Source organism: Massilia sp. UYP11 (genome assembly GCF_050434805.1).
Taxonomy (GTDB): Bacteria; Pseudomonadota; Gammaproteobacteria; order Burkholderiales; family Burkholderiaceae_D; genus Telluria.
This window is the reverse complement of the sequence record NZ_JBNDJE010000012.1, coordinates 56723-113422: the sequence shown is the minus strand read 5'-3', so window position 1 is coordinate 113422 and position 56700 is coordinate 56723. Positions and strand designations below refer to the sequence as shown.

General features: G+C 66.9%; 47 protein-coding genes and 3 tRNA genes (2 of these 50 only partly in view). 30 read left to right on the top strand and 20 right to left on the bottom strand.

Annotated elements, in window-relative coordinates:
- Positions 1-839, bottom strand: partial view of a cyanophycinase gene (locus ABIB38_RS16555; RefSeq protein ID WP_429205456.1) — the 5' portion only. Its footprint begins 40 nt before the window's first position; 839 of the gene's 879 nt are visible here — the first part of the coding sequence; its start codon is at positions 837-839; the stop codon falls past the left edge of the window.
- Complete coding sequence (locus ABIB38_RS16550) at positions 836-1747, bottom strand: isoaspartyl peptidase/L-asparaginase (RefSeq protein WP_429205454.1); 912 nt, start codon at positions 1745-1747, stop codon at positions 836-838. The genes ABIB38_RS16555 and ABIB38_RS16550 overlap by 4 nt, the downstream gene beginning before the upstream one ends.
- Before the next feature lie 184 nt (positions 1748-1931).
- On the opposite strand from ABIB38_RS16550, the gene ABIB38_RS16545 reads away from it, so the two are divergent.
- The 4 genes from ABIB38_RS16545 (at position 1932) to ABIB38_RS16530 (ending at position 7894) form a co-directional block, all read left to right on the top strand.
- Positions 1932-3197 (top strand): Hsp70 family protein, encoded by a 1266-nt coding sequence (locus tag ABIB38_RS16545; RefSeq protein ID WP_429205453.1) that lies wholly within the window; start codon positions 1932-1934, stop codon positions 3195-3197.
- Positions 3198-3248: 51 nt separating this feature from the next.
- Positions 3249-3926 carry a 3'-5' exonuclease gene (locus ABIB38_RS16540; protein ID WP_429205451.1) on the top strand — a complete coding sequence of 226 codons (678 nt, stop codon included), beginning with the start codon at positions 3249-3251 and terminating at the stop codon, positions 3924-3926.
- A gap of 128 nt (positions 3927-4054) precedes the next feature.
- Positions 4055-5479: a tetratricopeptide repeat protein gene (locus ABIB38_RS16535; protein ID WP_429205449.1), complete on the top strand. Its 1425-nt coding sequence runs from the start codon at positions 4055-4057 to the stop codon at positions 5477-5479.
- A 246-nt stretch (positions 5480-5725) separates the two neighbouring features.
- Positions 5726-7894, top strand: a complete 2169-nt coding sequence (locus tag ABIB38_RS16530; protein WP_429205447.1) for a prolyl oligopeptidase family serine peptidase — start codon at positions 5726-5728, stop codon at positions 7892-7894.
- A 164-nt stretch (positions 7895-8058) separates the two neighbouring features.
- On the opposite strand, the gene ABIB38_RS16525 is transcribed toward ABIB38_RS16530, so the two are convergent.
- Positions 8059-8634, bottom strand: a complete 576-nt coding sequence (locus ABIB38_RS16525; protein ID WP_429205445.1) for a helix-turn-helix domain-containing protein — start codon at positions 8632-8634, stop codon at positions 8059-8061.
- A 212-nt stretch (positions 8635-8846) separates the two neighbouring features.
- Here ABIB38_RS16525 and ABIB38_RS16520 point away from each other — a divergent pair, with 212 nt between their 5' ends.
- The 6 genes from ABIB38_RS16520 (at position 8847) to moaD (ending at position 15813) form a co-directional block, all read left to right on the top strand.
- Positions 8847-10049, top strand: a complete 1203-nt coding sequence (locus ABIB38_RS16520) for a glycine C-acetyltransferase (protein ID WP_429205443.1) — start codon at positions 8847-8849, stop codon at positions 10047-10049.
- A 52-nt stretch (positions 10050-10101) separates the two neighbouring features.
- Positions 10102-11064, top strand: a complete 963-nt coding sequence (locus tag ABIB38_RS16515; protein WP_429205441.1) for an NAD-dependent epimerase/dehydratase family protein — start codon at positions 10102-10104, stop codon at positions 11062-11064.
- Between the two features lie 89 nt (positions 11065-11153).
- Positions 11154-12536, top strand: a complete 1383-nt coding sequence (locus ABIB38_RS16510) for an L-serine ammonia-lyase (protein ID WP_429205439.1) — start codon at positions 11154-11156, stop codon at positions 12534-12536.
- A 271-nt stretch (positions 12537-12807) separates the two neighbouring features.
- Positions 12808-14283 carry a threonine synthase gene (thrC, locus tag ABIB38_RS16505; protein ID WP_429205437.1) on the top strand — a complete coding sequence of 492 codons (1476 nt, stop codon included), beginning with the start codon at positions 12808-12810 and terminating at the stop codon, positions 14281-14283.
- Positions 14283-15548, top strand: a complete 1266-nt coding sequence (locus ABIB38_RS16500; RefSeq protein ID WP_429205436.1) for a molybdopterin molybdotransferase MoeA — start codon at positions 14283-14285, stop codon at positions 15546-15548. The genes thrC and ABIB38_RS16500 overlap by 1 nt, the downstream gene beginning before the upstream one ends.
- Positions 15549-15555: 7 nt before the next feature.
- A complete protein-coding gene (moaD, locus tag ABIB38_RS16495; RefSeq protein WP_429205434.1) occupies positions 15556-15813 on the top strand; it encodes a molybdopterin converting factor subunit 1 in 258 nt (85 codons plus the stop codon).
- Positions 15814-15888: 75 nt separating this feature from the next.
- Here the strand turns inward: moaD and dctP are convergent, their stop codons facing one another.
- The 5 genes from dctP to ABIB38_RS16470 all read right to left on the bottom strand — a co-directional run bounded on the left by dctP (position 15889) and on the right by ABIB38_RS16470 (position 19102).
- Positions 15889-16929, bottom strand: coding sequence for a TRAP transporter substrate-binding protein DctP (dctP, locus tag ABIB38_RS16490; RefSeq protein ID WP_429205432.1), 1041 nt, complete (start codon positions 16927-16929; stop codon positions 15889-15891).
- A 355-nt stretch (positions 16930-17284) separates the two neighbouring features.
- Positions 17285-17515, bottom strand: a complete 231-nt coding sequence (locus ABIB38_RS16485; RefSeq protein WP_429205430.1) for a hypothetical protein — start codon at positions 17513-17515, stop codon at positions 17285-17287.
- A gap of 14 nt (positions 17516-17529) precedes the next feature.
- Entirely contained in the window at positions 17530-18507 is a 978-nt protein-coding gene (locus ABIB38_RS16480; RefSeq protein ID WP_429205428.1) for an alpha/beta fold hydrolase, read from the bottom strand.
- Positions 18504-18707, bottom strand: a complete 204-nt coding sequence (locus tag ABIB38_RS16475) for a helix-turn-helix transcriptional regulator (RefSeq protein ID WP_429205426.1) — start codon at positions 18705-18707, stop codon at positions 18504-18506. The genes ABIB38_RS16480 and ABIB38_RS16475 overlap by 4 nt, the downstream gene beginning before the upstream one ends.
- The gene (locus ABIB38_RS16470; protein ID WP_429205425.1) at positions 18704-19102 is read right to left on the bottom strand and encodes a hypothetical protein; all 399 of its coding nucleotides are present in this window, start codon (positions 19100-19102) and stop codon (positions 18704-18706) included. The genes ABIB38_RS16475 and ABIB38_RS16470 overlap by 4 nt, the downstream gene beginning before the upstream one ends.
- A gap of 168 nt (positions 19103-19270) precedes the next feature.
- Between ABIB38_RS16470 and ABIB38_RS16465 the strand changes: the two genes are divergently transcribed.
- The 5 genes from ABIB38_RS16465 (at position 19271) to ABIB38_RS16445 (ending at position 23911) form a co-directional block, all read left to right on the top strand.
- The gene (locus ABIB38_RS16465) at positions 19271-20521 is read left to right on the top strand and encodes a TIGR03862 family flavoprotein (RefSeq protein ID WP_429205502.1); all 1251 of its coding nucleotides are present in this window, start codon (positions 19271-19273) and stop codon (positions 20519-20521) included.
- A 177-nt stretch (positions 20522-20698) separates the two neighbouring features.
- The gene (locus tag ABIB38_RS16460) at positions 20699-21121 is read left to right on the top strand and encodes a YsnF/AvaK domain-containing protein (protein ID WP_429205423.1); all 423 of its coding nucleotides are present in this window, start codon (positions 20699-20701) and stop codon (positions 21119-21121) included.
- Positions 21122-21145: 24 nt separating this feature from the next.
- On the top strand, positions 21146-22258 hold the full coding sequence (locus ABIB38_RS16455) for a YsnF/AvaK domain-containing protein (RefSeq protein ID WP_429205421.1): 1113 nt from the start codon (positions 21146-21148) through the stop codon (positions 22256-22258).
- An 81-nt stretch (positions 22259-22339) separates the two neighbouring features.
- A complete protein-coding gene (locus tag ABIB38_RS16450) occupies positions 22340-23521 on the top strand; it encodes a tetratricopeptide repeat protein (RefSeq protein ID WP_429205419.1) in 1182 nt (393 codons plus the stop codon).
- A gap of 54 nt (positions 23522-23575) precedes the next feature.
- Positions 23576-23911 (top strand): hypothetical protein, encoded by a 336-nt coding sequence (locus ABIB38_RS16445; RefSeq protein ID WP_429205418.1) that lies wholly within the window; start codon positions 23576-23578, stop codon positions 23909-23911.
- A gap of 5 nt (positions 23912-23916) precedes the next feature.
- On the opposite strand, the gene arfB is transcribed toward ABIB38_RS16445, so the two are convergent.
- Complete coding sequence (gene arfB / locus ABIB38_RS16440) at positions 23917-24312, bottom strand: alternative ribosome rescue aminoacyl-tRNA hydrolase ArfB (protein ID WP_429205416.1); 396 nt, start codon at positions 24310-24312, stop codon at positions 23917-23919.
- 98 nt (positions 24313-24410) lie between these two features.
- Between arfB and ABIB38_RS16435 the strand changes: the two genes are divergently transcribed.
- Positions 24411-25628 (top strand): YeeE/YedE family protein, encoded by a 1218-nt coding sequence (locus tag ABIB38_RS16435; RefSeq protein ID WP_429205414.1) that lies wholly within the window; start codon positions 24411-24413, stop codon positions 25626-25628.
- Between the two features lie 158 nt (positions 25629-25786).
- Here ABIB38_RS16435 and ABIB38_RS16430 read toward each other — a convergent pair whose 3' ends face one another.
- The 6 genes from ABIB38_RS16430 to hpnC all read right to left on the bottom strand — a co-directional run bounded on the left by ABIB38_RS16430 (position 25787) and on the right by hpnC (position 30750).
- Positions 25787-26593 carry a GIN domain-containing protein gene (locus tag ABIB38_RS16430; RefSeq protein WP_429205413.1) on the bottom strand — a complete coding sequence of 269 codons (807 nt, stop codon included), beginning with the start codon at positions 26591-26593 and terminating at the stop codon, positions 25787-25789.
- Positions 26594-26600: 7 nt separating this feature from the next.
- Positions 26601-27392 (bottom strand): DUF1700 domain-containing protein, encoded by a 792-nt coding sequence (locus ABIB38_RS16425; protein WP_429205411.1) that lies wholly within the window; start codon positions 27390-27392, stop codon positions 26601-26603.
- 17 nt (positions 27393-27409) lie between these two features.
- Entirely contained in the window at positions 27410-27559 is a 150-nt protein-coding gene (locus tag ABIB38_RS16420) for a hypothetical protein (protein ID WP_429205409.1), read from the bottom strand.
- Between the two features lie 31 nt (positions 27560-27590).
- Positions 27591-29012, bottom strand: a complete 1422-nt coding sequence (hpnE, locus tag ABIB38_RS16415) for a hydroxysqualene dehydroxylase HpnE (protein WP_429205407.1) — start codon at positions 29010-29012, stop codon at positions 27591-27593.
- Positions 28999-29832, bottom strand: coding sequence for a presqualene diphosphate synthase HpnD (gene hpnD, locus ABIB38_RS16410; protein WP_429205405.1), 834 nt, complete (start codon positions 29830-29832; stop codon positions 28999-29001). Before hpnD ends, hpnE begins: the two co-directional genes overlap by 14 nt.
- Before the next feature lie 108 nt (positions 29833-29940).
- On the bottom strand, positions 29941-30750 hold the full coding sequence (gene hpnC / locus ABIB38_RS16405; protein WP_429205404.1) for a squalene synthase HpnC: 810 nt from the start codon (positions 30748-30750) through the stop codon (positions 29941-29943).
- Positions 30751-30900: 150 nt separating this feature from the next.
- Here hpnC and ABIB38_RS16400 point away from each other — a divergent pair, with 150 nt between their 5' ends.
- From ABIB38_RS16400 to ABIB38_RS16350, 11 genes are all read left to right on the top strand, one after another.
- A complete protein-coding gene (locus ABIB38_RS16400; protein ID WP_429205402.1) occupies positions 30901-32076 on the top strand; it encodes an efflux RND transporter periplasmic adaptor subunit in 1176 nt (391 codons plus the stop codon).
- The gene (locus ABIB38_RS16395) at positions 32073-35183 is read left to right on the top strand and encodes an efflux RND transporter permease subunit (protein WP_429205401.1); all 3111 of its coding nucleotides are present in this window, start codon (positions 32073-32075) and stop codon (positions 35181-35183) included. The genes ABIB38_RS16400 and ABIB38_RS16395 overlap by 4 nt, the downstream gene beginning before the upstream one ends.
- Positions 35184-35486: 303 nt before the next feature.
- Positions 35487-35573 (top strand) — tRNA-Leu (locus ABIB38_RS16390).
- 31 nt (positions 35574-35604) lie between these two features.
- The gene (tig, locus tag ABIB38_RS16385; protein WP_429205400.1) at positions 35605-36945 is read left to right on the top strand and encodes a trigger factor; all 1341 of its coding nucleotides are present in this window, start codon (positions 35605-35607) and stop codon (positions 36943-36945) included.
- Between the two features lie 70 nt (positions 36946-37015).
- Complete coding sequence (gene clpP / locus ABIB38_RS16380; protein WP_429205398.1) at positions 37016-37639, top strand: ATP-dependent Clp endopeptidase proteolytic subunit ClpP; 624 nt, start codon at positions 37016-37018, stop codon at positions 37637-37639.
- Between the two features lie 182 nt (positions 37640-37821).
- Positions 37822-39090 carry an ATP-dependent Clp protease ATP-binding subunit ClpX gene (clpX, locus tag ABIB38_RS16375; RefSeq protein WP_429205397.1) on the top strand — a complete coding sequence of 423 codons (1269 nt, stop codon included), beginning with the start codon at positions 37822-37824 and terminating at the stop codon, positions 39088-39090.
- A gap of 273 nt (positions 39091-39363) precedes the next feature.
- Positions 39364-41778, top strand: a complete 2415-nt coding sequence (lon, locus tag ABIB38_RS16370) for an endopeptidase La (protein ID WP_429205396.1) — start codon at positions 39364-39366, stop codon at positions 41776-41778.
- Between the two features lie 207 nt (positions 41779-41985).
- Positions 41986-42258: an HU family DNA-binding protein gene (locus ABIB38_RS16365; protein ID WP_429205394.1), complete on the top strand. Its 273-nt coding sequence runs from the start codon at positions 41986-41988 to the stop codon at positions 42256-42258.
- Positions 42259-42339: 81 nt separating this feature from the next.
- Positions 42340-42416: transfer RNA gene (locus ABIB38_RS16360), tRNA-Asp, on the top strand.
- 139 nt (positions 42417-42555) lie between these two features.
- Positions 42556-42632, top strand: a tRNA-Asp gene (locus ABIB38_RS16355).
- Positions 42633-42796: 164 nt separating this feature from the next.
- Positions 42797-44716: a SurA N-terminal domain-containing protein gene (locus ABIB38_RS16350; protein WP_429205393.1), complete on the top strand. Its 1920-nt coding sequence runs from the start codon at positions 42797-42799 to the stop codon at positions 44714-44716.
- A 438-nt stretch (positions 44717-45154) separates the two neighbouring features.
- Here ABIB38_RS16350 and mnmH read toward each other — a convergent pair whose 3' ends face one another.
- A complete protein-coding gene (gene mnmH / locus ABIB38_RS16345) occupies positions 45155-46207 on the bottom strand; it encodes a tRNA 2-selenouridine(34) synthase MnmH (RefSeq protein WP_429205500.1) in 1053 nt (350 codons plus the stop codon).
- Between the two features lie 13 nt (positions 46208-46220).
- Positions 46221-46847, bottom strand: a complete 627-nt coding sequence (locus ABIB38_RS16340) for an arylesterase (protein ID WP_429205391.1) — start codon at positions 46845-46847, stop codon at positions 46221-46223.
- Here ABIB38_RS16340 and ABIB38_RS16335 point away from each other — a divergent pair.
- Positions 46846-47574 (top strand): ABC transporter ATP-binding protein, encoded by a 729-nt coding sequence (locus ABIB38_RS16335; RefSeq protein ID WP_429205390.1) that lies wholly within the window; start codon positions 46846-46848, stop codon positions 47572-47574. The genes ABIB38_RS16340 and ABIB38_RS16335 overlap by 2 nt on opposite strands.
- A 5-nt stretch (positions 47575-47579) precedes the next feature.
- Here the strand turns inward: ABIB38_RS16335 and ABIB38_RS16330 are convergent, their stop codons facing one another.
- A complete protein-coding gene (locus tag ABIB38_RS16330) occupies positions 47580-49079 on the bottom strand; it encodes an NAD(P)H-hydrate dehydratase (RefSeq protein WP_429205388.1) in 1500 nt (499 codons plus the stop codon).
- A 109-nt stretch (positions 49080-49188) separates the two neighbouring features.
- Here ABIB38_RS16330 and ABIB38_RS16325 point away from each other — a divergent pair, with 109 nt between their 5' ends.
- Positions 49189-52809, top strand: a complete 3621-nt coding sequence (locus ABIB38_RS16325; RefSeq protein ID WP_429205386.1) for a hydantoinase B/oxoprolinase family protein — start codon at positions 49189-49191, stop codon at positions 52807-52809.
- Between the two features lie 19 nt (positions 52810-52828).
- On the opposite strand, the gene ABIB38_RS16320 is transcribed toward ABIB38_RS16325, so the two are convergent.
- Both ABIB38_RS16320 and ABIB38_RS16315 read right to left on the bottom strand, forming a co-directional pair.
- Positions 52829-53215 carry a hypothetical protein gene (locus ABIB38_RS16320; protein WP_429205384.1) on the bottom strand — a complete coding sequence of 129 codons (387 nt, stop codon included), beginning with the start codon at positions 53213-53215 and terminating at the stop codon, positions 52829-52831.
- A gap of 82 nt (positions 53216-53297) precedes the next feature.
- On the bottom strand, positions 53298-54929 hold the full coding sequence (locus tag ABIB38_RS16315; protein WP_429205382.1) for a tetratricopeptide repeat protein: 1632 nt from the start codon (positions 54927-54929) through the stop codon (positions 53298-53300).
- A gap of 213 nt (positions 54930-55142) precedes the next feature.
- Between ABIB38_RS16315 and purL the strand changes: the two genes are divergently transcribed.
- Positions 55143-56700: the beginning of a phosphoribosylformylglycinamidine synthase gene (purL, locus tag ABIB38_RS16310; protein ID WP_429205381.1), read on the top strand. 2462 nt of this gene lie beyond the right edge of the window; only the first 1558 of its 4020 coding nucleotides appear in the window; it begins with the start codon at positions 55143-55145; its stop codon lies off the right edge, out of view.

Below are 56700 nucleotides of genomic sequence, written 5' to 3'. Positions count from 1 at the left end.
TCCAGCAGCTGGGGCGGCACGCGCTTGCCGGTCTGCTCCTCGCCATTGGGCAGCGAATATTTGCTTCCGGCCGGCAGCAGGTGCAGGCGCACGTCAATCAGTTCCGGCGTGGTGCGGTCCTTGATCTCGGCCACGTTGGTGCTCATCGAGCGGCCGTCGACCACGGTCACCGCGCCTTCGCCCACCACCTCGATGCCCACGCCGCGCTCGATGATCAGGGCCGTGTCCTCGTCGATGCCGATCCCCTGCAGATACGGGTTCTGGGCCACCACCGACAACAGGCGCGACAGGCGCTGGCGTTCCGAAAAGTGCTGGTCGACCACCACGCGGTGCAGGAAACCGAGACCCGCGCCCAGTCTCACCGAGCCCTTCTCGGGCAGCAGGTCGGCACGGCCCTGGGCGAGCATATGGCCCGACATGGCCGAGGCCCCGGCGCTGGTGCCGCCGATCGTGGCGCCGCGCACCTTGAGGGCGATGTGCATCTCGGCGTCCATGGCGGTGCCGCCGATCAGGGCCAGCAGGCGCTTCTGGTCGCCGCCGGTCATGAAGATGCCGTCGGCCTCGGCCACCTTGCGCACGAACTCTTCGCTGTTGGCGTCTTCGCGGCTGGTGATGCCGAGGTGCGCGCGTTCCCTGACGCCCAACGTGCCGAACGCACCGTCGTAGATCTTCCACATCTCGTCGGCGATCTGGCTGGCCGCCGTGATCACCACGACGCGCGCGTCGGCGCCGCCGGCGAGCTCGACGAAGCGGGTCAGGATTTCCATGTCGTGCTTGCGGTCTTCTCCGCCGCCGATGATTACCAGGTGGCCGTTCTTTTGTTCGATTTCTTCGTTCATCGTTGCACCATTTTCGAATAAGGCATGTCAGTGTTGCTGAAGGCGCCGGCCTCATGGCGGCTGACCGCGATCAGTCCGACGTCGATGCCGGGGGCGAACAGGTCGATCCCGCGTTCCAGGGCCTGCGCGAGCGGCATGCCGTCCGCGATCCAGCCGTATACGGTGCGCGCCAGCAGGTGGCGCACGATGTGCTCGCCGATGCCGCTCGCCGCGACCGCGCCTTCGGGCCCGGCATAGAAGCCGCTGCCGACGATCGGGGTGTCGCCGACGCGCCCGAGCAGCGCCGGCGCCGAGCCGCCACTGGAGCAGGCCACCGCGAAGTGGCCGTCGGCGCCGCGCACCACGGCGCCGACGGTGTCGCAGGCGACGCCCTCGGGCAGCTGCAGCGGGGTGTTGTAGTTCCAGAAGCGGTCGAACAGGCGGCTGTTCAGGCCCGGCATGGCCGGCACGGAGCCGGCCAGTTGCGCCATGATCTTGCGGTGGTCGGCGCGCTGGCGCTCCGATATCGGGGCGCTCTCGGGCATGCCGATCGCGCGCGCGAAGCGCGCGGCGCCGTCGCCGGCCAGCATCCAGTGCGGCGTGTCGGCCACCGCGCGCGCCAGCTGCACCGGATTTTTCACCGATTGCGCGCAGGCGACCGCGCCGAGGCGGCCGCGGGTGTCCATGATCGAGGCATCCATTTCGATGGTGGCGCCATCCAGCCCCAGCACCGAACCGCTGCCGGCGTTGAAGCGGCCGTCGTCTTCGAGGGTGCTGACCGCGATGACGGCGGCGTCGAGCGCATCGCCGTTGACTTCCAGCTGCGCCAATGCGCGGCGCGCGGCGAGAACGCAACCATCTTCGTTCCCGCGCGACGCGCCGGCGCCGCCGTGTACCACGACGGCGCCAGCTTGTTGAGGCTTGCTCATCTCGTCCAATCCTTTTGCATTCTTGTTATCTTGAGCGGTCGCGCAGCACAGTGTGCGACCAGCAGACATTATGCAAAAGCAATCGACTGAACCATATCGGTAGCGCCGCCGTGTGATTGTAAGAGCCCGCTTACAGGGAAATCCAAATCTGGTAACATACCGCCCCTTCAAGACAAAGGTTCCTATGGTGCACGCTTGCGGCGTTGACTTCGGTACGTCCAACTCCACGGTCGGCTGGCTCCGGCCAGGCACGACCCATTCCGCCTCCACGGCGCTCCTGACGCTCGAGGAGGGCAAGCCGACCTTGCCGTCGGTGGTGTTCTTCAATGCCGACGACGAGCGGGTCAGCTACGGTCGCGCGGCGCTGGCCGAATACCTCGAGGGATACGAGGGCCGCCTCATGCGCTCGCTCAAGAGCCTGCTCGGCACCAGCCTGATCGACGGCCAGACCGAGGTCGCCGGGCGCGCGCTGCCGTTTCGCGCGCTGCTCTCGCAGTTCATCGGCGAAGTCAAGCGCCGCGCCGAGAGCCAGGCCGGCGTGCCGTTCGAGCGCGCGGTGTTCGGCCGTCCGGTATTCTTCATCGACGACGACCGCCGGGCCGACCAGCTGGCCGAAGACACGCTGCGCGAGGTCGCGCACGCGGTGGGCTTCAAGGAGATCGGGTTCCAGTACGAGCCGATCGCCGCCGCCTTCGACTACGAAGCGCGCATCGAGCGCGAGGAACTGGTCCTGATCGCCGACATCGGCGGCGGCACCTCGGACTTCTCGCTGCTGCGCCTCGGCCCGCAGCGCGCCGGCCGCGTCGACCGGCGCGACGACATCCTGGCCAACGGCGGCGTGCACATCGGCGGCACCGATTTCGACAAGTACCTGAGCCTGGCCAGCGTGATGCCGCTGCTCGGCTACGGCAGCAGCCTGCGCTCGGGTGCGGCGATCCCGTCCAGTTATTACTTCAACCTGGCGACCTGGCACACGATCAACCAGGCCTACACGCGCAAGAGCGTGACGCAGCTGGCCGACCTGGCGCGCGATGCGGCCGAGCCAAGCAAGATCGCCCGCCTGCAGAACCTGATCGACGAGCGCGCCGGCCACTGGCTGGCGATCGAGGTGGAGGGCGCCAAGATCGCGCTGTCCGACGCCGACAGCGTGCGCCTGCGGCTCGATCGCCTGGCGCCGCCCGAGACGCTCGACGTCTCGCGCGCCGGGTTCGAGGCCGCCATCGCCGGCCTGGTCGACCAGGTGGCGACGACGGTGAGCAGACTGTTCGCGGATGCCGGGGTGAAGCCGGAAGACGTGGATACGGTATTCTTCACGGGCGGCTCGAGCGGCGTCGGCCTGCTGCGCGAGCGCATCGGCGCCATGGTGCCGGGGGCGCGCCGCGTGGAGGGCGACCTGTTCGGCAGCATCGGCACCGGCCTGGCGCTGGACGCGCTGCGCAGGTTCGGATAAGGGGCGGCTGGATCCGGCCACGACCGCCCACGTACACTACAGGATGAAACGATGAGTATGTATGATCGACCGCTGGTGATGCTCGACTTCGAGACCACCGGTCTGTCGCCCGAGATGGGCGACCGCATCACCGAAGTGGCGGCGCTGCGCATCGTCGGCGGCGAGGTGACGGAGCGCTACGTCTCGCTGGTGAACTGCGGCGTGCGGGTGCCGAGCTTCATCACCCAGCTGACCGGGATCACGCAGGCGATGGTGGACGGCGCGCCGCCGGCGCACCAGGTGGTGCCCGAACTGCTCGACTTCATCGGCGGCGACGTGCTGTCGGCCCACAACGCCAGCTTCGACGAGAAGTTCCTCAAGGCCGAAGGCGCGCGCTTCGGCCGCGCCACCTCGCACGCCGGCCTGGTGTGCTCGCTGAAGCTGTCGCGCCGCCTGTTCCCTGGTCTGGCCAGCTACAAGCTGGGCCTGCTCTCGCACCAGCTCGGCATCGAATTTCGCGGCACTGCCCACCGGGCCGAGGCCGACGCCCAGGTGGCCGCCGACGTGCTGCTGCACGCCGCGCGCCACCTCGGCCGCGCCTGCGGCATCGAGCAGGTCGAGCCGGCGCTGCTGGTCTCGATCAACAAGGTCGCCGCCGCCAAGATTCCCGCCTTCCTCGACAAGTACGCGGCTACCGTGCGCGCACGCCGCGAGGCGGCCTCTGCCGCCCTGGCGGCCTGCGCTGCCTGACCCAAACGTGACGGTCAAGCGTGGCGGCAGGTGCGCCGCTGACCGTCCGATTGTGCGGTCGCAAACCCCGAAGTCCTCGCTCTCCTTAAAATTTTAACAACAGGATCAAGACCGCCGAGAGGATTTCGATGAGCGAGGATGCCGCCCGCCAGGGCACTGCCACCTACGAGTGGTTCCACCGCGCCGCCAGCGGCGGTAATCCTTACGCCCAATTCAACCTGGCCCAGCTGTACCTGCGCGGCGACGGCGTCGCGCGCGACGACGCCAAGGCGGCCGCCTGGATGGCGCGCGCCGCCCAGCAGGGGCTGGCCTATGCCCAGAACCACCTGGGCGCCATGTACTACAACGGCCGAGGCGTGCGCTGCGACCACACGCGCGCTGCGCACTGGTTCCAGCGCGCCGCCGAGCAGGGCGACCGCTCGGCCCAGCACAATCTGGGTCTCCTGTACCGCAAGGGCCGCGGCGTGCCGCGCTCGCACAAGGCGGCGATCGGCTGGTTCTACCGGGCCGCCGAACAGGGCATGGCGCGCGCCCAGACCCAGCTCGCCGAAGGCTATCTGCACGGCCTCGGCGTCAACGTCAGCCATCCGCTGGCGATGGCATGGTTCCGCAAGGCCGCGATGCAGGGCCACGTGCCGGCGCAGGTGCAGCTGGCCCAGATGTATGCGCGCGGGCAGGGCGTGGCGCCAAGTCCAGGCCAGGCGTTGTACTGGTTTCGCCATGCGGCCGGGGCGGGCGACCCCACCGCCCAGCGCCAGCTCGGCCTGGCCTATGCCGAAGGCCGCGGCGCCGGGCCCGATCCGGCCCTGGCCATCCATTGGCTCGAACGCGCGGCGGCCGGCGGCGAGCGCGAGGCGCTGTACGTGCTGGGCGGGTTGCTCTCGGGCGGGGGCGTGGCGCGCGACAGTGCACGCGCGCTGCGCTGCTACATGCAGGCGGCGGCCCAGGGCCACGTGCAGGCCCAGTACCGGGTGGCGCGCATGCTGGCCGGCGGTTGCGGCGTGCAGCGCGATCCGGGGCGCGCGCTCGGGTTCTACCTGCAGGCCGCCGAGGGCGGCGCCGCCAATGCCCAGTTCGCGCTGGGCCTGCTGTATGCCAAGGGCCTGGGCGTGCCGCGCGACCCGGCCCAGGCCGCCGTCTGGTACCGGCGCGCCGCCCAGCAGGGCGACGCCAGCGCCCAGAACAACCTGGGCGCCATGTATGCCTGCGGAGAAGGCGTGCCGCGCGACGACAACCTGGCCGCATACTGGTACCGTCGGGCGGCGCGCCAGGACCACGCGCCGGCCCAGCACAACCTGGGTGGGCTGTACGCCGCCGGGCGCGGCGTCGCCAGGAATCCCGTGCGCGCCTGCATGTGGGCCTGGCTGGCGCGCCAGGGCCGCGGCCTCGACAAGGCGGCGCCGGCCGACGTCGCGCTGGCCGCCAGCACGGCGGCCAACGACTATACCGCGCTGCTGAGCCCGGCCGAGCGGAGCCGGGCGCGGGCCCTGGTGGAGCGCTGGCTGGCGTCGAAGACGAATCCGCGCCGGCTGCTCCGGCGCACCGGCGCATGAGCGTTCTCACCGCCTGCGCTCTTGCGCGCCATCTTGCGCGCCGTCCTGCGCGTGCATTCCTCCGGGCTTGCGTCGGACTCTCCCGAGGGCACGCCGCATCCCGGCATGCATGTCGCATGGACCGTCAATACGTGCCTGGCAGCCAGCGGCAGGGCGCCGGGCGGGGCCATATTCAAGCATGTCATTTCACGCTATGATGCCCTGCGGCCACAAGCCCACACCATCATTCAACAGCCCGAGAAGACTATGCACATGAGACTCGCCACGCTCGCCGCCGTCCTGACCGCAGCTTTCGCCGCGCCAGCAATGGGGCAGAGCTGCTCGCCGGCCGGCCCTTCGCTCACCTATCCGGTAACGAAGAAAGTCGACCAGACCGATAACTACCATGGCACCGTGGTGGCCGACCCCTATCGCTGGCTCGAGGACGCCAACAGCGCGGAGACCAAATCCTGGGTCGAGGCCCAGAACAAGGTCACGCAAGCCTACCTGGCGCAGATCCCGCAGCGCGAAGCGATCCGCCAGCGCCTCACCCAGCTCTGGAACTACGAGCGCTACAGCGTGCCGGGCAAGGAAGGCGGCCGCTACTTCTACACGCGCAACGATGGCTTGCAGAACCAGGCCGTGCTGTACACCCTGAAGAACCTGAACGACCAGCCGCGCATGCTGCTCGACCCCAACACCCTCGCCCTGGATGGCACCATCGCCCTGGCCGGCGCCGAGGTCAGCCCCGACGGCAAGCTGCTGGCCTACAGCATCGCCGCGTCCGGCTCCGACTGGAACGAGATCAAGGTGCGCGACATCGATACCGGCAAGGACCTGCCGGACCACATCAAGTGGGTCAAGTTCTCGAGTACCGCCTGGACCAAGGACGGCAAGGGTTTCTTCTACAGCCGCTACGACGAGCCGAAAGAGGCGACCAAGCTGGCCGACGTCAACTACTTCCAGAAGCTGTACTACCACCGCATCGGCACGCCGCAAAGCGCCGACACCCTGGTCTACGACCGCGCCGACCAGAAGGAATGGGGCTTCGGCGGCCAGACCACCGACGACGGCCGTTACCTGATCATCACCACTACCAAGGGAACCGCGCCGAAGTACCGCGTCTCGTACAAGGACCTGTCCAGGCCGGATGCCAAGGTCGTCGACCTGATCGACAACTTCGATGCCGGCTACGACTTCATCGACAACGTCGGCACGGTGTTCTACTTCAGCACCGACCGCAACGCGCCCAAGAAGCGCATCGTCGCCATCGATGTGAGCAAGCCATCCGAGAACAACTGGAAAGAGATCGTCGCCGAGAGCGCCGACACCCTGGCCGGCGCCGACATCGTCAACAACCAGCTGGTGCTCGAGTACCTGAAGGATGCGAAGAGCGTGGTGCGCGTGGTGTCGCTCGAAGGCAAGCCGGTGCGCGAGATCGCGCTGCCGGGCATCGGCACCGTGGGCGGCCTGTCGGGCAAGCGCGGCGACGCCGAGACCTTCTACTCGTTCACCGGGTTCACCAATCCGACCACGATCTACCGGCTGAACCTCAAGAATGGCGAAAGCACCGTGTTCCGCCAGCCGAAGGTCGCCTTCAACCCGGCCGATTATGAAACCCGCCAGCAGTTCTACACGAGCCGCGACGGCACCAGGGTGCCGATGTTCATCGTGTCCAAAAAGGGTCTCAAGCTGGACGGCTCGAACCCGACCTACCTGTACGGTTACGGCGGCTTCAATATCGCGCTGACCCCGAGCTTCTCGCCGGCCAACCTGGCGTGGATGGAAATGGGCGGCGTCTACGTGCTGGCCAACCTGCGCGGCGGCGGAGAATACGGCGAAGCCTGGCACCAGGCCGGCACCAAGCTGAAAAAGCAGAACGTGTTCGACGACTTCATCGGCGCGGCCGAATGGCTGGTGCAGAACAAGGTCACCTCGCCGAAGAAACTGGCGATCGGCGGCGGCAGCAATGGCGGCCTGCTGGTCGGAGCGGCTACCACCCAGCGTCCGGACCTGTTCGCGGCGGCGATTCCGAGCGTGGGCGTGATGGACATGCTGCGCTTCCACAAGTTCACCATCGGCTGGGCCTGGACTTCAGACTATGGCTCATCGGAAAATCCTGACGAGTTCAAGGCGTTGGTCAAGTACTCGCCGCTGCACAACCTGAAGCCGGGCACGTGCTATCCAGCCACCATGGTCACCACGGCCGACCACGACGACCGCGTGGTCCCGGCGCACAGCTTCAAGTACGCCGCCGCGGCCCAGGCCGCCCAAGCCGGCGCGGCGCCGATCCTGATCCGCATCGACACCAAGGCGGGCCACGGCGCCGGCAAGCCCACCAGCAAGCAGATCGAGGAAGTCGCCGATCGCTGGGGCTTCCTGTCGCGCGAGCTGCAGATGGGCGAGGCGGCCAAGACGGTTGGCGGCTCGCACTAGGTATTGACGCGGTATTGACGATCGGCGGGCGCTACGCCGGCTGAACAAGACAAAGGCCGCCGGGGCAACCCGGCGGCCTTTGCTTTCATGCCCGATTGCTGGACCTGTCGTCCCGCCTGCCGGCCCGCCTTTCGGCCCGCTTCCCGGCCCGCTTTTCGGCCCACCTACCGGTGAACCACCACCAGGACCGCTTTCGCCTCGGCCTTGCCCGTATTGCGAATCACATGGTTCTGGTCGGCCGAATACCTCGCCGTCGCCCCATGCCGCACCTTGCGCTTCTCGTTGCCCACTTCCAGCTCGACCGTGCCGGTGATCACGGTCAGATGCTCGCCAGTGCCCGGGTCGTGCGCCTGCGAGACCAATTCGCCCCCCGGCGCGAGGGTCAGTTCATACCACTCATACTTGCCGGCCAGGTCCATCGGACCCAGGATGCGCAGCGAATAGCCGGCGTGCGCGCCGGGCAGGGTAGGGATCTCGTGGGCCTCGACCACCCGGATCAGGTCCGCCGTGCGCACCTCGGACGACAGCAGCTCGCCGATCTGCACGCCCAGCGCATTGGCCAGGCGCCAGGTGATGGCGATGGTCGGATTGGCCTTTTCGCGCTCGATCTGGGATAGCATCGATTTCGAGACGCCGGCAATGCGCGACAGGTCTTCGAGCGTCAGCCCGCGCGCCAGCCGTAGCCGTTGTAGCGTTGCGCCAACTTCTGGCGGCGCATTGTTTGTTAGAGTGGTACTCATTGTCCGTTGGGCTGTCCTGCCTAATGCAAATTGCTTATAAGTATATTGGAAGCCGCTTGCCAAGTTCATTGGCCGGGCGTAATATTCGATATATCGAATTTCTGTTCGAGATAGCGAACCAGTTCTCTACATCGAACGAACCAACGGTACAACATCCGCCGGCCGCCGGTCAAGCCGCCGGTCATGCCAAGCCACCAGAACAGGGGAACACCATGAGCGATCAAGCCTTCTACAGCAGCCTGCAGCAAAAACTCGCGACCTTGAAGGATGAGGGCCTGTTCAAGCCCGAGCGCGTGCTGGCCTCGCGCCAGGGCGCCGAAGTGGTGGCGCAGGATGGCCGTACCCTGATTAATATGTGCGCGAATAACTACCTGGGCCTGTCGGGTGACCTCGAGACCCAGAAAGCCGCCGCCGCCGCCCTCGACAAATACGGTTATGGCCTGTCTTCGGTGCGCTTCATCTGCGGCACCCAGACCGTCCACAAGGAGCTGGAACAGGCGCTGTCGCGCTTCCTCGGCACCGAAGACACGATCCTGTACGCGGCCGCCTTCGACGCCAATGGCGGCGTGTTCGAGCCGCTGTTCGACGAGAACGACGCCATCATCTCCGACGCCCTCAACCACGCCTCGATCATCGACGGCGTGCGCCTGTGCAAGGCCGCGCGCTACCGCTATGCCAACAACGACATGGCCGACCTCGAAAAGCAGCTGATTGCCGCGACCGCAGCCGGCAAGCGCCACAAGATCATCGTCACCGACGGCGTGTTCTCGATGGACGGCACCATCGCCCAGCTGGACAAGATCGTCGCGCTGGCCGAGAAGCATGGCGCCCTGACCATGATCGACGAATCGCATGCCTCCGGCTTCATGGGCGCGACCGGCCGCGGCACCCACGAGCATTGCGGCGTGGTCGGCAAGATCGACATCATCACCGGCACCCTGGGCAAGGCCCTGGGCGGCGCGATGGGCGGTTTCACCTCCGGCAAGAAGGAAGTGATCGAGACCCTGCGCCAGAAGTCGCGTCCCTACCTGTTCTCGAACACGCTGGCGCCGATGATCGCCGGCGCCTCGCTGGCGGTGCTGGAGCGCATCTCGACGTCCACCGAGCTGCGCGACCGCCTGCACGAGAACACCGCCTACTTCCGCAAGGAGATCGAGCGCATCGGCTTCACCATCAAGCCGGGCACCCACCCGGTGGTGCCGGTGATGCTGTTCGAGGCGCCGGTCGCGCAGAAATTTGCGGCGCGCATGTTCGAGCTGGGCGTGCTGCTGTCGGGCTTCTTCTATCCCGTCGTGCCGATGGGACAGGCGCGCGTGCGCGTGCAACTGTCTGCGGCGCACACCCGCGAGCAGCTCGACACCGTGCTGAAAGCCTTCGAGCAGGCCGGCAAGGAGCTGGGCATCATCGGCAACTGAGCAGAGCAAGAGCAGAGCAAGAACGACTACCCAGAGAAGCAAGGAACACAGCATGGAACGCATCCTCATCATCGGCGCCAACGGCCAGATCGGCAGTGAACTCGTCAGTGCGCTGGCCGACAGGCACGGCGCGCAGAACGTGATCGCCTCGGACATCGGCGACAAGAACTTGTACGGCGCCGCGCGCTACACCGTGCTCAACGTGCTGGACAAGGACAGCCTGGCGCGCCTGGTGGCCGATGAGGGCATCACCCAGGTCTACCAGCTGGCCGCCATGCTGTCGGCGACCGGCGAGAAGGCGCCCCTGACGGCCTGGACCCTGAACATGGACGGCCTGCTGAACATCCTCGAGATCGCGCGCGAGCGCGGCGAGGCGGGTAAGCCCCTGAAAGTGTTCTGGCCGTCGTCGATCGCGGCCTTCGGCCCGACCACCCCGGGCGAGAACACGCCGCAGTTCACGATCATGGACCCGACCACGATCTATGGCATCAGCAAGCTGGCCGGCGAGCGCCTGTGCGAGTACTATCACGCCAAATACGGCGTCGACGTGCGCAGCATCCGCTACCCGGGCATCATCAGCTACAAATCGCCTCCGGGCGGCGGCACCACCGACTACGCCATCGCGATCTTCCACGCGGCCCTGCGCGGCGAGACCTACGAATGCTTCCTGGGGCCGGAAACGACCCTGCCGATGATCTACATGCCGGACGCGATCCGCGCCACCATCGAGCTGATGGAAGCCCCTGCCGAACAGGTGGCGATCCGTTCGTCGTACAACGTGGCGGGCGTGTCGTTCAACCCGCGCGAACTGGCCGCCGCGATCGCAAAAAAGCTGCCGCAGTTTCGTATCGACTACAAGCCGGACAGCCGCCAGCAGATCGCCGATTCCTGGCCGAAGAGCCTCGACGACAGCCGCGCCAGCGCCGACTGGGGCTGGACATCGCGCGTCGGGCTCGACGAGATGGTGGAGTCGATGCTGAAGAATATCGACGTCGGCCTGGGCGTGGCGGCGTAAGCATCGCCGCGCCAGGATGGACTTCCGACGGCCTGCCGCCTCGACGCGCCAGGCCGCAATCATTATAAGAACCGAAAAGTGAGACAAGCATGGACATGAGTGTGTTCGACCTGTTCAAGATCGGCATCGGCCCCTCGAGCTCCCACACCGTGGGCCCGATGGTGGCGGCGCGCCGCTTCCTGCTCGAGAGCGCGATGCTGGACGAGGCGGTCGGCGTCGAAGCCCACCTGTACGGCTCGCTGGCGCTGACCGGCGTCGGCCATGCGACCGACAAGGCCGTGATCCTCGGCCTGATGGGCGAGACCCCGCAGGACGTCGACCCGGGCGCGGTCGAGGAAAAGCTGCTCGAAGCGGAGTTCGACGGCGTGCTGCCCCTGCTGGGCAAGAAGCCGGTGCCGTTCAGCGCGAAAACCCACCTGGTCTGGCACAAGGCCTCGACCCTGCCGGAGCATCCGAACGGCATGCGCTTCGTGCTCCATCTGCAAGACGGCAGCATCATCGAACGCATCTATTATTCGGTCGGCGGCGGCTTCATCACCACGGCCGGCGAGAGCCCGGCGCGCGCGCTCGATGCGCCCCCGGTCCCGTACCCGTTCGACACGATGGCCGAGTTGCTCGCGCATGGCCGCCGCGATGGCCTGAGCATTCCGCACATGCTGCGCGCCAACGAGCGCACGCGCATGAGTGACGCACAACTCGACGCGGGCCTGGACAAGATCTGGCGCGTGATGCGTGAGTGTATCTGCCATGGCTTGGTGACCGAGGGCCGCCTGCCGGGCGGCCTGGACGTGCGCCGCCGCGCCGCCGGCCTGTGGAAACAGGCGCAGCAAACCCAGCAGCAACCGCTGAACGCCTTGCCGCATGACGCGGTGCAGCAGGTGAGCCTGTACGCGATGGCGGTGAACGAAGAAAACGCGGCCGGCGGCCGGGTCGTCACCGCGCCGACCAATGGCGCGGCCGGCATCATCCCGGCGGTGCTGCGCTACTACGCCGAGGATTGCCGGCCGATCGAGCCGCAGCGCGGCGTGCGCGACTTTTTGCTGGCGTCGAGCGCGATCGGCATGCTGTGCAAGAAGAACGCCTCGATCTCGGGCGCCGAAGTCGGCTGCCAGGGCGAGGTGGGCGTGGCCTGTGCGATGGCGGCGGCCGGCCTGGTGGCGGCGCTCGGCGGCAGCAACGAACAGATCGAGAACGCCGCCGAGATCGGCATCGAACACCACCTGGGCATGACCTGCGACCCGATCGGCGGCCTGGTGCAGATCCCGTGCATCGAGCGCAACGGCATGGGCGCGATCAAGGCGATCACCGCCGCCTCGCTGGCGCTGAAGGGCGACGGCACCCACTTCGTGAGCCTGGACAGCGCGATCGAGACGATGCGCCAGACCGGCGCCGACATGCAGGTCAAGTACAAGGAGACCTCGCTCGGCGGCCTGGCGATCCATGTGGTGACGGTCAATCACGCGGCTTGCTGACAGGGTAGTGGCTGCTCAGCGGCCTTGGATTCCCGCCTGCGCGGGAAGTCATTCTTGCCAGTGGCAGGAATGACGGTTTTTAGGTTGGTGGGCCCGGTGATTCATTGTTGGCAGATGCACGTCATTCCCGCGCAGGCGGGAATCCAAGCCGCCACCCCGCCAGCCACCCAATTTTATTCACCCAAACAACTTTTCTGCAGCACAGCATACAATTTCGCTCGCTCCCACTATAATAAAGTTTCAATGTGAGCCAACCGGATCTTCAAACTGTATGCATTATGTGTCCACCCGCGCGACGAGCGCGTCCGCAGCACGCAATCCCCAGCAATTCTCCGATATCCTGCTCGGCGGCCTGGCCCCGGACGGCGGCCTCTATCTGCCGGCCGACTACCCGCAGGTGAGCGGCGCCGAGCTCGATGCATGGCGCAAGCTCTCGTACGCCGAGCTGGCCTATGAAATCCTGCGCAAGTTCGCCACCGACATCCCGGACGCCGACCTGAAGGCCCTGACCGCGCGCACCTACAGGCCGGAGGTCTACCGCAACGCCCGCGCCGACGAATCGCGCGCGGACATCACCCCGCTGCGCGTGCTGGAAGACGGCGCGCGGGGCAAGCTGGTGCTGCAGGCGCTGTCGAACGGCCCGACCCTGGCCTTCAAGGACATGGCGATGCAGTTGCTGGGCAATCTGTTCGAGTACGCGCTGGCCAAGAACGACGACGAACTGAACATCTTCGGCGCCACCTCGGGCGACACCGGCAGCGCCGCCGAGTACGCGATGCGCGGCAAACGCGGCGTGCGCGTGTTCATGCTGTCGCCGCACAAGAAGATGAGCGCCTTCCAGACCGCCCAGATGTTCAGCCTGCAGGACCCGAACATCTTCAACATCGCCGTCGAGGGCGTGTTCGACGATTGCCAGGACCTGGTCAAGGCGGTCTCGAACGACCTCGAATTCAAGGTGCGCCAGAAGATCGGCACCGTCAATTCGATCAACTGGGCGCGCGTCGTGGCCCAGGTCGTGTATTACTTCCGCGGCTACCTGGCGGCCACCACCAGCAACGACCAGCAGGTGTCGTTCACGGTCCCGTCGGGGAACTTCGGCAATATCTGCGCCGGCCACATCGCCCGCATGATGGGCCTGCCGATCGACAAGCTGGTGGCCGCCACCAACGAGAACGACGTGCTGGACGAATTCTTCCGTACCGGCGTCTACCGGGTGAGGAAGCCTTCCGAGACCTTCCACACCAGCAGCCCGTCGATGGACATCTCGAAGGCCTCGAACTTCGAGCGCTTCGTGTATGAACTGGTGGGGCGCGACCCCGAGCGCACGCATGCGCTGTTCCGCAAGATCGACACCCATGGCGGCTTCGACCTGTCCGGCGCGCCGGGCAGCGATGGCGACGAATTCAAGGACGTGGCGAAGTTCGGCTTCGGCTCCGGCCGCTCGACCCATCTCGATCGCGTGGCCACGATCCGCGACGTCGCCGACGACTACGGCATCACGATCGACACCCATACCGCCGACGGCATCAAGGTGGCGCGCGAGCACATGCGGCCGGGCGTGCCGATGATCGTGCTCGAAACCGCGCTGGCGGCCAAGTTCAACGAGACCATCCTGGAAGCGCTGGGCCAGGACGCCGAGCGTCCCGCCGGCTTCGAGGACATCGAGTCGCTGCCGCAGCGCTTCGTGGTCATGCCGGCCGACGTCGGCCGCATGAAGGCCTATATCGCCGAACACACGGGGATTTGATGAGCGCACCGGTACAGAAAGCCCCGATGCTGTCGGTGCGCGAAGCGCTCGACCTGCTGCTGGCGGCGGCGCGGCCAGTGGAGCAGGTCGAGACCGTCCCGACCCTCGAGGCCAACGGCCGCGTGCTGGCCGCGGACCAGCTGGCGACGATCGACGTGCCGTCGGCCGACAATACGCAGATGGACGGCTACGCCGTGCGCGCCGCGGATTGCGCGAGCGGGGCCGCCACCCTGAAGGTCAGCCAGCGCATCCCCGCCGGCAGCGTGGGCCATGCACTGGAACCCGGCACGGCGGCGCGCATCTTCACCGGCGCCCTGATCCCCCCGGGCGCCGATGCGGTCGTGATGCAGGAGCAGGCCGAGGCGGTCGGCGACAGCGTCACCATCCACCATGCGCCGCGCGCCGGCGAGTGGATCCGGCGCAAGGGCGAGGACATCGGCGCCGGCGCGGTGATCCTGGCGGCGGGCGCCCGCCTGCGCAGTCAGGAGCTGGGACTGGCCGCGTCCGTTGGCCTGGCCAGCTTGCCGGTGCGGCGGCGCCTGCGCGTGGCCGTGTTCTTCACCGGCGACGAGCTGACCATGCCGGGCGACGTGCCGCCCGAGGCGCTCAAGCCCGGTGCCATCTACAATTCGAACCGGTTTACGCTGCGCGGCCTGCTGGAAAATCTCGGCTGCGACGTCGAGGACTTCGGCATCGTGCCCGACTCGCTGGAGGCCACCCGCGCCACCTTGCGTGCCGCGGCGCGCGAGCACGACCTGATCATCACCTCGGGCGGCGTCTCGGTCGGCGAGGAAGACCACATCAAGCCCGCCGTGCAAGCGCAAGGGCGCCTGTCGATGTGGCAGATCGCCGTCAAGCCGGGTAAACCACTGGCGTTCGGCGAGGTGCGCCGCGATGTTGACGCCGATGCTGACGCCGGCGCTGCGCACTTCCTGGGGTTGCCCGGCAATCCGGTGTCGAGCTTCGTCACCTTCCTGCTGTTCGTGCGTCCCTTCCTGCTGCGTCTGCAGGGCGTGACGGGCCGGGTCGAGCCGCAGGGCTATACCGTGCGCGCCGACTTCGACCTGCCGAAGGGTGACCGCCGCAACGAATTCCTGCGCGCGCGCCTGAATGCGGCCGGGGGGCTGGACCTGTTCCCGAACCAGAGCTCGGGGGTGCTCACCTCGACGGTGTGGGGCGACGGCCTGGTCGACAACCCGGCGGGCAACCGCATCGCCGCGGGCGACCCGGTGCGCTTCATCCCGTTCGCCGAACTACAGCATTAGGAAAGACATGAAGATCAATGTGAAGTACTTCGCCGCGCTGCGCGAAGCGGTGGGGACCGCGCAGGAGCCATTGGACCTGCCGCCGGACGTCGCGACGGTGGGCGGCGTGCGCGCGCTGCTGCAGGCACGCGGCGGCGTGTGGGCCGAGGCCCTGGCGCCGGAACGTGCGGTGCGCATGGCGTGCAACCAGGTCATGTGCGGCGGCGATACGCCGCTCGTCGACGGCGCCGAAGTGGCGTTTTTCCCGCCGGTGACCGGCGGTTGAGCCGGATGAGCCGGTCGAACGCGTCGGTGGCGTAGCCGCCACGCGTTCAACCGACGCCCGGATCGCGGCGATGAATCACAAGGCCGCGATCGACTGCTCCGCCAACGCCATCAATTTCGCGCAATTGCTGTTACGCGCCGCGAAATCCTTCCACGCCGTGTTGCGCGCCACCGACTGCCAGCCGCGCAGGGCTTCCGGCGTGAGGTCGACCACGCGCGCGCCGACGCCGCGATAGACCGACACCACCGCCGCATCGTCGTTGCGCGCCATCTTCAGCGCAAACCCCTCCAGGTCGGCGCCGACCTTGAGGATGGCGTCCTGCTGCGCCTTGGGCATGCGCTCGAACACGGTGCGCGACATCAGGAGCGGCTCGAACATGAACCAGTACGAGCCGCCGCGCGCCGTGGTCAGCGAGCGCGCCGTCTCCTGCAGGCGGAAGGAAATGAGAGACGTCGACGAGGTCAGGGCCGCGTCGAGCGCGCCGCTGCGCATGGCGCCCTGGATCTCGTTGGACGGCAGGGTGACGACGGTCGCGCCGGCGTCCTGCAGCAGCATGTCCATCTCGCGCGAGCCGCCGCGCACCTTCAGGCCGCGCACGTCCTCGGGCATGACGATCGGATTGCCGCGCGAGGCGACCCCGCCGGCCTGCCAGATCCAGCTGACGATCACCAGGCCCTGTTCGCCCAGGATGCGCGCCAGCTCGCGCCCGACCGGGGCGTCCTTCCAGCCATAGCCCTGTTCATAGGACGTGACCAGCGCCGGCATCAGCCCGATATTCGCTTCCGGCGCCTCGCCGCCCGCGTACGACAGCGGCACCAGGGCCATGTCGAGCGAGCCGCTGCGCAGCGCGCCGAACTGGGCGTTCGGCTGCATCAGGCTCGACTCCGGGTGGATCGAGAACTTCAGGGCGCCGCGCGTGCGTTTTTCGACCTCGGCCGCGAACATGCGGCACAGGCGGTCGCGAAAATCGCCCTGGGCGATGCCGCCGCCGGGGAATTGGTGCGAGATCCTGAGATTGCCTGACTGGGCCCAGGCCGACTGCATCCATAGCGGACTGGTCGCGATTGCGCCCAGTATTGCCCTGCGGGTCGCATGCGACCGGTTGATTACCGACATATACATCCTCCAAGATGTTTTAACGGACTGCCGGGTGAATCGTGGCTGACCTCGTCGAGCGGGCGCCATCGTTCACCTTGGCGTGTACAAGAATATTCCTGCTGCACAGCATGTCAAGCGGAATATTGCAGCTATGACAAAGGCGGGTGGGTAAAGGGCACCTCGAAAACCCGTCGCGAGCGGCAGCAGTTTCGGTCGAGAAGCGCAGCTGTACGAGCGTACAGCGAGCATCGCAGACCGAAAATGCAACGCGCAGCAGGTTTTTCGAGGTGCCCTAAAAGCACACCGGCGCCAACGCGGCAGTATCGCGCCGGCCGCTGGAGCCGGCCTTGATCCATCCTGGAGAATGCGCGCGTCAGCGCGACTTGTCGGTAACAGCCTGGCTGGCCGAGCGCCAGCGCGCGGCAACGAAGATGGCGGCCGCGGCAAGCGACCACAACAGGGTCGGACCCCAGGTCTCGGCCAGGCTGTCGCCGCGCATCAGGTCGATCGCGCACAGCAGCAGGAACATGGTGCCGGCGGCCAGCAGGTACTGGCCGATCCAATGAAAAACGGGACGGACGGCGGGACGGGATGCAGGACGCATGAGACGGATTCCTTTCAACGGCGGTCGAGAAAACGGCGCAGGATGCCGGCCAGCGCCAGCGGCTGGTCGATCATCAGGAAGTGGCGCGAGGGCGCGATCGGCACCACCTCGACCGAGGCAATCCCTTCGACCAGCATCCGGTAATGCTCGACCTTGTCGTTCACCGTCAGCGCATCCTGAGCCGCATCGTACTGGTAAAACGGCGCCACGACCAGCACCGGGGCGCTGATCCGCGACAGGCCGGGGCGCAGGTCGAGCGCCAGCAGGTCGGCCACGTAGGCGCCGACCGCCTCGCGGTCGCTGCGCAGCAGCAGCGGCGTGATGTCGTCGGCCTTGCCGATGTCGAGCACCCCTTGGCCGCGCATGTACTGGCGCTGCTCGGCGGCGTAGGCGTCCGGCCGGCTGGCCGCCATCCGCTGGCGCACGTTGATCGCGGCTTGCGGGCGCTGCTGCGGCGGCATGTTCTCGGTGCCCGGAAAGACCGGCAGGCCGTCCAGCGCCACCACGCCGCCGACACCCTTGCCGAGGTCCTGGGCCACGGCATAGGCCAGCGTGCCGCCCAGGCTGTGGCCGACGATGACCGGCTGGTCGAGCTTGCGCTCGGCGATCAGGCCGCGCAGGGCGGCGCGCGCGCCGTCGAACGGCGCCCAGCCAGGCGTTGCGGCCGGCGCCGGGCGACCATCGAAGCCGGGCAGGGTGACCACGTACAGCGTGAACTCGTCCTTGAGCTGGCGGATCGTTTCCTGCCACACCCACGGGCCGCTGGCCAGGCCGGGGACCAGGATCACGGGCCGGCCGCGGCTGCCGTGGCGCTCGACCAGCAGGCTGCCCGACTCGAAGCGCTCGGCCGGTTCGATGGTGGCGGCGAACCGGTTGGCGCCGGCTGGCGCCGGGCGGGATGCCGGCGCCTGGGCCTGGGCCTGAGCTTGGGCGATGGTGGCAGCGCCGGCAGCCAGTGCGGCCAGTGCGAACAGCAGGGATGCTTTTCTCATGCGGTCTCCTGATCGGGTGAAAAGATGGCTTCGACCGGCAGGCCGAACAACCGAGAAATGGCGAAGGCGAGCGGCAGGCTGGGGTCGTAGCGCCCGGTCTCGATCGCGTTGATGCTCTGGCGCGAGACATCCAGGCGCTCGGCGAGGTCGGCCTGGCTCCAGCCGTGTTCGGCGCGTAGTAGACGGATGCGGTTCTTCATCGCCGGCGCAGCGCCCGCACCGTGCAGACCAGGGCGGTGGTCGCCCCGAGCACCATCCAGACCGCGAACATCGACAGACGCGGATAGCCGGCGGTCTCGAGGAAGCCGTAGCTGAAGGTGAGCCCGGCGGTGAGCGCGGCGGCCAGCGCGAACGATTCGAGCAGGTAGCGGCGCAGGTATTCGTCGACCCGGTTCAGGTGGCGCGCGATGGCCCACAGCATCAGGCAAAATCCCAGCATCGGCGACAGCAGGATCACGGTGCGCGCCACGCCTTGCGCCATCGGCCGGCCGTAGAGGATCGACGCGACCAGCAGGGCCGCGTACACCGCGAAGGCGATGCCCAGTTCGCGCAGGTAGGCCTTGCCGACCCGTTTTTCATGCGTATCCGCGTTCATCGTCCGGCCCCGTGTAGTAAAGGATGCTTGACATCGTAGGACTGCAGTAGCGCCATGTCAAGCACCCTTTACATCCTGTTTGACATCTTCGACATCCCCTTCGACGTCCTCTCCGGCTGCCCGAACTCGACTACAATGCTGGTCCCTGTTTCCGTACCCCGCGCCGTCATGATCGACTCTTCCCTTTCTTCCAAGCGTGTCGCCGTGATCGGCGGCGGCCCCGCCGGGTTGATGGCGGCCGAGGTGCTGGCGCAAGGCGGCGTGCAGGTCGACGTCTACGATGCGATGGCCAGCGTGGGCCGCAAGTTCCTGCTGGCAGGCAAGGGCGGCATGAACATCACCCATTCCGAACCCGCTCCCGATTTCGTGCGGCGCTATGGCGCGCGGCAGGACGAGGTGGCGCGCTGGCTGGACGGGTTCGACGCCGACGCCGTGCGCGCCTGGATCCACGACCTCGGCATCGAGACCTTCGTCGGCACCTCGGGCCGGGTGTTCCCGCGCGAGATGAAGGCGGCGCCGCTGCTGCGCGCCTGGCTGCACCGCCTGCGTGAGTCCGGGGTGCGCTTTCACATGCGCCATCGCTGGCTGGGCTGGCAGGACGGCCGGCTGCGCCTGGCCACGCCGGACGGCGAGCGACTGGTCGCGGCCGACGCCACGATCCTGGCGCTGGGCGGCGCCAGCTGGGCGCGGCTCGGCTCGGACGGCGCCTGGCAGCCGCTGCTGGCCGAACGCGGGGTGGCGCTGGCCCCGCTGGCGCCGGCCAACTGCGGTTTCGACGTCGGCTGGAGCGAATTTTTCAGCAGCCGTCATGCCGGCGCGCCCCTGCTCACGGTGGCCGCCGGTTGCCAGGGCCAGGATGGCGCAGTCGCCTGGCGCAAGGGCCAGTTCGTCATCACCGCGGGCGGCGTCGAGGGCAGCCTGGTGTATGCGCTGTCGGCGCAGCTGCGCGACGAGATCGCGCGCAGTGGTGGCGCCACTCTCTGGCTCGACCTGGCGCCCGACCACGACGCCGCACGGGTATTCGACGAAGTGACGCGCCCGCGCGGCTCGCGCTCGATGTCCAGCCACCTGCAAAGCCGGCTCGGCATCAAGGGCGTCAAGGCGGCACTGCTGCACGAATGCCTGTCGCGCGAAGCGTACGCCGACCCCGCGCGCCTGGCCGCGGGCATCAAGCGCCTGCCGCTCAAGCTGGTGCGTGCGCGCCCGATCGACGAGGCGATCAGCAGCGCCGGCGGCGTGCGCTTCGAGGCGTTGGCCGTGGGCACCAGCATGCTGGCCGCGCTGCCGGGCACGTTCGTGGCGGGCGAGATGGTCGATTGGGAAGCGCCGACCGGTGGCTACCTGCTCACCGCTTGCTTCGCTAGCGGTCGCGCCGCCGGACGCGATGCGCTGGCGTGGCTGGAGCATCCCCGCGCCTGAAGGCCTGCGGACTTTTTCCGGGAGGATGTCGATCACGACGTCCTCAACCGGGCCAGGCAGCCATGCGCTTGTTTCCAGGCCGTGGCACGCTGGAATCGAACGTCAACGGTGCGCATGCCAATCGGGGATTGGCGTAGGCTGGATCGTTCTTCTCGCAGCCTTGCCCGGGAGCGGAACATGTCCAGCACGCCTATCGAGCCGAGCGAACAGGAGCCCTTGCGCATTCCTGTCGTCGAGGAACGGCTTGCGGTCGGCACCCGCATGGTCGACACCGGCCGCGGCGTGCGCATCCACAAGTCCGTCACCGAACATCCCGTCACCATCGACGAGCGCCTGCTGCGCGACGAGCTGCGCGTGCAGCGCGTGCCGGTCGACCGCATCGTCGGCGCCGCCGATGCGCCCGGCCAGCGCTACGAGGGCGATACCCTGGTCATTCCCGTGCTCGAGGAAGTGCTGGTGGTCGAGCGCAAGGTTCGCATCATGGAAGAACTGCACATCACCCGGGTCCGGCACGAGGAGCGTCACCTCGACACCGTCCCGCTCAAGGCGGAGCGGGTCGAGGTCGAGCGTTTCGACGAGGCCGGCGATGCGGGTGCCTGAAGTCATCACCCAAGGAGGCACATCATGCACCATACGCTAGTCGCGGTTTTCGACAACCGCACCGACGCACAAAGCGCGTACGACCAGCTGCTGTCTTCCGGCTTCAGCCGCACGAGCGTGCGGCTGTCCGAGGCCCATGCCGCCACCCCTGAAGGCATCGGCAGCAGCGTCAAGCACTTCTTCCAGGACCTGTTCGGCGACGAGCACAGGCACCACGCGAGCCGCTACGAAGGCGCGCTTGCGCGCGGCCAGCACGTGGTGACGCTCAGCGCCGACTCGCTGCCCGACGTCGAGCGCGCCGCCGACGTGGTAGAGGCCTTCGGGCCGGTCGATATCGACGAGCACTCGGACGGCGCCGGTACGGCCGGCGTGCTGCGCACGGGCGCCGGATCGCGGCAGGGGGCGACGCCGGGCGCGGCGCCATCGAGCCAGTCGGCGGCCGGCCAGTCGCAGGGCGCGGCCAGCGGCGCGTCGATGCAGCGCGACATGTCCGCCAGCACTGCCAGCGCCACCATTCCGGTGGTCGAAGAGCAGCTGCGGGTCGGCAAGCGCGAAGTCCAGCGCGGCGGCATGCGCATCTTCTCGCGCGTCGTCGAGACCCCGGTGCACGAAACCATCGATCTGCGCGAGGAACACGTCGACGTCCAGCGGCGCAAGGTGGACCTGCCGATCAGCCCGAGCGACGCGGCGGCGTTCCGGGAGCAGACGATCGAGATGCGCGAAAGCGCCGAGGAAGCCGTGGTCGAGAAATCCGCCCGCATCACCGAGGAAGTCTCGATCGGCAAGCAGGTCAGCGAACGCCAGCAGCAGATCGACGACACGGTACGCCACACCGAGGTGGACGTCGAGCGGCTCGATGCCGGCGCCGGCATGCGCGACGACGACAGCTACTATCGCGAGCACTTCAGGCTGACCTATGGCGCGAGCGGCGGCGTGTACGACGACTATGCGCCGGCCTATCTGTATGGATCGCAGATCGCGGGCAGCGGCAGGTACACGGGCCGCCAATGGGACGAGATCGAACCCGAGCTGCGTACCGACTGGGAAGCGCGCCACGGCGGCGTCTCGACCTGGGAAAAGATGAAGTCGGCGGTGCGTCACGGCTGGGAACGCATGATGGGAAAACACGGCGCCTGAAATCGCGCCGGCGCGTGACATTCGGTGAGCAATGGGGGCCGGGCGGCGCGGTAAGATGGGTTTTTGTCGCCCGGCCACCCCATGACACTCTTGCGCAGTTTGACAGTTGCCGCGCTGCTGGCATTCTTTCATCCGGCCGCGATGGCCGCGATGCAGTGCGGCGAACCTTGCCACACCCTGGTGCGCGAGGCCCACGTGCTCGAGGGGCAGGGCAAATACCAGGAAGCGCTGGACAAGTACCAGGCCGCGCAGCAAGCCGATCCGAACGCCTCGCTGCCGCTGTCGCTGCAGGCCGGCCTGATGCTCAAGCTCTCCAGCGTGGCCCCGCAGGACAAGGCGGCGCAGGTGCGCCAGACGGCGCGCGCGCTGGCCGAGCGCGCGACCGCGTTGGCCGCCGACGATCCGATCGCGCACGAGGTCTTGCGCATGCTGGACGACGACGGCGCGTCGCCCCTGCATACGCCGAATCCACGCGCATCGAGGCTCCTGGCCGAAGGCTCGGCCCTGTTCGCGCAGCGCAAACCGAAGGAAGCCCTGCGCAAGTATGAAGAGGCGATGCAGGCCGACCCCAGGGCGTCGAGCGCCTGGGTGGGCGCCGCGGACTGCCACTTCGTGCAGGGCGACTGGCCGCGCGCCGAGGCGCTGTTCCGGCGCGCCACCGAGATCGAGCCGAAGAACGCGCAGGCGTGGCGCTTCCTGTCCGACGCGCTGCTGGCGCAGGGCCAGCGCGGGCCGGCCGAATCGGCCTTGTATGCGTCGATCGCCGCCGATCCTTCGCAGCGTCCGAGCTGGGGCAAGCTGGCCAGGTTGCGCGCCGCCGCCGGCCTGCCGCTCAAGGCGCTGGCGTTCCGGCGCGGCGTGCGCGTGACGCAGGAGGCGAACGGCAAGTTCACGGTCCATATGGACGAGTCGGCCGCCGGGCAGGCCGACACCCCGAACTACGCAATGCGGCTCCTGCTCGGCTTCAGCGAATCCAACCAGCGCCAATCCGAGGATGCCGGCGACAAGTCGCCGTACGAGATCGAACTGGGCGCGTGGCGCACCGCGCTCAAGGCGATGGAAGAGGCCATGGCGCGCGGCGCCGAAGGCGTGACGGACCCCGCCTTGCTGCAGATGCAGGCGCTGGCGAAGGATGGGCAACTGGAGCCGGCGATCCTGCTGCTGATGTTCCGCCAGTCGTACCGGCCGGCGCTGGACGCCTGGCTGGCGGCCAACCCGGACGGCGTCAAGCGGTTCATCGACCGCTACGGCATGCGGCCTTGACCGGTCGGCACGAAGCGAACGGCTGCGCAGGCCGCCTTTGGGTATAGTGCGGCCATGCCTTCTTCCGACAAGCATCCCACCACGCCGGACGGGCGGTATTTCGTCGTCTCGGGCCGCCTGTGGCGCGCCAGCAATCCCAACCTCGCGCCGGAAGAGCGCCAGCATCTGGTGGACCGGCTCATGCGGGCGCGCCGCGACGTCGGCGCGGCGCTCAAGGCGCGCGACAGCGATGCCGAGCGCAGCGCGCGCGGGGCGGTCGACGCGGCCAAGCGCGCGCTGGGAGAGCGGGGACCGGTGTGGTGGACCGATGGCGCGCCGGACTTCAACCGGCGGATGGCGGCGAATACCCCTTATGCGGATTGGTTCGCGGCGCTGCCGCCTCGCTCATAAAAAAACTAGTCGCTGACCTTGCCCCGCAGGGACTTGATCTGGCTGCTGCGCGCCTTGGCGTCCAGGCGCCGCAGCTGCGACCCGCGCGTCGGCCGGGTCGGCCGGCGCAGCACCGGCACGACCGCGGCCTTGTCGACCATTTCCTGCAGGCGGCGCAGGGCGTCTTCCTTGTTCTGTTCCAGGCTGCGCGACTGCTGCGCCTTGAGTACCAGCACGCCTTCCTGCGTGATGCGCCCATCGTTCAATGCCAGCAGGCGTTCCTTCACGTGCTGCGGCAGCGACGAGGCGCCAATGTCGAACCGCGCATGCACGGCGCACGAGACCTTGTTGACGTTCTGGCCGCCCGGGCCCTGGGCCCGGATGGCGCTGAATTCGACTTCGAGAGGATTGATGACGGCCATGGGCGCCATTGTAAACCGGGTGGCGGCCTGCACGGAACGCGAAGATATCGGACAATAGCGGGTTCCGCCTGACCTTTTCGACATCCTTTTCGATACTCATGACCAATTCCGCATCATTGTCCGGCCCACGCGGCGCCGCCATCAACCTGCGACCTTTCGGTGTCGCACTCGTGCTCATCGTGCTGGGCGCCTGGTACCTGACGCAGGTCGTCGGCCCGCGCCAGGCCGCGCTCTACGTGGTCGGCGCGCTGCTCGGCGTGGCCCTGTACCACGCGGCGTTTGGTTTCACCTCGGCCTGGCGCGTGTTCATCGCCGACGGCCGCGGCGCCGGCCTGCGCGCGCAAATGCTGATGCTGGCGGTCGGCGTCGTGCTGTTCTTCCCGGCGCTGGCCGGCGGCACGCTGTTCGGCAACCCGGTCACCGGGCTGGTGCAGCCGGCCGGCACGTCCGTCATCGTCGGCGCCTTCATCTTCGGCATCGGCATGCAGCTGGGCGGCGGTTGCGCCTCCGGCACGCTGTACACGGTCGGCGGCGGCAGCACGCGCATGATCGTCACGCTGTTGTTCTTCATCGTCGGCTCGCTGATCGGCACCGCCCACATGCCGTTCTGGACCGCGATGCCGCAGCTGCCGCCGCTGTCGGCGGTGAAGGAACTGGGCCTGGTCCCGGCGCTGGCGCTGAACCTGCTCGTGTTCGCCCTGATCGCGGCCATCACCGTCGTGGTCGAGAAGCGCCGCCATGGCCGGCTGGTCACGGAGCAAGCGCAGCCGGGCGGTGGCGCGCGCTGGCTGCGCGGTCCGTGGCCGCTGGTGGCCGGCGCGCTGGCGCTGGTCGTGCTCAACTTTGCCACGCTGGCGCTGTCGGGCCGGCCGTGGGGCGTGACCTCGGCGTTCGCGCTGTGGGGCGCCAAGGCGGCAGCCTTGGCCGGCATCGACGTCGCCAGCTGGACCTACTGGTCGAGCGCCGCCAACGCCGCCGCACTGGCCGCGCCGATCTCGAACGACGTGACCTCGGTGATGGACATCGGCATCGTGCTCGGCGCGATGCTGGCGGCGGCACTGGCCGGCCGCTACGCGCCGGTGTGGGGCCTGCCGCTGCGCTCGCTGATCGCGGCGGTGGTCGGCGGCCTGCTGCTCGGCTACGGCGCGCGCCTGGCCTACGGCTGCAATATCGGCGCCTATTTCAGCGGCATCGTGTCGGGCAGCCTGCATGGCTGGCTGTGGCTGGTGGTCGCGTTCGCCGGCAACGTGGTCGGCACCCGCCTGCGTCCGTTGTTCGGGCTGGAAGTGGAGCGGGTGAAGCTGGGCGGTTGCTGAGGGAGATGGGTCGCCGGGCGTGGGCCGGGAATACCGGTTGCGACCGGTATGGATGATGGTTCGGGTCAGTTCGCCAGCAGCTCCACGCGCTGACCGAACCCGGCGTATTCATGGAATACCGAATTTCAATTCGCTTTTCCTCGAAACCGTCCGGCCGCTCACTCGTGGTAACTGACGCTCCCGCTCCCCGCCCGGCTGACGCTGCGCTCGCCCGGATTGCCATACACCAAGACGTCGCCGCTGCCGCTGAGCGACACTTTTACTTTGCCGCGCGCCTGCACCGCGCTGTCGCCCGAGCCGCTCTGGCTCACCGTCACTTCCTCGGCGCGCAGGTGCTCGGCGTCGAGGTGGCCCGAGCCGGTGGTACTGGCGTCGAGTTCGCGCGCGGTGCCGACCACGGTGATGCGGCCCGATCCCATCAGGCGCGTCTCGACCCGGTCCATGGCGGCGCCGCCGTTCACGTCGAGGTCGCCGCTGCCGCTCAGGCCCACCCTGGCGGTGCGGAAACGCCCGTTGAAGCGCACGCTGCCAGAACCGTTGAGCTCGATGGCGACCGCGTCGCCCGAGAAGCCGTTGATGCTGCTGTCGCCGCTGCCGTCGATCCGCACCGAGGTCAAGACCGGCAAGACCAGGTCGACCACCAGCGGTTCGCGGTGGCGCAGCACCATGCCGCGGATGCCGATGCGCAGCACATTGCCGTCGCCCTGGACTTCGACGTTGCCGAGCATGCGCTGCTCGCCGCTGACCTGGAGCGACGGCGTGGCGCCATAGCGCAGGTTGAGGTCGATCGGGCCGTCGAGCTCGACCATCTCGACGCCGGACGGCACGCTGCGCGTGACTTGCGCCACCTGGCGCCGCTCGGCGGCCGTGGTGGTGCCGGTAGCGCGCAGCATGCTGTAGCTCAGCGCCACCAGCACGGCGGCCAGCAGCAGCAGGGCGAGTCCGATTTTCAGCAGGGCGCGCATGGTGTCCTTATCCCCTCAGCAGCGACAGGTTCATGTTCACGTAGCGGCGGATGCCCAGCAGCGTGTATTTGGTGAGCACGATCGACAGCAGGAACAGCGCGATGCCGCCCAGGATCAGCGCGCAGCCGAACGCCACTTGCGTGGTGCGCGAGCCGGGATCCAGCTCGGTCGTGATCTGGATCTTGCGTTCGGCCACCGCCTCGGCCCCGCGCATGAAGCGCGAGTCGCGCTCGGCGCGCCCGGCGCGGGCCTCGGGGTTGTCCTCGTCGAGGCCAGGCGCCGGCTCGTCGAACACATGGATGCCGTTGGCGCCGATCGTGACCCGGGTCTGGGATTCGACCGGCTCGCCGTCGTCGCCGGTCACCATGCGGGTCAGCGGGGCGCTCAGGATCAGTTCATTCGAGCCGGCCAACCCGCTCGCGGTCACGGCGATGCCCGAGACATAGACGCCGAAGGCGGACAGGTACAGCGACATCAGCAGCGAAGCGAAGACCGCGGCCGGGATCAGCATGAACAGATTGAATATCAGCAGGCCGATGCTGGAAACGGCCATGCGCGCGACATTCGTCGGCGGCTTCCTGTCCGTGTCCTTGAGGTCGGCCAAGTGGGCGCTGGCGCGCAGGGTCAGCGCGACCTGGCGCGGTTCGCCCAGCTCGGCGGCCACCTCGTGTTCCGGTCGGCCGGCGGCGCTGCCGTCGACGAAGCGCTGCTCGTACCAGGCCAGGGTTTTGGCCTGGATCTCCGGCGGCAGGCCCATCAGGGCCCGCTTGAGCGCGTCGAGGTATTCCAGCTTGCCCATGTGCTTGCGGTTCTCCGTCAGTGGTGGCCGAGGGCCGGGATGGCGCCGATCGCCACCGCGGTCGATTGCGCCGAGCCGCCGATCAGCTCGGGCTTGACCAGCACCAGCGTGCTCAGCGCCACGATGGCAAGAATGGCAACGGTGTGCAGGCCGAGACGGGGTTTCATGGTCATTTCCATCGGACGGGTTGGGATGCTGCTACCTTACGGAATCGCTGGATGCGGCGCCATGGGTGTGCGACAGGCTGCGCTTTTCGCGGGGCAGGGCGCCGTAGGCGCGGATGGCCGTCGCCGCCGCCTGGCCGCTGCGCACCGCTGTCTCCAGCGTGGCCGGGTAGTCGCTGGCCGTGTAGTCGCCCGCCAGCACCAGGCCGGGCAGGGACGTGTTGCTTGGGCGCACTAGTCCGGGTGTGCAGCTGAAGGTGGCGCGCTTCTCGGTGATCAGCTGGGTCCAGCTTGGCGCGGCCAGTTCCGGCCGGCCGAAATCGTGGGCCAGCTGGGACGCGATGGCGCCTGCCAGCCGCTCGCGCGGCAGGCGCGCGGCTTCAAAGGCGGCGCTCACCACCACCGCCAGCAGGCCGTCGTGGGCCGCGTCCAGCTGGGCGCGGTCGAACACGAACTGGCCCCAGCGCCCCGTTGCAGGGTCGTCCAGCAGGGCGTAGAAAGGCAGCGCCAGCCGGGTGCCGGGCGCGTATTGCAGGTAGCAGGTGGCGATCGGCTCGTGGGTCAAGGCTTCCAGCTGGCCGGCCAGCGCGGCGGCTTCGGGCAGCGCCGCCAGCAGCGCCGCGCTCACCGGCGCCGGGGTGGCCAGCACCACCGCGTCGAAGCGCTCGGCCGGCAGGTCGGCGCCGGGCTCCACCAGCCAGCCGTCGCCATCGCGCCGGATGCCCGCGACCTTGACGCCCAGGCGCACGGCATGACCGTGACGCGCGAGCCAGGCGCCCGCGGGTTCCGGGAACAGCGCCCCCATCGGCAGGCGCGGCAGCAGCATGTCGGAAGCGGCGCGCCGGCCGGCGCCCAGGCTGTCGCGCAGCACCGCCAGGAACACGTTGGCCGAGGCGCGCTCGGGCGGCGTGTTCAGGGCCGCGATGCACAGCGGGCGCCACATCAGCCGGGTCAGGCGCTCGGTCTGGTCGAAGCGCTCCAGGAGTTCGAGCACCGTGCAGTCGTCGTTCAGCCGCCAGCCCATCCAGCGCGCGGCGCTGTTCAAGCGCGCCAGCGCCAGCTTGTCGGCGCGCGCCAAGCCCCTGGCGCGCAGCAGGGCCACGGCCAGATGCAGCGGCGCCGGCAGGCGTGGCGCGGCGAAGTCCATGCCGTCGCCGCCCGCCGGATAGCGCATCTGGACCGGCAGGCGCAGGAAAGCGGTGTTTTCAGGCACGCCCACCCGTCGCATCAGGCGCAGCGATTCGCGGTAGGCGCCCAGCAGGATGTGCTGACCGTTGTCCAGGGCCATGCCGCGCACCTCGACGCCGCGCGCGCGGCCGCCCAGGCTGCGGGCGGCTTCGAACAGGGTCACCGCGCAGCCCTGGCGCGCCAGCTCGAGCGCCGCGGCGCAGCCGGCCCAGCCGCCACCGGCGACCGCGACCCGCAGCGCCCCCGGCTTGCCTTCAGGTGCGGACATAGGTCTTCCACGCCAGCCAGAGTTTGCGCAACGGCGTGAGCGAGATGCGCTGGTTGAGCACGTGGAAGCCGTCGCGCTGGATCTCGTCCAGCAGCGTGCGGTAGATGGCGGCCATCATCAGGCCGGGACGCTGGGCGCGCCGGTCTTCTTTCGGCAGCAGGGCCAGCGCTTCGTCGTAGACGGCTTGCGCGCGCGCGGCCTGGAAGCGCATCAGCGCCTCGAACTTGTCGCTGTGCTGCAGCTTGAGCAGGTCGTTGGCGGTGACGCCGAACTGCTGCAGCTCGTTGACCGGCAGGTAGATGCGGCCCTTGCGCGCATCGTCGCCGACGTCGCGGATGATGTTCGTCAGCTGGAAGGCCAGGCCGAGCTTTTCGGCGTAGGCCAGGGTCTGCGGGTTGGTATGGCCGAAGATGCTGGCCGACAGGATGCCGACCACGCCCGCCACGTGCCAGCAATAGCGCTGCAGGCCGGGGTAGTCGAGGTAGCGGCTCTGGTCCAGGTCCATCTCCATGCCGTCGACGATCGCCTGCAGGTGTTTTTCTTCCAGCTGGTAGGTGGCGATGTGCGGCTGCAGCGCCAGCATCACCGGGTGCGTCGGGACGCCCGAATACATCTTCGAGACCTCGGTGCGCCACCAGGCCAGCTTGATGCGCGCCACCGAACCGTCGGTGGCCTCGTCGACGGTGTCGTCGACTTCGCGGCAAAAGGCGTACAGCGCCGTGATCGCGCGCCGGCGCTCGGGCGGGAGGAACAGGAAGCTGTAGTAGAAACTGGAGCCGCTCTGGACGGTCTTTTGCTGGCAGTATTCGTCTGGAGACATGAAATCGTCGTGAAATGCTGGTCGGGACGCGGCCGAATCGGGTCCCGGCGCGCGGTCAATCCGCTATCTTATCCGATGAGTGTGAAATCGGGGACGCAGAAAGCGTCGCTACATGCGCAATGCGCGCCAGCCGACCATGAGCCAGTCGGGCGCCGCCAGCACCGGGCGGCGCCGGAACACGTCGTAGCCGGCCTGCTCGATGCGGTCGAGGATGCGCAGGCCGCCCTGGACGATCATGCGCAACTCCCAGCCGATCCGGCCCGGCAGGCGCTTGGCCAGCGGCGCGCCCGACAGCATCAGCGCGCGGGCGCGCTCGACCTCGAAGCGCATCAGGGCCTGGAACGGCGCGTCGACCGTGCCGGCGCGCAGCGCCGCCTCGCCCACCTTGAACCGTGCCAGGTCTTCCAGCGGCAGATAAATACGCCCCTTCTCGAGGTCGATCGCCACGTCCTGCAGGAAGTTCGTCAGCTGCAGCGCGCTGCAGATGGCGTCGGCGTCGCGCAGATTACTGGCGCCGTCGGCGCCGTACAGCGCCAGCATCAGGCGCCCGACCGGATCGGCCGAGCGGCGGCAGTAATCGAGCAGGCTGGCATAGTCGGCATAGCGCTGGGTGACGACGTCCTGCCTGAACGCCGACAGCAGGTCGCGCAGCGGGGCGAGCGGCAGGCGATACTGGGCGACGACGCCGGCCAGGCGCGCGAACATCGGGTTCGACGACGTCTGGCCGGCATCGATCAGGTCCAGCTCGCGTTCGTAGGCCGCGAGGGCCGCCAGCCGCTCTTCGGGAGTCGCATGGCCTTCGTCGGCCAGGTCGTCGGCGCTGCGCGCGAACGCATAGATCGCCTCGACCGCCGGCACCAGGCGGCGCGGCAGCAGGATCGAAGCGACAGGAAAGTTTTCGTAGTGATCTACGGCCATTTTGGACGGATGACTCTAAAGTCACCTGGTTTATCTATTTGCATGATTATAATTGCTGGATTACAAACTGGCGCTTGTCTGATGCCGATGCGCAGCCAGCTCCGGCCCGAGACGCCGCAAAGATCAGCCAAAGATCAGCCAGATCAGCTCATGATCAGCCAAAGGATTGCCACCGTGTTTGCCCGATTTTCTTGTTCCGCCCTGCGCGCGGCCCTGCTGGCGCCGCTCGTTGCCGCCGCGCTCGTTGCCTGTTCCAAGCCCGCCCCGCCTCCCGAAGACGTGCGTCCCGTACGCGTGACCACCCTGGCCCTGGATACGGCGGGCGAGCGCCAGGAATTCTCGGGCGACGTGCGCCCGCGCTACGAGTCGCAGCTCGGTTTCCGGGTCGGCGGCAAGATCGTCGAGCGCAAGGTGGACGTCGGCGCCACGGTCAAGCGCGGCGACGTGCTGATGCAGCTCGACCCGCAAGACCTGCGCCTGGCCGAAAGCCAGGCGAGGGCCACCCTGCGCGCCGCCGAGACCGAGCGCGACCTGGCCAGGGCCGACTACAAGCGCCACGTCGACCTGCGCACCCAGAATTTCGTCAGCCAGGCCGTGCTCGACGCCAAGCAAAGCGCCCTGAAGGCGGCCCAGGCCAATGTCGACGCCGCCCTCGCCGGCCTGCGCGGGCAGGCCAACCAGTCCACCTATACGAACCTGACGGCCGACGCCGACGGCGTGGTGACCGCCATCGAGGCCGAGGTGGGGCAGGTGGTGCAACCCGGCAGCCCGGTGGTGCGGGTGGCGCGCACGGTCGAGAAGGAAGTGGTGATCGGCATCCCCGAAGACAAGGTCGGCCAGCTGCGGGCCGCCCGCAACGTCACCGTGCGCCTGTGGGCCAACGAGGCGGTGGCGATTCCCGGCAAGATCCGCGAAGTCTCGCCGGTGGCCGATCCGGCCACCCGCACCTATACGGTGAAAGTGGCGCTGCCCGAGAATGCCGAGGCGCGCCTGGGCATGACCGCGACCGTCGAACTGGTCAGCGGCGCGCCCGCCGGCGGCCGTGGCGCGGCCGGCCTGCGCCTGCCCTTGACCGCCCTGGTGCAGCACAAGGGCGGCAGCGCCGTCTGGATCGTCGAGAACGGCGCGGTCAGGCTGGCGCCGGTGCAGGTGGTCGGCCAGGTGCGCAATGACGTGCTGGTCACCGGGCAGATCAGCGCGGGCCAGCAGGTCGTCACCGCCGGCGTCAACCTGCTAAAGGAAGGCCAGAAGGTGCGCATCCTCACCGCCGACGTCTCGCGTCGCGCCGACACCGAAGCGCTCGTGTCGGGCGAGGTCGGCAAATGAAGGACTTCAACCTGTCGCGCTGGGCGCTGGAGCACATCCCCCTCACGCGTTTCCTGATCGCCGCCTGCATGCTGTTCGGGATCCTCAGTTACTTCGAGCTGGGCCAGGACGAGGATCCCCCCTTCACCTTCCGCGCGATGGTGGTGAGCGCCGTGTGGCCGGGCGCCACCGCGCTGCAGATGGCCGAGCAGGTGACCGACCCGCTGGAAAGGAAGCTCCAGGAGACGCCGTACATCCACACCATCCGCAGCTTTTCCAAGCCGGGCGAGACCACCATCATCCTCGAGCTGCGCGAATCGACGCCGCCGTCCGAGACCTCGCCGGCCTGGTACCAGGTGCGCAAGAAGATCGGCGACATCGCGGGCACCCTGCCGCAGGGCGTGATCGGGCCGTTCTTCAACGACGAATTCGGCGACACCTACGGCTCCATCTTCGCGCTCTCGGGCGACGGCTTCACCTATGCCGAGATGCGCGACTATGCCGACTTCGTGCGCCAGCAACTGCTGCGCGTGCCGCTGGTGGCCAAGGTCGAGCAGTTCGGGGTGCAGAACGAAAAGGTGTACATCGAGTTCTCGAGCAAGAAGTTCGCCCAGCTGGGCGTGCCGTTCGAGCAGATCGTCAACCAGATCGCGACCCAGAACGAGATCGAGGCGAGCGGCGTGCTGGTGACGCCGATGGAGAACCTGCAGGTGCGCGTGACCGGCGCGCTGCGTACGCTGGAGCAGATCGAAGACCTGCAGTTGCGCGCCGGCGGCACCACCTTCCGGCTGGGCGACTTCGCCACCGTCAAGCGCGGCTACCAGGATCCGCCGGCGGACAAGATGCGCTTCAACGGCAAGGAAGTGATCGGCCTGGGCGTGTCGATGCAAAAGGGCGGCAACATCATCACCATGGGTGAAGGCTTGAGCGAGACGGTGGAGCGCATCCGGAGCCAGCTCCCGGTCGGCATCGAGCTCGAACGGGTGGCCGACCAGCCGCAGGCGGTCACGGCGTCGGTGGGCGAATTCATCAAGGTGCTGATCGAGGCGGTGGTGATCGTGCTGGTCGTGTCCTTCCTGGCCCTGGGCCTGCATACCAAGCCGAAGTGGCGGGTGGACGTGTATCCGGGCCTGGTGGTGGCGCTGTCGATCCCGCTGGTGCTGGCCATTACCTTCCTGTTCATGCGCATGCTGGATATCTCGCTGCACAAGATTTCGCTCGGCGCCCTGATCATCGCGCTTGGCCTGCTGGTCGACGACGCCATCATCGCGGTGGAGATGATGGTGCGCAAGATGGAAGAGGGCCTGTCGCGCTTCGAGGCGGCCACCTTCGCCTATACGTCGACCGCGATGCCGATGCTGACCGGCACCCTGATCACGGCGGCGGGCTTCCTGCCGATCGGCCTGGCCGAGTCGGCGGCCGGCGAATACACGTTCACGATGTTCTCGGTGAACGGCCTGGCGCTCCTGATCTCGTGGGTGGTGGCGGTCACGTTTACCCCTTACATCGGGTTCCTTCTGTTGCGGGTGAAGCCGCATGGCGCCGGGGAGGGCGGTCATCACGACGTCTACGATTCGCCCGGCTACCAGCGCTTTCGCCGTCTGGTGAGCCGCTGCGTCGAGTGGCGCAAGACCACGATCGCGCTGAGCCTGGGCGTGTTCGCGCTGGGCGTGTTCGGCTTTAATTTCATCGAAAAGCAGTTCTTCCCCGATTCGAGCCGTCCCGAACTGATGATCGAGCTGTGGTCGCCCGAAGGCACCAGTTTCGCCGCCAACGAAGCCGTCGTGAAGCGCTTCGAGGCCTTCCTGGCCAAGCAAGAGGGCGTGCAGAGCGTGACCAGCTACGTCGGCACCGGCAGCCCGCGCTTCTACCTGCCGCTGGACCAGATCTTCCCGCAGTCGAACGTGTCGCAGCTGGTGGTGTTACCTAGCGATACAGAGGCGCGCGAGCGCCTGCGCACGAAGATCGTCGACGTGTTCAAGACCGACTTTCCCGAGGTGCGCGGCAGGGTGAAACTGCTGCCGAACGGACCGCCGGTGCCGTATCCGGTGCAATTCCAGGTGCTGGGGCCGGACATCGGCGTGGTGCGCACCATCGCCGACGAGATCAAGGGAGTCATGGCCGCCAATCCGAACACGGTCGGCGTGAACGACAACTGGAACGAGTCGGTCAAGGTGCTGCGCCTCGATCTCGACCAGGACAAGTTGCGCGCGCTCGGCGTGACCTCGCAACAGGTGCGGCGCGTGGTGCAGACGACGCTCACCGGCACCCCGATCGGCCAGTTCCGCGAATCGAACCGCCTGATCGACATGGTGGTGCGCCAGCCGTTCGACGAGCGTTCGACCGTGACGCGCTTGCAGGAAGCACTGGTGCCGACCGCCGGCGGACGCGCGGTCACCATCGGCCAGGTCGCCCGCGTGCAGTTCGTGTGGGAGCCGGGCGTGGTCTGGCGCGAGGGCCGCGAGTGGGCGATCATGGTGCAGTCCGACGTGGTCGAGGGCATCCAGGGGCCGACCGTGACCGACCAGGTCGACGCCAGGCTGGCCGACATCCGCGCGAAGCTCCCGGCCGGCTACCGCGTGACGGTCGAGGGCGCCGCGGCCGACAGCGCCGAGGCCGAGGCGTCGATCATGGCCAATGTGCCGCTGGTGCTGTTCATCACGTTTACCTTGCTGATGCTGCAGCTGCACAGCTTCTCGCGTTCGCTGCTGGTGTTCCTCACCGGTCCGCTGGGCGTGGCCGGCGCGGCGATGGCGCTCCTGATCCTGGATCGGCCGTTCGGATTCGTCGCCAACCTGGGGGTGATCGCGCTGTTCGGGATGATCATCCGCAACTCGGTGATCCTGGTGGACCAGATCGAGCACGACATCGCCAATGGCAGCCACCCGTGGGACGCGATCGTGGAGTCCGCGGTGCGGCGCTGCCGGCCGATCCTGTTGACGGCCGCCGCCGCGGCGCTGGCCATGATCCCGCTGTCGAGGTCGACGTTCTGGGGGCCGATGGCGGTGGCGATCATGGGCGGCCTGATCGTGGCGACGGCGTTGACCTTGCTGTTCCTGCCGGCGTTGTATGCGACGTGGTTCCGGGTCAAGAAGCCCGAGCAGAATGACGTGTCCTTGAACCGCTGACCGTCGCACCGTCGTTCCCGCGCAGGCGGGAACCCAGGTTCGCTCGCATTGCCGCCATTACGCGCTTTGCCACTTTGCGCAAAAAAACTTGGGTTCCCGCCTGCGCGGGAACGACGTATCAGGGGTAACTCAGGAAGTCCCTGGCTTGCACCACGCCCCGCACGGCTAAAAAATGATGCCCAATAGTGTCAGAAATTCCAGTAAAATAATCGTTTGAAGTTGTAGCCCCTAAACATTGGAGTGCAGGGCGGCCGGTTTTACCGTCGGTCGTCCTTTGTTTTTGTGGCAATTATGCAATCCTGAGCGAGGATGGCGAAATTGGTAGACGCACCAGGTTTAGGTCCTGACGCCAGCAATGGTGTGGGGGTTCGAGTCCCCCTCCTCGCACCACGAATAATTATTTTTTTGGACGATTTTTATAATGGCAACTGCAGTCGAAACCCTGGGTAAACTCGAGCGTCGCTTGACGATCTCTTTTCCGGTCGCTGACGTCCGTACCGAAGTCGAAAAGCGCCTGAAACAGCAGGCCAAGACGGCCCGTGCGCCGGGCTTCCGTCCAGGCAAAGTGCCTCTGAAGATGGTCGCAGCCCAGTACGGCTACCAGATCGAGTCCGACGTGCTGAACGACAAGGTCGGCCGTGCGTTCAACGAAGCCGCCGTCGAGAACGAGCTGCGCGTTGCCGGTTTCCCGAAAATCGAGCCGAAGCAAGATTCGCCGGAAGGCACCCTGTCGTTCGACGCCACCTTCGAGGTGTACCCGGAAGTCGTGGTCGGCGACCTGGCTGCCGTCGAAGTCGAGACCGTCGCCACCGAGGTCAGCGACGTCGAGATCGACAAGACCATCGACATCCTGCGCAAGCAGCGCGTGCACTACCACACCAAGGGTGAAGCGGGCGAGCACGGCACCGGCGGCGAAGCCGTGGCTGCCAATGGCGACCGCGCGACCGTCGACTTCGTCGGCACCCTGGACGGCGTTGAATTCGCCGGCGGCAAGGCCGAAGACTATGCCTTCGTGCTGGGCGAAGGCCGCATGCTGCCGGAATTCGAAGCCGCGACCGTGGGCCTGAAAGTCGGCGAGAGCAAGACCTTCCCGCTTGCCTTCCCCGAGGACTACCATGGCCCGGACGTGGCCGGCAAGACCGCCGAGTTCACCATCACCCTGAAGGCCCTGGAGTGGGCGCACCTGCCGGAAGTCGACGCCGAATTCGCCCAGTCGCTGGGCATCGAAGACGGCTCGATCGACAAGATGCGCGAAGACATCAAGGTCAACCTGGAACGCGAAGTGCGCGCCCGTGTCAAAGCACGCAACAAGGAAGCCGTGATGGACGCCCTGGTCAAGTCGACCGAGCTGGACGTGCCGCAAGTCATGATCGAGCAGGATTCGGAGCGCCTGGCCGAAATGACCCGCCAGGACATGGCGCAGCGCGGCATGGACGTGTCCAAGCTGCCGTTCCCGGCCGAGATGTTCAAGGACAAGGCAGAGCGCCGCGTGCGCTTGGGTCTGATCCTGTCGCAACTGGTCGCCGACAACAAGCTGGAAGCTACCCAGGAACAGGTGAAGGCCCAGATCGAAGACTTCTCGCAGAGCTACGAAGACCCGAAAGAAGTCCTGAAGTACTACTTCAGCGACCGTCGTCGTCTGGGTGAAGTCGAAGCCCTTGTTTTGGAAGAAAACGTCGTCAACTATGTACTCGGCAAGGCGAAAGTGTCGACCAAGACCATCGCTTTCGATGAACTGATGGGCAGCGCCCCACAGGCCTGAAGAAATTAACTTGCCGGCCTGCGTGGCCGGCATTTTTTTCCATGGCCTCTTTATAAGGAACGAGACGGGTATGATTCGTAATCCGGCATTGGATACACAAGCACTCGGCATGGTGCCGATGGTGATCGAACAGAGTGGGCGCGGCGAACGCGCCTATGACATCTATTCGCGCCTCTTGAAGGAGCGCGTGATCTTCCTGGTCGGCCCTGTCAACGACCAGATGGCGAACCTGATCGTCGCCCAGATGCTGTTCCTGGAAAGTGAAAATCCTGACAAGGATATTTCGCTCTACATTAATTCCCCGGGCGGCTCCGTCTCGGCGGGCCTGGCGATCTTCGACACGATGAACTTCATCAAGCCGGACGTCTCGACCCTGTGCACGGGCCTGGCCGCGTCGATGGGCGCCTTCCTGCTGGCCGCCGGCGCCAAGGGCAAGCGTTTCTCGCTGCCGAACTCGCGCGTCATGATCCACCAGCCATCGGGCGGATCGCAGGGCATGGCATCGGATATCGAAATCCAGGCCAAGGAAATCCTGTACCTGCGCGAGCGCCTGGCGCGCATCATGGCCGAGAATACCGGCCAGAGCATCGAGCAGATCCACAAGGATACCGACCGCGACCGCTTCATGTCGGCGGAAGAATCCGTCGACTATGGCATGATCGACAAGGTCCTGACCAGTCGCGGCCAAGCCTGACCGTTTGGACGGTGTTGGAAAAAAACGCCCGGACGCGATCACGTTCGGGCGTTTGTTTTTTATTTCGGGTAGCATGTTCGTACGTGCACAAGTTGCGCTGCTTTAGCGGCATGTCACATTCGCACTTGTTGCGTACTGGTATAAGCGTTATATTCACAGCAATTCAATAGAGTCCTGCCCCCATGTCAGACAAAAAATCCTCCAGCGGCGAAAAACTTCTGTACTGCTCGTTCTGCGGAAAGAGCCAGCACGAAGTCAAGAAGCTGATCGCGGGACCGTCGGTGTTCATCTGCGATGAATGCATCGACCTGTGCAACGACATCATCCGCGATGAAACGTCGAACGTCGAAACGGTGGCGGGCGCCAAGTCCGACCTGCCGACGCCACACGAAATCACCGAGCTGCTCGACCAGTACGTCATCGGCCAGCAAACGGCCAAGCGTATCCTGTCGGTGGCCGTGTACAACCATTACAAGCGCCTCAAGCACCTGGGCAAGAAAGACGAAGTCGAACTGGCCAAGAGCAATATTCTGCTCGTGGGTCCGACCGGCTCCGGCAAAACCCTGCTGGCCCAGACCCTGGCGCGCATGCTCAACGTTCCGTTCGTGATCGCCGACGCGACCACGCTGACCGAAGCGGGCTATGTCGGCGAAGACGTCGAGAACATCATCCAGAAGCTGCTGCAAAGCTGCAACTATGAGGTGGAAAAGGCGCAGCGCGGCATCGTCTACATCGATGAGATCGACAAGATTTCGCGCAAGTCCGACAACCCGTCGATCACCCGCGACGTCTCGGGCGAAGGCGTGCAGCAGGCGCTGCTCAAGCTGATCGAAGGCACGATGGCGTCGGTGCCGCCGCAGGGTGGCCGCAAGCATCCGAACCAGGACTTCGTGCAGATCGACACGACCAACATCATGTTCATCTGCGGCGGCGCCTTCGACGGCCTGGCCAAGGTGATCCAGAATCGTTCGGTCAAGAGCGGCATCGGCTTCGGCGCCACGGTCAAGAGCCTGGAGGACGGCTATAACGCCGAGATCCTGCTCGAAGCCGAGCCGGAAGACTTGATCAAGTTCGGCCTGATTCCCGAACTGGTCGGCCGCCTGCCGGTGGTGGCCGCGCTCTCCGAGCTGACCGAAGAAGCGCTGATCCAGATCCTGGTCGAGCCGAAGAACGCCCTGATCAAGCAGTACTCGAAGCTGCTCGAGATGGAAGGCGCCGAGCTGGAAATCCGTCCCGCCGCGTTGCACGCGATCGCCAGGAAGGCGCTGGCGCGCAAGACCGGCGCCCGCGGCCTGCGTTCGATTCTCGAGCACGCGCTGCTGGACGTCATGTATGAATTGCCGAGCCAGCAAAACGTCGTGAAAGTCGTCATCGATGAAAATACGATCACGAATGGCGCGAAACCTTTGCTGATTTATAGCGAAACCGCCAAGGCGTCTGGAGAGAACTGAAAAAAGCCCATGCGCACGCCACAAAAAGGCTTGCCGTACGGACTCAACTAGGTACAATCAATCTCAATAAAAGACTTCGGGCTTCAATCGAAAAGCCACTCGCGGCGTGCCGCGCGGTGGCTTTTTCTATTTGAAAGCAGTTTTTTATTGGAACGGCTATATTCTTCGGCAAGTTGAAACTTTTTTACTTGTAGAAAATATTTTCTCTGGGTGGCCTTGTGTTTTCGCTGCCCAGCGCCCAAGTTCAGCTACACGCTTTCTATAAGGTATGCCATGACAACTTCGAAATTAACCGAGCAAACGACGCTGCCACTTCTGCCGTTGCGCGATGTGGTTGTGTTCCCGCATATGGTGATACCTCTGTTCGTCGGCCGTCCAAAATCCATCAAGGCGCTTGAAGCCGCAATGGAGCAGGGCAAGAGCATCATGCTGGCCGCCCAAAAGGCCGCCGCCAAGGACGAACCCTCAGCCGCAGACATCTATGAGATCGGCTGCGTGGCCAATATTCTGCAAATGCTGAAACTCCCGGACGGCACCGTGAAGGTGCTGGTGGAAGGTTCCCAGCGTGCGCGCATCGATAAGATTACCGATGGCGCTACCCATTTCGTGGCCGACCTGACGCCGGTCAATTCGGAAATCGGCGACGACTCCGAAGTCGAAGCGATGCGACGTGCGATCGTCCAGCAGTTCGACCAGTACGTCAAACTCAATAAAAAGATTCCACCCGAGATCCTGGCGTCGCTGGCCGGCATCGACGACGCCGGCCGCCTGGCCGATACCGTCGCCGCCCACCTGCCGCTCAAGCTCGAGCAGAAGCAAGTGATCCTCGAGATCTTCAACGTCGCCAAGCGCCTGGAGCATCTGCTGGGCCAACTGGAAGGCGAGCTGGACATCCTGCAGGTCGAGAAGCGCATCCGTGGCCGCGTCAAGCGCCAGATGGAAAAATCGCAGCGCGAGTACTACCTGAACGAACAGGTCAAGGCGATCCAGAAGGAACTGGGCGAAGGCGAGGAGGGCGCCGACATCGAAGAGCTCGAGAAGAAGGTTATCGCAGCCAAGATGCCGAAGGAAGCCATGGAAAAAGCCCAGGCCGAGATTCGCAAGCTCAAGCTGATGTCGCCGATGTCGGCCGAAGCCACCGTGGTGCGCAACTATATCGACACCCTGGTGTCGCTGCCGTGGAAGAAGAAGTCGAAGGTCACCGCCGATCTCGAGAACGCCCAGAACGTGCTCGAGCAGGATCACTATGGCCTCGACAAGATCAAGGAACGCATCCTGGAATACCTCGCGGTGCAGCAGCGCGTCGACAAGCTCAAGGCCCCGATCCTGTGCTTCGTCGGTCCTCCGGGCGTCGGCAAGACCTCGCTGGGCCAGTCGATCGCCCGCGCCACGAACCGCAAGTTCGTGCGCATGGCGCTCGGTGGCGTGCGCGACGAAGCCGAGATCCGCGGCCACCGCCGCACCTATATCGGCTCGATGCCGGGCAAGGTGCTGCAGTCGCTGGCCAAGGTCGGCGTGCGCAACCCGCTGTTCCTGCTCGACGAGATCGACAAGATGGGCGCGGACTTCCGTGGCGACCCGTCGTCGGCCCTGCTCGAGGTGCTCGATCCCGAGCAGAACCACACCTTCTCGGATCACTACCTGGAGGTCGACTTCGACCTGTCGGACGTGATGTTCGTGGCGACCTCGAACTCGTTCAACATTCCGCCGGCGCTGCTGGACCGGATGGAAGTCATCCGCCTGTCGGGTTATACCGAGGACGAGAAGACCAGCATCGCGCAGCGCTACCTGCTGCCGAAGCAGTTGAAGAACAACGGCCTGAGGGAAGACGAGATCAAGGTCGAGGAGGGCGCCATCCGCGACATCATCCGTTACTACACCCGTGAAGCCGGCGTGCGTTCGCTCGAGCGCGAAGTGTCGAAGATCTGCCGCAAGGTGGTCAAGATGCTGCTGCTGAAGAAGGGGTCGACCGCGGCCGAGAAGCGCGTGATCGTGAATGCCAAGAACCTGGATAAATTCCTGGGCGTGCGCCGCTACGACTTCGGCGTGGCCGAGAAGGACAACCAGATCGGCCAGGTGGTCGGCCTGGCCTGGACCGAGGTCGGCGGCGACCTCCTGACCATCGAAGCGGTCAACGTGCCGGGCAAGGGCGGCATCATCCGCACCGGCACGCTGGGCGACGTGATGAAGGAATCGATCGAGGCCGCCCGCACCGTGGTGCGCAGTCGCGCGCAGCGCTTCGGCATCAGGAGCGAAGTGTTCGAGAAGACCGACATCCACATCCACGTGCCGGAAGGCGCGACGCCGAAGGACGGTCCGTCCGCCGGCATCGGCATGACGACCGCGCTGGTCTCGGCCTTCACCGGCATCCCGGTGCGCGCCGACGTCGCGATGACGGGCGAGATCACGCTGCGCGGCGAAGTGCTGCCGATCGGTGGCCTGAAGGAGAAGTTGCTGGCGGCGCACCGCGGCGGCATCAAGACGGTCCTGATCCCCGAGCAGAACGTGAAGGACCTGGCCGAGATCCCGGACAACGTCAAGAACAAGCTCGAGATCGTGCCGGTCCGCTGGATCGAGAAGGTCCTCGAAGTGGCGCTGGAGCGCCAGCCGGAAGCGCTGACCGACGTCCCGGCAGTCGCCGTGGCGCCGGCCCCGGCCGAGGGGCAGAGCGACGTGGTCAAGCACTAAACAGGCCACGTAGTGCATACGACAGGCGCCCTTGCGGCGCCTGTTTTTTTGTCTGCATCGCCCGTGTGGCCGGGCGTCGTCGCTGACCAACCGAAGAGACCCTCGACCAGCCTGGCTTGACATCCCTATGTTGCCCTAGTTTAATATGCGCTTGCACTTTTGCAGCAGTGGCGCGGTGTGCGCCACGAACGGAAAACGAGGAAACGAGTGAACAAGACAGAACTGATCGAAGAAATCGCGAAGTCCGCGGACATTACGAAGGCCTCGGCGACGCGTGCACTCGACGCCATGATCGAAGCCGTCACCGAAAGCCTGAAGAAGAACGACAGCGTCACCCTGGTTGGCTTCGGCACCTTCACCGTCGGCGAGCGCGCAGCGCGTACCGGCCGCGATCCACGCACCAAGGAGCCCATCAAGATCAAGGCTGCGAGGGTTCCGAAATTTAAGGCTGGTAAAGCGCTGAAAGATGCTGTAAACTAATGCCTTCTTCGCGATGACAAGCGTTGAAAGCAGCAGGATGATGTCGTATCCGTCCTGATGTCGAGTTGATTGTTTTTTGCTGGAGCGGTAGTTCAGTTGGTTAGAATACCGGCCTGTCACGCCGGGGGTCGCGGGTTCGAGCCCCGTCCGCTCCGCCAGAATATTGTTGTAGGAGTTTTCCCCCTGCGGGGAAAACGGATTGGGTGAGAAGGGATTCCCTTGCAAGGGAATCCGCGGCCGGCGGAACGTCGGCGAGCCCCGTCCGCTCCGCCAACGAAAAACATGAAACACAAGTCTGGAGCGGTAGTTCAGTTGGTTAGAATACCGGCCTGTCACGCCGGGGGTCGCGGGTTCGAGCCCCGTCCGCTCCGCCAGAATTGAGTAAGATAGGGGCAGCTCCCGGAGCCGCCTCGAAACGAGAAGAGGCGAACGCGAGTTCGCCTTTTTTTTTAACTTGTGCCTGGGCCGGTGCCGGTAGGAGCGACTCCCACCTACTGGGATAGGCTCATAATGCATTCTCAACCTTGAATGGCTGACCATGTTTGAATTAATTCGGACCCACAAGCGCTGGATGTACGGGATCCTGCTGCTCTTGATCATTCCTTCGTTCGTGTTCGTGGGGATGGAAAGTTACCAGAGCAATGACGGCGGCGCCGGTGTGGCCACCGTCGATGGCCAGAAGATCACCCAGCAGGAATGGGAAGACGCGCAGCGCCGCCAGATCGACCAGGCGCGCCAGATGATGGGCGAGCAGTTCGACCAGAAGCTGTTCGAGACCGCGGAAGCGAAGCAGGCGATCCTGAACAACCTGGTGGCCGAGCGCGCCATCAATGCCGAGATCGACCGGGCGCACCTGAGCGTGAGCGATGCGACCCTGCAGAAGACGATCATGGACATCCAGCAGTTCCGCCTGCCGGACGGCGGCTTCGACATGGAAGGCTACAAGGCCGCGCTGGCGGCGCAGGGCATGACGCCCGAAATGTTCGACCAGCGCCTGCGCCGCGACCTGGCCGTGCAGCAGCTGTCGGGTTCGATCCAGGCGACCGCGTTCGCGCCGCGCACCGTGGCCAGCCGCCTGTCGGACATCAACGACCAGGAACGCGAAGTGCAGGAAGTCGTGTTCCCGCTGTCGACCTATCTGCCGCAGGTGAAAGTCACCGACGAGATGGTCAAGGCCTATTACGACAAGAACGGGCAACTGTTCCAGATCCCGGAGCAGGTGAAGGCCGAGTACGTCGTGTTCGATGCGTCGACCGTCGAGAGCCAGGTGCAGGTCACCGACGCCGAAGTCACCGACTATTACAACAAGAACCTCAAGAACTACACCACGCCCGAGCAGCGCAGCGCGAGCCACATCCTGATCACCGTGTCGCGCGACGCCAGCGCCGCGGACCAGGCGGCAGCCAAGAAGAAGGCCGAGGCCGTCCTGGCCGAGGTGCGCGCCAATCCGGACAACTTCGCGGCGATCGCCAGGGCCAACTCGCAAGACCCGGGCTCGGCCCAGTCGGGCGGCGACCTGGGCGTGGTCGAAAAGGGCCTGTTCGTGAAGTCGGTCGAGGATTCGATCTATGCGCTGAAAGAGGGCGAGACGAGCGGCCTGGTGCAGTCGGAATTCGGCTGGCACATCATCAAGGTCACCGGCGTCAAGCCGTCGTCGCAGCGTTCGCTGGACGATGCGAAGGGCGACATCGCCGCGGACCTGAAGAAGCAGAAGATGGCGGCCAAGTACACCGAGCTGGCCGGCGTGTTCAGCGAGACCGCGTATGACCAGTCCGAAAGCCTGAAGCCGGTCGCCGACAAGCTCAAGCTGCAGATCCAGACCGTCGACAACCTGACCCGCACGCCGAACCCGGCGCTGGGCGACTCGCCGGTCAACAACCCGAAGTTCCTGGCCGCCCTGTTCAGCACCGACGCGATCAAGAACAAGCGCAATACCGAAGCGGTCGAGGTGGCGCCGAGCGTGCTGGTGTCGGGCCGCGTGGTCGAGTTCCGCCCCGCCGCCAAGCGTCCGCTGGCCGAGGTGGAAGCGCAGATCCGCCAGCGCGTGACGCTGGAAGAAGCGGCCCGCCTGGCGCGCGCCGCCGGCGAGGCGAAGCTGAACGCCGCCAGGGCGTCCGGCGACGCCACCGGTTTCGGCGCGCCCGTGAGCGTGTCGCGCACCAGGGAGCCGGCCATCAACCCGACCGCCGCGATCGCCGTGCTGAAGGCCGACGTGACCAAGCTGCCAGCCTATGTCGGCGTCGAGGTGCCGGGCCAGGGCTACGGCGTCTACCGCATCGGCAAGGTGTCGCAACCGGCCCAGCCCGATACGGCGCGCCGCAAGCAGGAATCCGACCAGATCGCCAACCTGGTGGGCCAGCAGCAGATGTATGACTACGTCGAAGCGCTCAAGGCCAAGGCCAAGGTGGAGATCAACGTCAAGCCGAATGAACTCGGCGTGAACACCGACGCTCAGTAAGCCGATCGTTGATTGATAAAAAGCCCGGCTGCGTGAGCAGCCGGGCTTTTTGTTTTCTGTGGATCGCCGGGCGGGGAAGGCGACGCCACCTTGCGCTGGTGCGTCGTACGGAGCGTTGGCGGGTTCAGCCGACATGTGAACGGCCGTGTGGCATGCAGGCGCCGTGGAACGCGTCGGCGGCAGAGCCGCCAACCCTACCGATACGGTGCGTCATGCGGTGCGCTGGCGGGGCCCCCGCCAACGCGTTCAACCGACATGTGAACGGCCGTGTGGCGTGCAAGTACCGTTGAACGCGTCGGCGGCACAGCCGCCAACCCTACCGATGCAGTGCGGCATACGTAGGGTTGGCGGGTTTCCCGCCAACGCGTTCAACCGACATGTGAACGGCCGTGTGGCATGCAGGCGCCGTCGAACGCGTCGGCGGCACAGCCGCCAATCCTACCGATGCAGGTGGCGCGCGGCCTGGAGAAAATCTTCCGGCGCGATGTCGTCCAGTTCGAGCGCCTCGGCCTGCGCATAGCGCACGAAGTTGCGGTCGATCGAGCGCAGGTAGGCCGGATCGTAGTGCTGCACCAGCAGCTGGTCGACCAGCTCCGCCATCGCGCCGTCGTTGGCCAGCGCGTGCCAGGCATCGATCTGCGCGCGGCCATGCAACTGCACCAGGCGATCGAGCTGCGCGTTGAGCGTCGACGGATCGGCGCAGAAGTGCTCGTAATCTTCCATCAGCAGGCGCACGCGGTTCGGGCGCGACAGCTTGACGGCAATGCAGGGCGAGGCGCGCATGCGCGCCATGACGGCATCAGGCACGCGCAGGTTGCCGACCTTCTTGCTTTCGGATTCGACGAACACCGGTTTGGCCGGGTCGAAGCGGCGCAGCTTGTCCCACACCAGGCTTTCGAACATCTTCTGGCTCGGCTGCAGCTCGTTCGGCAGGTGGCCCAGCACCGAGCCGCGGTGGGCGGCCAGCTTCTCGAGGTCGAGCACCTGGGCGCCAATGCCGTCGAGCGTTTCCAGCAAGCGGCTCTTGCCACTGCCGGTGGTGCCGCAGACGACGCGCAAGTCGAGTGCGGGCGGATCCGCCAGCGCGGCGCTCACGTGGGCGCGATAGGCCTTGTAGCCGCCGTCGAGCTGCGCCACAGGCCAGCCGACGCGCGCCAGGACATGCACCATGGCGCCGCTGCGGTTGCCGCCGCGCCAGCAGTACACCAGCGCACGCCAGTCGCGCGGCTTGTCGGCGAACAGCGTTTCGATGTGGCGCGCGATGTTACGGGCGACGATCGGCGCGCCGACCTTCTTGGCGTCGAACGCGCCGACCTGCTTGTACAGCGTGCCGACCCTGATGCGCTCCTCGTCGTTGAGGACGGGGCAATTGATCGCGCCTGGAATGTGGTCGAGGGCGTACTCGGCCTCGCTGCGCACGTCGATGATTGCATCGAAGGCGTCGAGTTGCGGCAGCAGGGCGTCGAACTCCAGGACTTCCGGATACTTCATGCTCATTGAAAGCTTATTTCTTGATCAGCGCCGCGAACTGCGGCCAGATGTTGTCGAGGATGATCGGATGCGCCTGTGCCGTCGGATGCAGGCGGTCCTGCTGGAACAGGGCCGGCTTGTCGGCCACGCCTTCGAGCATGAACGGCACCAGGGCCGACCTGGTGGACTTGGCGACGGTCTCGAACATGTTGAAGAAGCGCTCGGTGTATGCACGCCCATAGTTCGGCGGCATGCGCATGCCGACCAGCAGCACCCGCGCCTTCGTCTCTTGCGCCATCGCGATCATGGCGCGCAGGTTCGCTTCGGCGGACGGCACGGGCAGGCCGCGCAGGCCATCGTTGGCCCCCAGTTCGATCACGACGATGTCGGGACGGTGCTGCTTGATCAGGGCCGGCAGGCGCGCGCGGCCGCCGCTGGTGGTTTCGCCGCTGATGCTGGCGTTGACCACCCTGGCGGCGATGTTCTCGCGCTGCAGTTTGCGTTCCAGCAGGGCCACCCAGCCCGCGCCGCGTGCGATGCCGTATTCGGCCGACAGGCTGTCGCCCACCACGAGCACCGTTTTTGGTGCAGAATAGGCGCTCGCCGTCGCCATCAGGGTCAGGAAAGCGACGACAGTCAAATTTTTAAGAAAAGCAAGCATGCGTGATCATCCCGAGGCATTCAAAAACGGCGTCAGCGACGCCGGCGTTCATGCAGGCCGTCCGCCCGCGATCCAGGTAAGCGGCTTGTCGAAGAAGGTGGCCGACGCCAGCGGCGAGCTCACCATCCTGCAAAACGTCGATTTTACCGTGCAACCGGCCGAGACGCTCGCGCTCGTCGGCGCTTCGGGCTCCGGCAAGTCGACGCTGCTGGGCCTCCTCGCCGGCCTCGACACGCCATCGTCCGGCACCGTGCGGCTCGACGGCACCGACATCTTCGCCCTCGACGAAGACGGCCGAGCGGCGTTTCGCAAGGCCAAGCTGGGCTTCGTGTTCCAGTCGTTCCAGCTGCTGGCCCACCTGACCGCGCTCGAGAACGTGATGCTGCCGCTCGAATTGCGCGGCGACGCCGGGGCACGCGACAAGGCGGCCGAGATGCTGGGCCGGGTCGGCCTGTCGAGTCGCCTCAAGCATTATCCCAAATTCCTGTCCGGCGGCGAGCAGCAGCGCGTCGCGCTGGCGCGCGCCTTCGTCACCGAGCCGCCGCTGCTGTTCGCCGACGAACCGACCGGGAGCCTGGATGCCGCCACCGGCGAATCCGTCATCCAGCTGATGTTCGAGCTCAATCGCGAACGCGGCTCGACCCTGGTGCTGGTGACCCACGATCCGGGCATAGCGGCGCGTTGCGGCCGCACGCTCACCATCGCTGCCGGCCGCCTGGTCGAATAAATACGTCAACTGCCGGCGGCGTCCTTCACCAGCCGGTTCAATACCTTGCGCACGGCTGCCGGCAACTCGCCGGCGGTCAGGCCGATCGGGCCGACGCCTTCGTCAGCCAGCGCATCGGCGGCCGCCCCGTGCACCCAGGTCGCCGCCGCCGCCGCTTCCCAGCCCGGCCAGCCCTGCGCCAGCAGGGCGCCGCAGATCCCCGCCAGCACGTCGCCGCTGCCCGCCGTGGCCAGGCCCGCGTTGCCCGTGGGGTTGACCAGCACCTCGCCGTCGGGCCGCGCGATCACGGTGCCCGACCCTTTCAGGATCACCGTCGCATCCGAGCGCAGCGCCATCTCGCGCGCCGCTGCCAGGCGGTCCGATTGCACGACCGCCGCCGTCATTCCGAGCAGGCGCGCGGCTTCAAGCGGATGCGGCGTCAATACCGCCGGCGCCGCGCGCTGCGCCAGGCGCGATTGCAGGTCGGGGCTGGCGCCGATCAGGTTCAATGCATCGGCGTCGACCACCAACGGGCTGTCGCTGTCGAGCGCCCTGGCCAGCAGGCGGATCGCATTGGCCGAGCCGCCCATGCCGGGCCCGATCACCACGGTGCGGCCGACGAAATCGACGTCGTCGGCGGGGCGGAACATGATCTCGGGCTGGCAGCTGTCGTAGCCGGGCGGCGTGTGCAGCGCGGCGACGAATACCCGGCCGGCGCCGGCGTACAGCGCGCCGCGCGCGGACAGTACAGGCGCCCCGGCCATGCCGTGCGCGCCGCCGACGACGGCAACGTCGCCGAAGCTGCCTTTATGGGTGTTGTGGCGGCGCGCCGTCAGACGGCCGGCGAATAGCGGCAGGCCGTTCAGGCGCGCGCTCGCGCGCGGCAGCGCATCGGGGTCGACGCCGAGCGGCGCGACCCGGACCTCGCCGGCATGGTCGCGACCATCGGCGGTGTGCAGGCCGGGTTTGTCGCCAAGAAAAGTGATCGTGTGCGTGGCGCGCACCGCGACGCCGTCCGGACCGATCACGGCGCCGGTGTCGGCGTCCAGGCCGCTCGGCACGTCGAGCGCCAGGATCGGGCAGCGGATCGTCTCGAGGCCGACCACCAGCTCACGGTAGTCGCCGTCGACCGGGCGCTCCAGGCCAATGCCGAACAGGCCGTCGATCACCAGGCCCCATTCGGCGCCGGGCGGCAGCACGTCGATCCAGCCGACCGAGCCGGCGCGGGCGCGGTCATAGGCGGCCGCGGTTTCGCTCGACGCCTCGCGCCGGCTCGGCAGGTGCAGCACGGTGGCGCCGACGCCGGCCTCGGCCAGGTTGGCGGCGGCTTCGAGCGCATCGCCGCCATTGTTGCCGGGACCGGCCAGCACCAGCACCGGCCGGTCGCGCCGGCCTCCCAGCAGCTCGAGGGCGAAGTCGGCGGCGGCCTTGCCGGCGCGCTGCATCAGTGTGCCCGGCGCCAGGCCGGCATAGGCCGCCTGTTCGATGGCGCGCAATTGCGCGATCGTGTAAAGATATCGTTCCATGCTGGTGTCTCGTCGTGAAGGGCAGGGGTGATTGTCATGCATTTGCGCCAACGCCGGCGCGCCGTCCGTTCTACAATGGGCGCTTCACCCGTTAGCGCAGGAGCAAGGCATGGACTGGCAGTTCTGGATCGACCGAGGCGGCACCTTCACCGACATCGTGGCGCGGCGCCCGGATGGGCAACTCGTCACGCACAAGCTGCTGTCGGAGAATCCCGAGCAGTACCGCGACGCCGCCGTGGCCGGCATCCGCCACCTGCTCGGCGTGGCCGCGGGCGAGATGCTGCCGGCGGCGAGCGTCGAGGCGGTCAAGATGGGCACCACGGTGGCCACCAACGCGCTGCTCGAGCGCAAGGGCGAGCCGACGGCGCTCGCCATCACGCGCGGCTTTCGCGACGCGCTGCGCATCGCCTACCAGAACCGGCCGCGCCTGTTCGATCGCCACATCGTGCTGCCCGAGCTGCTGTATGCGCAGGTGATCGAGATCGACGAGCGGATCGGCGCCCACGGCGACGTCGTGCTGGCGCTGGACGAAGCGGCCGCGCGCGCCGGCCTGCAGGCGGCGTTCGACGCCGGCCTGCGCTCGCTGGCGATCGTGTTCATGCACGGCTACCGCCACACCGCGCACGAGGCGCAAGTGGCGCGCATCGCGCGCGCGATCGGCTTCACGCAAGTGTCGGTCTCGCACGAGGTGAGCCCATTGATGAAGCTGGTCGCGCGCGGCGACACCACCGTGGTCGACGCCTACCTGTCGCCGATCCTGCGCCGCTACGTCGACCAGGTGGCGGGCGAGCTGCCGGGCGTGAACCTGCAGTTCATGCAGTCGAGCGGCGGCCTCACCGATGCGCGCGCCTTCCAGGGCAAGGACAGCATCCTGTCCGGTCCGGCCGGCGGCATCGTCGGCATGGTGCGCGCCAGCCGGCTGGCCGGCTTCGAGCGCGTGATCGGCTTCGACATGGGCGGCACTTCCACCGACGTGTCGCACTTCGCGGGGGCGCATTCATCCGATTATGAGCGCGTGTTCGAGACCCAGGTGGCGGGCGTGCGGATGCGCGCGCCGATGATGAGCATTCATACCGTGGCCGCCGGCGGCGGCTCGATCCTGCACTTCGACGGCAGCCGCTACCGCGTGGGGCCGGACAGCGCCGGCGCCAATCCGGGCCCGGCCAGCTACCGCCGAGGCGGGCCGCTCGCGGTCACCGACTGCAACGTCATGCTCGGCAAGGTGCAGCCGAATTACTTCCCGCGCCTGTTCGGGCCGGGCGGCGACGAAGCCCTCGATGCCGCTGCGGTGCGCGCGCGCTTTGACGAGATGGCCGACCGGATCGGCGCCGCGCTGGGAGAGCGTCCGACGCCGGAAGCGGTGGCCGAAGGCTTCATCCAGATCGCGGTGGGCAATATGGCCAATGCGATCAAGCAGATCTCGGTGCAGCGCGGCCACGACGTGACCGACTACGCGCTCACCAGCTTCGGCGGGGCCGGCGGCCAGCATGCCTGCCTGGTGGCCGACGCGCTGGGAATGAAGACCGTGTTCATCCATTCGCTGGCCGGTGTGCTGTCGGCCTACGGCATGGGCCTGGCCGACCAGAGCGCGATGCGCGAGCAGGCGGTGGAAGAGAAGCTGTCGGACGCGGCGCTGGACGCGCTGGACACGCGCCTGGCGGCGCTTGGCGAGGCGGCGCGCGGCCAGTTGCTGCGCCAGGGCGTGGAACCTGGGCGCATCGCCCTGGTCGAGCGCGTGCACCTGCGCTACGAGGGCACCGATTCGGCGCTGCTCGTGCAGTTCGACGACGTAGCGTCGATGCAGGCGCAGTTCGAGCAGGCCTACAAGCGCCAATACTCGTTCCTGATGCCGTCGCGCGCATTGATCGTCGAAGCGGTGTCGGTGGAAGCGATCGGCCAGTCCGACGCGCCGCCGGAGCAGCCGGCGAGCGCGATGGCGAAAGAGAACGAGGGCGCGCCGGCGCCACAGGAAACCGTTCCCATGTACAGCGGCGCCGAGTGGCATGACACCGGCATCTACGCGCGCCGCACGCTGCAGCCGGGGCACGTGGTGCGCGGCCCGGCGATCATCGCCGAAGACAACGCGACCACGATCGTGGAGCCGGGCTGGCAGGCGCGGGTCACCAGCTACAACCACCTGGTACTGCAGCGCGTGCAAGCGCTGCCGGAACGGCGCGCGATCGGCACCACGGCCGATCCGGTGATGCTCGAGATCTTCAACAACCTGTTCATGTCGATCGCCGAGCAGATGGGGCTGCGGCTGCAGAACACGGCGTATTCGGTCAACATCAAGGAGCGCCTGGACTTCAGCTGCGCGATCTTCGACCACGACGGCAACCTGGTCGCGAACGCGCCGCACATGCCGGTGCACCTGGGCTCGATGGGCGAGAGCATCAAGACCGTGATGCGCGAAAACACGGGCCGCATGCGCTCGGGCGACGTCTACGTGCTCAACGATCCCTACAACGGCGGCACCCACTTGCCCGACGTGACCGTGATCTCGCCGGTGTTCGACGAGGGCGGCAAGGATATCCTGTTCTACGTCGGCTCGCGCGGCCACCACGCCGACATCGGCGGCACCACGCCGGGCTCGATGCCGCCCGACTCGGATCACATCGAGCAAGAGGGCGTGTTGATCAACAACTTCAAGCTGGTCGACGGCCTCGATGGCGTCCTGCGCGAAGCAGAAGCGCGCGCCATGCTGCAGGGCGCGCGCTACCCGGCGCGCAACCCGGACCAGAACATGGCCGACCTGCGCGCCCAGGTGGCCGCCAACCAGAAGGGCGTCGAGGAACTGCGCAAGATGGTGGCGCACTTCGGCCTGGACGTCGTGCGCGCCTACATGGGCCACGTGCAGGACAACGCCGAGGAAGCCGTGCGGCGCGTGATCTCCGCGCTCAAGGACGGAAGCTTCCATTACGAACTCGATAACGGCGCCCACATCGACGTCGCGATCCGGGTCGACCGGGCCACGCGCAGCGCGCAGATCGATTTCACGGGCACGTCGGGCCAGCTGCCGAACAACTTCAATGCGCCGTCCGCGGTGTGCATGGCCGCGGTGCTGTACGTGTTCCGCACGCTGGTGGACGACGAGATTCCGCTGAACGCCGGTTGCCTGAAGCCCTTGCAGGTGATCATCCCGCCCGGCTCGATGCTCAACCCGCATTATCCGGCCTCGGTGGTGTCGGGCAACGTCGAGACCTCGACCTGCATCACCAACGCGTTGTATGGCGCGCTGGGCGTGATGGCGGCGGCGCAGGGCACGATGAACAACTTCACCTTCGGCAATGCGCGCTACCAGTACTACGAGACCATCTCGGGCGGCTCGGGCGCGGGCGAAGGTTTTAACGGCACCGACGTCGTGCAGACGAATATGACCAACTCGCGCCTGACCGATCCCGAGATCCTGGAATTTCGCTTCCCGGTGCGGCTGGAGAGCTACGAGATCCGGCACGGATCGGGCGGCGCCGGGCGCTGGCATGGCGGCAATGGCGGCGTGCGCAAGGTGCGCTTCCTGGAGCCGATGACGGCGGCGATCCTGTCGAACAACCGCATCCACGCGCCGTTCGGGATGGCCGGCGGGGCGCCGGCAGAGCGCGGCCGCAACCGCGTCGAGCGCGCCGATGGGCGGGTCGAACAGCTGGGGCATATCGGCAAGACCGACATGGCGCCGGGCGACGTGTTCGTGATCGAGACCCCGGGCGGGGGCGGATACGGGGAGCCTGCCTGAACCGGTTTGCCCGATCCGCTCAGCGGTGCGGGTGACCGCGTCCGCGTCCGGGCCCACCGTGATGGCGCCCGCCATGTCCGCCATGGTGGCCGCGCCACTGGTGCCCGCCGTGACCGCGGCCCCAGCCGTGGTGGCGACCGTGCCCATGGTGGCGCGGGCCGCGGTCGTAGTACGAGAATCCCAGGCCGAGTGTTACCGGCGGATAGACGTAGGCAGGCCTGCCGTAGGGATACGCGCCGTAGTATGAGCTGGACGGATAGGCCGGATAGCTGGAATAGCCGGCAGCGGGAGCGTAAGCGGTGTCATAGCCGGCGTAGGGCGGCGCATACACGCAGCCGCCCAGGCCGCATGCGAGTAATAGCGAAAAAGTCAGGCGTTTCGCCGCGCCTTTGATCTGCAGGTTCATGGCAGACCCTCATCGGGAACGATGATCCATTCTAGCCCTGCGCCAAAAGTGCACGACGCGGGATTTGTAAGGAATTGCTACGCTACGCCGTCGCGATACCGTACTTGCGGCGCGCCGCCTGGTATTCATCCGCCAGCGCCGCCAGCCGCGGATGCTGCGCATCCTGCGCTTGTATCGCCTCGAGCAGGTTCGCCGCGGTGTGGCCCAGCGGGTGGTCCCACCCCAGCTCGTTCACCTGGCGCAGGATGCCGCCGGCGGTGGCCACCATCACCTGCAGATTGTGCGGCGCGATGTGCAGCGCCTCGAGCAGGGTCTGCACCGCGCCGCGCACGTCGCCCATATTGCGCTTCTCGTCGGCCACGCCCAGCAGGATCTGCGCCTGCGCCCGCAGTTGCTGGCCCATCCCCTCGACCATGTCGGTGCGGCCGGCATTGACGAACACGTGCATCGCCTGGTCGACCGAGACGCCGCTGCCGGTGTCGTTCATCACCGTGAGCATGACGTTTGAGGCCTGTTCGTCCAGCTGGTGATCCAGGCAAGCCTTGGCCAGGTCCATCCGCAGGCCAGGGGAGGTCGCGCCACCGGCGCGCAGCGCCGTCACCGCCGCCTGCAGCTCGGCCACTGCGGCGCCGGCGTTGCCGCTCTTGTCGAGCACGAGCGAGTTGGCGTAGGCGCGGCAGGCGTCCGCCGCCGGATTGCCGCGCATCGAGCGCTCCAGGTCGCGCAGCACGCCGGTGGCGCCGGACAGGTCGTCGCGCGTCACCAGCGCCTTGACCAGGTTGACGTGGTCTTCGGGATTGCGAAACTCGGAGTAGCGGGCCTTGGCCACCACCTGGCGGAACGATTTTTCGGCGCCGTCGACGTCGCCCGCCGCGAGCGCCACTTCGCCGAGCTTGCGCAGGCGCCGCACCACGTGCGGCGAAATCGCCACCGCGTCTTCGAGCACCTTCTTGGCCAGCTCAGGCTCGTTGCTCGCCTCCAGGCAGCGCGCCAGCAAGTCGTAGCCGGCCATCAGGCGCGGATGGGCGACCAGCAGTTCTTCGAGGACGGTGCGGGCGTCGTCGACCTGGTCGAGCGCGAACAGGGCGCGCGCCATACCCAGCGCAGCCCAGCCGACGGGGCGCTCGGCCAGCATCTCGCGGTAGACTCCGGCGGCCTCGTGGTGTTCGTTCAGGCTCGTGTGCAGTTCGGCGCGGATGCGCGCGAAGTCGGCGGCGTAGCGCGGTTGGGCGCCAGCGCCGTCGCGGCAGGCGGCGATCGCCTCGCTCAGCTTGCCCTGGGCCGCCAACTGCCAGGCCGGGAGCAGGGCGGCGCGCCGGTCCAGCGCGCGCTGGATGCGTCCGCTGAGCATGTCCACGGTGAAAGGCTTGAGGACGTAGTCGGTCGGCGTCAGCTCGGCCGCGCTCACCACCTTGTCGTGGATGCCCTCGGAGGTGAGCATGATGAAGATCGTCGAGGCCGAGATCAGGCGGTGGTGACGCAGGTCTTCCAGCAGTTGCTGGCCGTCCTGGCCTTCGCCGCTGCCGCCGGCCAGGTCGTATTCGCACAGGATGACGTCGTAGGGGCGCCGCTGCAGCTGGCGGATGGCCGTGTTGGCGTTGATCGCGTACTCGACCTTGTTGATCCCCGTCAGATTCAGCATGTTCTGCAGGCTGGTGCGCATGCCGGGGTTGGGGTCGACCACCAGTACCGCCAGGTTTCCGTTTTCTTGCATCGTCGCTCTCGTCTGTGCCGCTCGGTGCGCCACCGGGTGGGGGGCACATTGGAATATTGTCTACCGTAAAGATACCGGCAACTTTCAATCCGATCAAGGAATCTGCAGCGCCGCGTTGTCAGCCGGTCGCTGCCCTGAGCATAGAGCAAGGCTGTATAATAGCGGGCTATCTTCCACCCTAGCAGCCACGCTGCATCAACGACTGTCCAAGCCATGTTGATTCTGCCGGGTTCCAATGCCCTGTCCGCCTTCCGTAGCCAACGCCTCCTGAGCCAACTGCAAGCCGTCGCCCCGTCGATCGCCGCCGTCCAGGGACGCTTCTACCACTTCATCGACACCAGCGCACCGCTGTCCACTGACGACACGCAACGCCTGTCGGCCATGCTCACCTATGGCGAGCCGGCTGCCGAAACGCTGTACGAGGGCGTGACCGAGGAGTTCTTCGTCATTCCGCGCCTGGGCACGATTTCGCCCTGGGCCTCGAAGGCGACCGACATCGCCCACAACTGCGGCATGGCCCACGTGCACCGCATCGAACGCGGCGTCGGCTACACGGTGGTCCTCAAGAGCGGCATCCTGGGCAGCAGCATCGGCGCCGCCAAGAAGCTGAGCGGCGAAGAACTGGAAGCCGTCAGCGCGCTGCTGCACGACCGCATGACCGAATCGGTGCTGCGCAGCGCCGACGACGCCCAGCACCTGTTCAACGAACTCGAAGGCAAGCCGCTGGAAAGCATCGACGTGCTGGGACTGGGGCGCGAGGCGCTGGTACGCGCCAACACGGAACTGGGCCTGGCGATGTCGGAAGACGAAGTCGACTACCTGCACGAGGCGTTTACCCGCGCCCAGCGCAACCCGACTGACGTCGAGCTCATGATGTTCGCCCAGGCGAACAGCGAGCACTGCCGCCACAAGATCTTCAACGCCGACTGGATCATCGACGGCGTGAAGCAGGATAAATCGCTGTTCGGCATGATCAAGAACACGCACGAACTGAACCCGCGCGGCACCGTGGTGGCCTATAGCGACAACTCGTCGATCATCGAAGGCGCCACCGTCACCCGCTTCTTCCCGCGCGACGGCCAGGAATACGGCGCGTCGACCGAGCTGGTGCACACCCTGATGAAGGTCGAGACCCACAACCACCCGACCGCGATTTCGCCGTTCCCGGGCGCCTCGACCGGCGCCGGCGGCGAGATCCGCGACGAGGGCGCGACCGGCCGCGGCGCCAAGCCAAAGGCCGGCCTGACCGGCTTCACGGTGTCGAACCTGCTGATCCCTGGCGCCCGCCGTCCGTGGGAAAACGCCTCCGACGTCACCGGCGGCGAGCGTTCGGAAGCCGTGTACGGCAAGCCCGAACGCATCGCTTCGCCGCTGCAGATCATGATCGAAGGACCGATCGGCGGCGCCGCCTTCAGCAACGAATTCGGCCGGCCGGTGCTGGGCGGCTACTTCCGCGCCTATGAGCAGAACGTCGGCGCCGCGAACGCGGTCTACGGCTACCACAAGCCGATCATGATCGCCGGCGGCATCGGCAGCATCTCGGCCCGCCACACCCACAAGGACGAGATCCCGGTCGGCAGCCTCCTGATCCAGCTGGGCGGCCCGGGCATGCGCATCGGCATGGGCGGCAGCGCCGCCTCGTCGATGGCGACCGGCACCAACACCGCCGACCTGGACTTCGATTCGGTCCAGCGCGGCAACCCGGAAATGGAACGCCGCGCCCAGGAAGTCATCAACGGCTGCTGGCAGCTGGGCGAGGACAACCCGATCA

Bases quoted from the DNA above. Each gene is read 5' to 3' on its own strand.
- ABIB38_RS16550 (WP_429205454.1), bottom strand. From the start codon at position 1,747: ATGAGCAAGCCTCAACAAGCTGGCGCCGTCGTGGTACACGGCGGCGCC.
- ABIB38_RS16545 (WP_429205453.1), top strand. From the start codon at position 1,932: ATGGTGCACGCTTGCGGCGTTGACTTCGGTACGTCCAACTCCACGGTC.
- ABIB38_RS16540 (WP_429205451.1), top strand. From the start codon at position 3,249: ATGAGTATGTATGATCGACCGCTGGTGATGCTCGACTTCGAGACCACC.
- ABIB38_RS16535 (WP_429205449.1), top strand. From the start codon at position 4,055: ATGAGCGAGGATGCCGCCCGCCAGGGCACTGCCACCTACGAGTGGTTC.
- ABIB38_RS16530 (WP_429205447.1), top strand. From the start codon at position 5,726: ATGCACATGAGACTCGCCACGCTCGCCGCCGTCCTGACCGCAGCTTTC.
- ABIB38_RS16525 (WP_429205445.1), bottom strand. From the start codon at position 8,634: ATGAGTACCACTCTAACAAACAATGCGCCGCCAGAAGTTGGCGCAACG.
- ABIB38_RS16520 (WP_429205443.1), top strand. From the start codon at position 8,847: ATGAGCGATCAAGCCTTCTACAGCAGCCTGCAGCAAAAACTCGCGACC.
- ABIB38_RS16515 (WP_429205441.1), top strand. From the start codon at position 10,102: ATGGAACGCATCCTCATCATCGGCGCCAACGGCCAGATCGGCAGTGAA.
- ABIB38_RS16510 (WP_429205439.1), top strand. From the start codon at position 11,154: ATGGACATGAGTGTGTTCGACCTGTTCAAGATCGGCATCGGCCCCTCG.
- thrC (WP_429205437.1), top strand. From the start codon at position 12,808: ATGCATTATGTGTCCACCCGCGCGACGAGCGCGTCCGCAGCACGCAAT.
- ABIB38_RS16500 (WP_429205436.1), top strand. From the start codon at position 14,283: ATGAGCGCACCGGTACAGAAAGCCCCGATGCTGTCGGTGCGCGAAGCG.
- moaD (WP_429205434.1), top strand. From the start codon at position 15,556: ATGAAGATCAATGTGAAGTACTTCGCCGCGCTGCGCGAAGCGGTGGGG.
- dctP (WP_429205432.1), bottom strand. From the start codon at position 16,929: ATGTCGGTAATCAACCGGTCGCATGCGACCCGCAGGGCAATACTGGGC.
- ABIB38_RS16485 (WP_429205430.1), bottom strand. From the start codon at position 17,515: ATGCGTCCTGCATCCCGTCCCGCCGTCCGTCCCGTTTTTCATTGGATC.
- ABIB38_RS16480 (WP_429205428.1), bottom strand. From the start codon at position 18,507: ATGAGAAAAGCATCCCTGCTGTTCGCACTGGCCGCACTGGCTGCCGGC.
- ABIB38_RS16475 (WP_429205426.1), bottom strand. From the start codon at position 18,707: ATGAAGAACCGCATCCGTCTACTACGCGCCGAACACGGCTGGAGCCAG.
- ABIB38_RS16470 (WP_429205425.1), bottom strand. From the start codon at position 19,102: ATGAACGCGGATACGCATGAAAAACGGGTCGGCAAGGCCTACCTGCGC.
- ABIB38_RS16465 (WP_429205502.1), top strand. From the start codon at position 19,271: ATGATCGACTCTTCCCTTTCTTCCAAGCGTGTCGCCGTGATCGGCGGC.
- ABIB38_RS16460 (WP_429205423.1), top strand. From the start codon at position 20,699: ATGTCCAGCACGCCTATCGAGCCGAGCGAACAGGAGCCCTTGCGCATT.
- ABIB38_RS16455 (WP_429205421.1), top strand. From the start codon at position 21,146: ATGCACCATACGCTAGTCGCGGTTTTCGACAACCGCACCGACGCACAA.
- ABIB38_RS16450 (WP_429205419.1), top strand. From the start codon at position 22,340: ATGACACTCTTGCGCAGTTTGACAGTTGCCGCGCTGCTGGCATTCTTT.
- ABIB38_RS16445 (WP_429205418.1), top strand. From the start codon at position 23,576: ATGCCTTCTTCCGACAAGCATCCCACCACGCCGGACGGGCGGTATTTC.
- arfB (WP_429205416.1), bottom strand. From the start codon at position 24,312: ATGGCCGTCATCAATCCTCTCGAAGTCGAATTCAGCGCCATCCGGGCC.
- ABIB38_RS16435 (WP_429205414.1), top strand. From the start codon at position 24,411: ATGACCAATTCCGCATCATTGTCCGGCCCACGCGGCGCCGCCATCAAC.
- ABIB38_RS16430 (WP_429205413.1), bottom strand. From the start codon at position 26,593: ATGCGCGCCCTGCTGAAAATCGGACTCGCCCTGCTGCTGCTGGCCGCC.
- ABIB38_RS16425 (WP_429205411.1), bottom strand. From the start codon at position 27,392: ATGGGCAAGCTGGAATACCTCGACGCGCTCAAGCGGGCCCTGATGGGC.
- ABIB38_RS16420 (WP_429205409.1), bottom strand. From the start codon at position 27,559: ATGAAACCCCGTCTCGGCCTGCACACCGTTGCCATTCTTGCCATCGTG.
- hpnE (WP_429205407.1), bottom strand. From the start codon at position 29,012: ATGTCCGCACCTGAAGGCAAGCCGGGGGCGCTGCGGGTCGCGGTCGCC.
- hpnD (WP_429205405.1), bottom strand. From the start codon at position 29,832: ATGTCTCCAGACGAATACTGCCAGCAAAAGACCGTCCAGAGCGGCTCC.
- hpnC (WP_429205404.1), bottom strand. From the start codon at position 30,750: ATGGCCGTAGATCACTACGAAAACTTTCCTGTCGCTTCGATCCTGCTG.
- ABIB38_RS16400 (WP_429205402.1), top strand. From the start codon at position 30,901: ATGATCAGCCAAAGGATTGCCACCGTGTTTGCCCGATTTTCTTGTTCC.
- ABIB38_RS16395 (WP_429205401.1), top strand. From the start codon at position 32,073: ATGAAGGACTTCAACCTGTCGCGCTGGGCGCTGGAGCACATCCCCCTC.
- tig (WP_429205400.1), top strand. From the start codon at position 35,605: ATGGCAACTGCAGTCGAAACCCTGGGTAAACTCGAGCGTCGCTTGACG.
- clpP (WP_429205398.1), top strand. From the start codon at position 37,016: ATGATTCGTAATCCGGCATTGGATACACAAGCACTCGGCATGGTGCCG.
- clpX (WP_429205397.1), top strand. From the start codon at position 37,822: ATGTCAGACAAAAAATCCTCCAGCGGCGAAAAACTTCTGTACTGCTCG.
- lon (WP_429205396.1), top strand. From the start codon at position 39,364: ATGACAACTTCGAAATTAACCGAGCAAACGACGCTGCCACTTCTGCCG.
- ABIB38_RS16350 (WP_429205393.1), top strand. From the start codon at position 42,797: ATGTTTGAATTAATTCGGACCCACAAGCGCTGGATGTACGGGATCCTG.
- mnmH (WP_429205500.1), bottom strand. From the start codon at position 46,207: ATGAAGTATCCGGAAGTCCTGGAGTTCGACGCCCTGCTGCCGCAACTC.
- ABIB38_RS16335 (WP_429205390.1), top strand. From the start codon at position 46,846: ATGCGTGATCATCCCGAGGCATTCAAAAACGGCGTCAGCGACGCCGGC.
- ABIB38_RS16340 (WP_429205391.1), bottom strand. From the start codon at position 46,847: ATGCTTGCTTTTCTTAAAAATTTGACTGTCGTCGCTTTCCTGACCCTG.
- ABIB38_RS16330 (WP_429205388.1), bottom strand. From the start codon at position 49,079: ATGGAACGATATCTTTACACGATCGCGCAATTGCGCGCCATCGAACAG.
- ABIB38_RS16325 (WP_429205386.1), top strand. From the start codon at position 49,189: ATGGACTGGCAGTTCTGGATCGACCGAGGCGGCACCTTCACCGACATC.
- ABIB38_RS16320 (WP_429205384.1), bottom strand. From the start codon at position 53,215: ATGAACCTGCAGATCAAAGGCGCGGCGAAACGCCTGACTTTTTCGCTA.
- ABIB38_RS16315 (WP_429205382.1), bottom strand. From the start codon at position 54,929: ATGCAAGAAAACGGAAACCTGGCGGTACTGGTGGTCGACCCCAACCCC.